The organism is Paenibacillus sp. ISL-20, assembly GCF_018613005.1.
Lineage (GTDB): Bacteria > Bacillota > Bacilli > Paenibacillales > Paenibacillaceae > Paenibacillus_AQ.
This window is the reverse complement of record NZ_JAGGRD010000017.1, coordinates 1-50795: the sequence shown is the minus strand read 5'-3', so window position 1 is coordinate 50795 and position 50795 is coordinate 1. Positions and strand designations below refer to the sequence as shown.

The window sequence follows — 50795 nt, the reverse complement described above, 5'->3', positions numbered from 1 at the left end:
AAGTGCAGTGTTTCAAACCCTGCCCAAATCGAGTACAAAAGACATCAAAGGCTCCGTGGTCGTACATACTTCGTGTGGTCTGCCCGTGAAGCTTGTTTTTGTGCGCAACCGGAATAAAAGACGGGAATGGCTGACCATTTTAAGCACAGACGTCACGCTCGATGCGACGGAAATCGTACGAATCTACGGCATGCGTTGGAGTATTGAGACCTTTTTTAAAGTCACGAAAAGCTATTTGAAACTGGGAACGGAATTTCAGGGTCGTTCCTTCGACCAACTGATTAGCCACACGACGATTGTATTCAGCCGTTATTTGGCGATGGAATACGAACGGCGCGAAACCAGTGATGACCGGACACTTGGTGGACTCTTTTTTCTCTTTGCCGATGAGGTTCGCGATCTGGACTTCCAAACCGCGCTTCAGCAATTGATGAGTTTATTTCTCGAGATGTTTCAAGCGAAAACGAAAAAGAGCAAAACGTCTGTTTTTTGTCAACTACAAGAATGGATTTCTGGCTTACCCAGCTACATCAAGGGTTTGTTTGGAGATTTGAGCTGCGAAAGTTGAGTAGTTAATATTATTAAATCCCACCCGGTGAGCAATTTGTGTAATGGGTAAACTAGAATTCATAATCATCTCCTCCCCTTTTCTGATTCGGCATAGATTAACATACTCTACAAACGTTTGTCCGGTTATCTTTTTAAACGTCCTACAGAAATGATAAGGGCTCCATTCTAGCGAGCTTTGAAATACTGTTCAGTGTGAACTGCTCTCCGTAATGTTCTTCCACATACAACATGACGTCACGAAGTTCCTCGATCCTTCTTCGGTTTACACCTTCCGCTTTACTGTTACTAACCTCATAACCATATACTCGTGTCAGTGTCACGATAAGCCGATAGAGATAGGATTTGATGACCAATTCATATCCACTCTTTTTCGATTTATATTTCCTGATCATGCCAGTGAGAGGAGAACAAGGCATTGCCATAGGGCTGTGCTTGAAACAGATTAAACGGAAGATAGTTGCTGATTAGGTAAGCCGGTACATTCGCGGGTGCTGCAAATGATGACATGGGACATTCTCCTTTCAAAACGTGAAGAACCTGAGACGCTGACCTCAGGTTCTTAACAAAATACTTATAGTGCGTGTTCAAAAAGGTCGATTTTCAGCACCGAGAAGGTTGGATGAAGCTAGGGACGTCAGGAGCGGAGCGTACGTTTTGGGTATGTGAGCACCGGAAGGCCCGGCTGAATTCAAGATTCGATGCCGAGCTACTTCCTGATTTGCTTCGTGTTAGATATAGGATTTATAAGTTATCAACGGAGTTGATGAAATTCTATATCGCAAGAAAACCTACTTCTGAATCGCGGTCGCTCAGCCTTGAATTTGCCTCGATTGGTTTTCTTATCAAAAGCGGACTTTTTGAACAACCTCTTATGCAGGCGTCCGGACTCTTATTGCCCTTGTTCTTTCTTTTGTTTCTCTTCCTTGATCTTAATCGTTAATTCCTCTTCCAGCTTACGTAAAAATTCGGCGATATTCATATCTGAGTTTGCGAAGTCTTTCAATTTCTCCGTAATCATACCTTCAGCTAATCGCTGATATTCCGATTTTCTACCTTCAATTATTCTCGCGTTTTCCGGAAAATACGCTTTTACATTTTTGCCTTCGTAAATATCTTTTTCGCTGCCGAATGTCGCGATAACTTCAGGACTCTTCAATACCGTCGGATATCCTGCAGCGGAGAACTTCATCTGCATATCTTCCGCAACGACTTCTTTCATCCACTGGAAAGCTGCATCTTTTTGCTCGCTGTATTTATTCAATACATACATATGAGCTTGCGTAGGTGACGCTAACTGTTCTTCCCCTCCCCAGATGGGCATGAGAACCGAATCAACATTCGGTCGAATGGTTTCAGGAATTCCCCATTCCAAGTATGTCGGCCAAGACACTAACATCGCAGCCGTTCCACCGGCAAAGAAGCTTGCTTGTTTATCCGGATCACGTTCATACATACCTGGTATGCTATAGAACTTTTTCATCAATTCGAAATATCTTGTGACTGCCGGCTCCTTCGTAAGTAATACTTCATCGGTTTCAGGATCGACTACATTCGTAATAATTTCTTTAAGAGGTGCGAGCGCTTCGCTTGTTAGACTGTTCGTAAATCCCATCTCCAGACCACGGTAGTTTACACCATTTCGTTCTCCGGTCAACTTCTTAGCTAATTCAAAGGTTTCATCCCATGTCATGTGGTCTGTCGGGTAAGGAACGCCGAACATATCGAAAATCTCTTTATTGTAAAATAACGTAATGGTATCAGCAAACGTGGGTACACCAACCATTGAACCCTTATCATCGTAGGAGCGGAGCAAGGATATTACAGATGGATTGATACTAGTTTCATCCATTTCGTATATCTTCATGAAGTCATCAATGGGCTCAACCATATCCAGTTCTTTTAAACCATCAATTCCCTTAGAACTGTAAATAATATCTGGGACGACACCACTAGCGTTCAATTCTTGCAATGCTTCCGAGGTGGAATCACCTTGAATCCAATGAACGGTTATATTCTTACCTTCTGCTTGAAGCTTATCTTCAATGGGTTGCATGAGAGGAGTAATCTGATCTATGCCCCATTCATGTTGAATGGTGATCGTTGTCTCCTCGCTGAAATCCGTCACAGCTTTACTCGTCCAATCCACTTCTTCTTCCTGTGCATCTTCTTCGTTAGTCCCAGCAGGCTTCGCTTCGGATACAATTTCCGGTTCTTTATTTACCGAATCATTGCCGGTACAACCTGAAAGTATTGTTGTTAGCATGAATACAAAAGTAATGATTAGAAAAATCGATTTTCTCTTCATATATAATCCTCCTGTATTATCCTGAATTATGGATCTAGGTCTACTCGACCAAACCTGTACGTTCAACACTCTCAACAAAGTAACGCTGGGCAAAGAGGTAAAGAATAAGCGGGGGCAATATAACCAGGAAGCTTGCACCCATTTTAATCGGTTCAGCTAAATATTCCGGCAGTCCTCCATTCGTAATAAATGTCGTCAACTGACTATCGATAAATGACATTTTCAGTGCTAACGGCATATCGCCGCTTGAACCCAGGAACATCCTAGGGTAGTACGTGTCATTCCAAGTCCAGACGAACGAGAACAACAAGACGACGAGAATGGCTGGTCTTGCCAATGGAAACATAACGCGTACATAAAATCTCAAAGCACTAGCACCATCGATACGGGCCGCTTCTTCCAATGCTTTAGGCTGCGTGGAGAAGAATTGACGGAAAATGATGACAAAGAGTGCGCCCTTGACACCGAACCCAAAAATAGAAGGCAAAATTAAGGTTAATAAATGACCATTCAATCCAAGCTTTGTATACACCATAATCGTCGGCAAAATAACAACTTGAGGCGGAATAATGAATGCCAAGAAGACGAGGAATAGAATCGTCTTCTTGAATGGGACATCGAGTCTTGCCAAGGCATAGCCCGCTAGCCCGCACGAGATACAATGCAGCACAGCAGTCGAAATCGCAATCAGTACACTGATGGAGAGAGACTTCGGATAATCCAGCAGCTTCCATGCTTCGACCACATGTCCTAAGTAAACGGAAGACGGAATCCACGTCACGGTTGGATCAATTAAGTCCTTGGCACTCATGACCATCTTCACCAGCATTTTTAAAATTGGGTTCATATACACATAGGAGGTTACGATGAATATGCCGTACAAGACTAGTTTAAATATGAGCCCTTGATTCATCTCTCGACCTAGAATCGTATACTTCACTTGCCGTAATCCACGTTTCGTTGTGAACTTCTGTTTCAGTTTCACACGTCTCGCTAATTCAACCTTCATGTTCTGCCTCCCTTCCTCACTAACGATTTACTCCTGCATTTTTCCGGTTAATTCTACTGTAGAGGAGAATGACAATTCCCAAGAATACAAGAATAATAGCGAAGTAAATCCATGCCAGTGCACTATTAAATCCGTAGTTCCCCGTATTGATCAAACTAATGACAGGATTGGATGGGAACGTAAACATATCTACAACGGTATAAATTAAGTTCAGCAGGATGAACGGTGACATTGCTGGAAGTGTGATCTTCCAAAATACCTCCCATGGTGTAGCACCATCAATTCGAGCTGATTCATACGCAGACGTTGAAATGGTCTGAAGGCCTGCAATAAAGAGCAGAATTTGCACTCCGGAATACCATAAGACAAGGACAAATTGATTCAATACGGTCTTTACAGGTTTCGCCCATGAACTGTCCCCAAGGAACATATCCATGTAACCGCCAATATTAAATCGTTCAAGGAAACCTAGGTTGCCTTCCCCTTGATTAATAAATGACATCAGCACAGCACCCGTAGAGAAGATAACCGGTAAGAAGAAGATGGCGCGGAATAAGAATCGACCGGGCAGCTTTTGGTTCAACATAATAGAGATCATCAAGGCAAATATGACGATAACCGGGATCATGATGACGACTTCCTGGAAATATGGAATTAACTTATCGTATAGATCCGAGCTGTTAAACAAGATCTCACGGTAATATTTAACGCCAACAAAGTCGTACACAATTTTTTTCGGCAATATCTTTACCGTGTGAAAGCTCATAAAGAGTGAGAAGACTAACGGAAATCCTAAAAAAGCGATAAAGCCGATCAACCACGGTGCAATAAATAACGACCCTTCCAGCTTTCGGGATCTCTTAGCAGAGAGTATTCGCTTTGGGGCCATACTACGCACCTCCTTTGCTTACAATGTAGTCTTTGGCTTTCACAACAGCATCCCCGACGCTAACCTCTTTATCGTTATAATTCACGATGACTTGTTTTCCGTTACTGTATGTTGTTTCAAATACGCCGCTTACGATTTCACGATGGCCTGTAATGAACTCGTTCTGCACATCACCAAGTGCCTCTTCGTATTTTTGATACTGTGACACGATCTCTGCAAGCCAGTCCTTGTAGTTTGTACTGTAGAATTCATGGAGAGAAAGTGATTTAAGTAATTCCTGTGATGAAGCGTTCGTTACGACAAACGACGGTACTGCGCCGTATTCGATTCCCTTCAAGAAATTGTCCGCATAGTCATCACTCAAGTTCGCATACTCGAATGAGTATGTAGTCAGACCATGAAGAGCTATTTGGGCGAATGGTACAACACGATCGATAAACATGTCATAGGAGAAGTTAGAGGCCATGTTGTCCATATGGCTAATATATGGGAAGGTGTACGCGTTACCTCCTGCCCCTCTTACGCTGCCGAATGTTTCTTTTGTCATCTGAAACAATTGGCTCTGAATTTCCTTTGAATGTTTTCTTGTCGCTCTATAGTTCTCATTAAAGTCCGTATTCAACAACGATCCGATTCCTTGACCGTATAAATAGCCATTGATTCCTAATGATTTCGCTTCTTGGAGATCTCCTTCTATAACCCCTTTCATAAATTGAGGACTGACAAAAGTCTTCCGTCTGCTATCCCAATCCATCGATTCTATGACGGAAGAAGCTAGGTCACGAAGACCGTCTCGATTTTTTCGAAATCCGTCTTCACCGCCTCTGTTATACGTATAGGAAGAGGCATCAAGATAAACCGCATAGCCCTTCGAATGAGCAAAATCGGTGAATTTCTTCATTCCCTGATTACCGCCCAGTTGATCTGGAACGGGGAAGTCACCGCCAAACTTACTGTATCCATCGTTTTGCCAGCCAAGATAAGTGATGTCCATATGATCGACACCAAGTGCAGACAACTCTTGTACGATGCCTTCCGCCTCTTTCGTCGTAGTTAACGGTAGATATGAATCCCACAAAAATCCGTCTTCGGTATCGCCGCCAAGTAAATGCAGCTGCAGCCGCAGCTTCGCATGCTCACCTTCTAGCGGTTTCATCGCCGACTCCTTCATCAACAATTCCCGGTAGCGTTCAGCTAGTGTAACATAGCTAATTTCTTCGTTCTTCTCCTCGATCATATAATAACGGGTCGCACGATCCGACTTCGTTATTTCCTTGCTATACGTCAAGTAACCGTTCAACTTCTTCGTATCTGTCGGTTGGAAGAACTTGAACCGGTATTGATACTCCGGTGCAACCCAGTTGAATTGACTGAATGATCCCGAAGGCGCCGCAACCACGTTCGCGTACTCTTCACCTTCCGTAATGACTCCAAGAAGTCCTTGTTTATTCGATTTAATACCAAATACCGGCATAGTAATCGGATTACGATCAGACATGGTATTACGGTTACTGTATGCCCAATCGTCACCATAAACACGTTCCGTATAGAGGTTTTGTGTACCCGCTCGACGTTCTCTGAAATCAATTAAAGCGCCCGGCCCGTCTGGAATGTATAGAAATCCATCTTCGTCATCCGAAGTTTGTGCACCCAAGAAAGGGAATAAGCGAATGGACGCTAGGCGAGCCATCGGATCTTTCTTTGGCTTCGGTTTCTTGACTTCTTTGCCATCCTTATCAACCGTTGCTGCCGCTGGTACTTCCTTCGGCATGACTTTCTCATCTACCAGACCTTCAGCTAATACTTTGGTTTCAACGAAATCTTCGCCAAGCTTGACTTCTACTGGAATGATGAAGCCAAGATCCGGCATGTCATACATAACTTTAAATCCCTGATCTGTTACTTCGAACTGGCTTATTCCCCCTTTTTGTGCATAGAAGTTAGTCTCCTTCAGCAAGTCTTTACGCAGATTAAACTCTACATAACGGAACATAAAGGGTGAAGCAAGATGCAGCTTCCATGCATCTGTATTGAGCTTATCCTGCCAATCCTTCGGATTAGGGAAGGAGCGCCATACTTCTCCTGTGGTTTTACTTGTTACAGTAAAATGACCGGAGGATTTATCAGCTTTGAGCAATAATTTCTCATTCTCCGATATCGTTTGGAACTGGTTTTCATCCGGCAATTTCCCATTTGATTTTACAGGGGTTACTGCCTTTGTCGTACTCGTCTGAGGTGCTCTCTGTGTCTCCGTTTTAGTCTTTGTTTCAGTCTGTGCTGTTGTTTGAGTTTCGGTCTTCGTCTTATCGGTTGAAGCGGATGTAGCAAAGATGAAACCGCCGAGCGTCGACGCGAATAAGACGCAGATCGCAGCTACCATGAATCGTTTTTTGGAGCGTAATAAGCGCATCACATCGACACCTCCTGATAGATCGTGTAAACAAAGTTACCAAATTCGGATGTGAGTCCGATTAAGATGAACACAAGTACCCACATGATGGTCATCGTGATGACCGTAAGTGTTATATTCAATACCGTTTCGCCAACACCGTAGTTTTGCAACGCTTGAATGTTCCAGAAGAATAATAACCCACTCCACAAAAGCATACCTACCTCAATCGAGCTGTAAATGGATGCTTCACTTTGTGTAAAGATGTTCGAAATAAGGGCAAGCGGGATCCCGAGTAACACAACCGGGAATAAGGAATAACAGCTTCCCACGAACACATCTTTAAACCTTGCTTCACCTTGCTTGATCGAACCTACCAGATAGTTACATACCACCCATGATAACCATACGGCCAAGAAGACTGTAAGCATGTAAGTTGAACCCTTTGCATAGACCGGCACTGGATTATATGTAAAACTCGTATAGAACGATTTCACCAGAAGCATGACTACCGTTAATATGAGAATAACGAAAGCACTGATGTAGCCACCCTTATTCAAATATCTCAAATCACCAAATCCATCTATCGGATGTTTCAAGATATAGAATACATGCTTTAATTGCTGGAACCAGGTTTGACTGTTTAACTTATTCGATTTCGGCATCATTCGGAAATTGAATTTTTTCTTTAGCCTGATAAAAACCCATAATAAGAGGCTGGCTATAATAACAGAGTTCGCCAAGGTCGAGAAGTTTTTCTGGAACCATTGCAGGCGAATCTGCCAGAATGAGTCTGAGTATCCCTCACCATCTCCTGCAAGCTTGAACAAGTCTCTAGCGCGCTCGTACTCACCGCGAGAAAATGCGGCCTGAGCGATTCCTTTATAAGCTGGAGAGAAGTGAGCATTCAACTTCAGTACTTTGTTCCAATACTGCTCCCCTTCTGCATACTTGCCTTCCTCCATCAACTTGTAAGCTTCGTGAACCGTTGCTCCAAACTCGGTCGGTTCATACTCTTGAATGAGGCCCAGCGCCTCATCCAAAATATAAAGGTGTTTGTTTGAGTTGGTTTCTACTGCAACAGGTGCCGCTGTTAAACCAACCAGCGAATTACCTAAGGCAGAACGGCCTGACCAATAAAATAACATCGTACCGTTTGCATCATACTGGGAGACAATGTTCCGTGATTTATCAATAATCGTTACATTACCATTCTGATCTAAGGAAACATCGGTAAGCTGCTTCTCAATCAATTCATCAGATTCTACGGTAGCTAAGGAAAACAACCGTTCATTGAACGACATCTCTTTCCATATATTTTCACCGCGAATGTTTAATTTCTTGACTTGCTCTGTTTTGGAACCGGAAACCGTATAGATGAAGCCTTGATCATCGATATCTATATTCCGGATCGTTACAGGCAGAAGTCGAACCTGCCGACTCAATTGCTCTTTCGAATAAAACTGTCTCCGAATGATATCCATCAGCGTTACTTCCGTTTTATTCGTTCCGAAGAACTGGTCGAATTTCCCCTCGGGAGTAAATTGGATGATCCCGTGATAACTTCCTTTCGATACAACATATATAAAGCCGCGTTTATCGATAACCATATTCGTCGGTTCATATACGAAGGATTCATTAATTAGTGGTGATGCAGGACGACCAATTTCAGTCAATAATTTCGCATTCTTATCCAGGTGAACAACTCGCTTATTACCTGTATCCGCAATGTAAACATCGCCATTATCGGCAACAAACACACCCTGTGGTTGATTGAGCGGACTTTCTGGTAACGTGATTAACCGAACAAGCTCACCACTTTCATTAAGATGAACAATCCGATTATTATCGGTATCCGCAATATAAATATCATCATTGTCTGCTATGAATAGATCTTGAGGCCGCTGCAGCGAGGTATATTCTACTTCACCCTTCTCATTGACGACTGGAATTTCCTGCGCTAATACGCCGACTGGAGAATAAGCAGATTGAGTCATAATCGTACGTTCATAACTGTCTTCCGTGAAGGTACGATAAGGAACATCAGCGCTTGCGATCATCGGGAACCCAGTCAGTGCAATCAAGCAGACTAGCCAAAGCACATATTTTCGTTTGCTTGGATTGTTGCGCATTGTACACCTCCCCCATTCCACTGCTTATTTGATCCCCGAATGCGCCATGGTCGTGATTACTCTTCTCTGGAAGATCAAAAAGATGAGCAATGACGGTAAAAACATGATTAATGCTCCTGCCGCCGCAGCTCCCTGTCTAGCTACCGAGTTACTTAGCCCAGATGTTAATGTGCTCATGTAAAACGGCAGTGTCTTCATGGAATCTTCTTGCATGAATAAAGTTGATGTCTCTACATTCCCCCATGCCGATTGGAAAGCAAGGATTGAAATCGTTGCAATAGCAGGTGTAACGATTGGCATAACGATGCGCAGGAAAATTGTGAATTCTTTCGCGCCATCGATCTTCGCTGCTTCCAGCAACTCGTTCGGCACTTGGTCCATAAACTGCTTCAATAGGAATACGCCCACTGGCATGGCAACAAGTGGCAGTACGTGACCTAAATAAGTGTTCATAATCCCTAGGCTTTGAATGACGATAAAGCGTGGAATCGCGATGGCTTCTGTTGCGAATAGCAACGACAGCATAATTAAACCAAGTACAATTTTCGAACCTGGGAATGGATGCTTTGATAAAGGATAGGCACACATCGCTCCTGTGATAACCATGGAAACGCTAGACAACAAGGTAACTACAATACTGTTAAATACATACCTGGATACCGGCACAATGGTGCTTGCCGTCATGGCAAACAGTTCGGAGAAACTCCCCGTTGTCGGCTCCCTAACAATAAATGTGGGCGGGAACATGAACAGCTCATGCAATGGTTTAAATGCATGGTTGAACAAATAAATGAGCGGAAGGAGCATGAAAATGGCAAGCGGCAAGATACAGATGGCAATCCATATTTGTGCTCGATCGATCAATCTCAGAGCTAATACAAAGTCGCTCCATTTTATTTTTAATTTCCGCTGCATGGCAGTCATCCGTGCCTCTTGCATTATTCATCCTCCTTCGGTGCGAATAAATAACCGAAAAATTTACTTAACACATAACACATCAGAAGAACGACGATAGAAATCGCACTCGCGTAACCGAGTTCGAAACGAATAAATCCATAGTCATTGATATGATCAATTAATAATTGACCCGCATAATTCGGAGTCGGGTTCGTACCCGACAATTGAACCCCAATACCTCCGGATTTAATCGTATGAACGATTGCCATAATGGCTGCGAACATCATCTGCGGCTTCATCATTGGAATGGTGATGTACCACACTTCTTGAAGACGGCTCGATATACCATCAATTCGTCCTGCCTCGTACAATTGTCTATCCACATTGAGAATACCGGCCAAGATGGCCAAGAAACCAATACCCATAGAAGACCATATCGAGACAATGATCATAATATTGAGCAGGTAGTCTTTATCGAGTAAGAATAAAACCGGCTGATCAATGATTCCCCATTTGAGCAAAAAGCTGTTAATATAACCCGATCGGTCCCCGGTAAACATAACCGTCCAAACGACTGCCATCGCAACACCTGCAGATAACGAAGGAGCATACATGGCAAGTGCATACCAAGTGCGCATCGTTGTTGGCAGCTGAGCAATTAACCAGGCTAACAGAAAGGCTAAGATGTAACCGACTGGCCCTACGAATACGGCAAACTTAAACGAGTTAGGCAATACATACTGCAAGAAAATAATGTCCTGCGAGAATAAATTCTGGTAGTTAAGCCAGCCCCGCCATGATGGAAAATCAAAGGCATTAAAATAAGTGAAGCTTAACAGAATGCCTGAAACAACAGGAATCAGGATAAATATGATGAACATCGCCATAAACGGCAAAATAAACAAGTAAGATAAGCGGTACTTCCACATGTCTTTCAACAAATAATGGATCCGTTCCGAAATGCTGGGCTTCGTCTTACCGAGCTTGGCCTTAGCTCCGTTCACCTTTTCAGAAAGAGCTGCTGCATTATCTGTCATTCAGAATTGCTCCTTTCCAAGGTTCCGTAATTCGGATCAGATCGAGCTTCTTCAACACTTGCCCGTTTTCATCGATATAATTGAACTCTTGCTGTTTACGCTTCATCTCTCGGTTTATTTCTTTAACCGCCTTCTCTAATGCAATCCTTGGATTTACTTGATCAATGGCTGCATTGTTCCAAGCAAAACCAAGTTCTCGAGCCGTCATATATCCTCCCGGTACATTGGGCCATTCTTGCATCCACTGCCATTGATCCAAAATAACGCTGAGATCATCCTGTTTCCAAGGCATATTCGCAAACGCATGAACATTAGCTGAATTCCAGCGGAAGGTTTCACCGCGATATTGCTCCAGATTAAGTCCAAACTCGGTTTGAATATCTTCGGACATATACCATTTCACAAAATCCCAAGCGAGATCGCGTTTCTCTTTCGGCGTATCATTGAAAAGAATGTTCGCTGTCGGTGCTCCCCCGGCAGCCCATCTTGCAATCGTACCGTCTGCCTGCTTTGTTCCAGGAATAGGAGCGATTGCCCATTCATTCATAATTTCCGGTGCTGCGACCAGTAGCTGCATGTATGTATTGAAATCTGAAATACCGATCGGCATGGTTCCATCTCTAAACTGTTGATAGAAACTGTTCACTTGTCGTTCCATTCCGTACACATTGAACATTTCCGTCCATTCTTTGAACGCTTCAAAAGCCTTAGGTTCGTTCAATGCACTCGTCAGTCCGTCTTTCGAATACAACTCCACGTTATTTTGGAAGAACAGATACGAGAAGTTATCCGGCGGGATGTAGAAGTTGCTTTCGTTCTGCAATAACGTCGGCAGAATCTTGTATACATCATCCCAAGTATCCGGAACAGATAGGCCAAGCTGATTCATAATATCCTTGCGATAAAACATGATGTTAAAGTTATTGGTCTCCGGTATACCATAAACACCACCGTCATAACGGTAAGGCTGCATAATACCTGGATGGAATTGATCTAACAATTCCTCCGAATCCGGGAATTTTGTAAAGTCATAAATGGCATTGCGCAATGCATAATCAAAGATCGATGCACTCGGTACCCCAATCGCTATATCAGGTAATATCCCGGCTGCTTTACCGAGAACTACCAAATCTGCCGACTGGACCAAATTGATATTCACTTTAATGCCATGCTCTGGTGTAAATCGTTCATTGGCAAGCTGCTGCAGCTCATCGACGTAATCACGCCCTTTGAACATCCAAATATTCAATTCATCTTCTGCATTCCGATCAAGCTGGTTCTTGCTTGAAAAGGAATAGAACAACGTAACGATCGAGTTCCATAATTTCTCGAAGAAGTTTGCCTCTATTCTAGGCAGTTTTGTATCGGGGGCAGCTACATAAATTCGATCAATTTGCAGCGGAGTATTCATCAAATCCACACGCTGGGCCTCAATTTTCTCTTGCATCGTTCCGATGGTTAACTGACTATAAGGAATTTCATTCGGATCTTTCAATAAATCTTCTAAATCTCGCACACTGGATTTAAAGGATTGTGACACATTGTCTCTTACCTTGTTGATTGCGAGCATTTCATCTGTAAGTTTGTTGAAGCTATCCCTTAATACTTCAAGTCTCTTGGTCATACCCGGAATATCTTTCTCGATATTCCATACGCGATACGCATCTGTGCTATTCCCTGTGGCAATACGAAGTTCTCTGGAAACGTCGCGAAGTTCCTTCGACATCTGATCGATGTCGGCTATGACGGGGATATAAGGCTCGACAGTTGCTTCCATCTTGAGCGAATGCTTTCCTTTTGTGAAATAGAAATCAAATAATTCCCCATCCGTATTAGCAAGCGATACCTTTTTCCAGTCACTGTTATATGGGAACGGAACGTTTTTCATTTCGTTAAAAGGAATTTCACCGTCAATATAAATATTTCGGAATACCGTAGCATTTTTACGCAAATTTTGTTTCACACGGAATGTCAGATGGTATAGGCCATCTTCCGGAACTTCAAAGTCCCAAGTCACCGCTTGACCGCCTTTGTTCCAACCCGTACCACCCAGCGTATTAAATCGAACGAGATCGAGTGACTTAGGCTCAGATAACGGACTCCGATCGTATTGCGTTTGAATCGAAGAGGAGTTTTTAAGACTGAACTGTTCACCCTCGATGACAATGGCTTCCTTACTGCCGCTTGCTGCATGAGTTGGATACGTTTTTCTCACGTCTTCATAATTGGCAATGTCTTTAGGGACTTGTAAACGGAATGATTTCAGCGCGACCGACTGGCGAATCGTCTCTATACGAATCGTGTTTTCCCCTTTGTTCAAATGCCATTGCAACGGTTTGCTATAAGACCCCTCAGAATCACGAAAGGAAGTCGTTTTCCAACCCACTTCTTCGTCAATTAATGAGCGTATTTGATTACCCTCATCATCATATTTCTCTGGTCTCACCTCAGAGAATCGCCGTTCCAACGAAACGGAATGTGCCTCTCGAAACGGATATTCTCCATTGATCTGGACACTCATGATCACCGACTGGCGCCCGAGCCCATCCTTTGAAAGAAACGGGTGATAATCCGTAGCCAGTTCATATAAGCCTTCTTGATCTACATTTACTTTGTACTCTACCCAGCCTTTAGGCTGAGACCATAGAAGAACATCATGCTCGCCTTCATAAGAGCCCACGGAGACGACAGCATCATCCGACTTCGCATGATACGATTTAGCATCAATCAGAGCCTCCTTCGCTCCCACCTTAACCTTCTTCTGCTCCCATTCTTTCGATATGGTATAAAAATAAGGCTCATGGCTCGAAAAATCTTGAGTACGTGTATCCGGACTGCTTGATTCTGCAATCTTGGGATCACCTTGTGCGTTACCTGGCAACACCGGATTACCTATAAGGGCTACGGATAAGATAACGAGCAATAATCGGTTAAGAAATTTAATACTTCTCTTTACCATTCGTATCCCTCCATCACTTTGTTAATAGAAGCCCTGTATCTTTATGGAAAAATAATGCTTTGTTCATATCCACGGCGACAGCAGTTCTCATTCCATCGTCAAAGTGATAGCGTGGGTGAGCACGGGCAACTAGATATTTCTCCAACCCTATATTCATATGGTAGTAACGGTCAGATCCAACAAATTCACTTAATTCCATCGTTCCGTTAATAATCGACTGTGGATACGCTTCCAACATAATTTCCTCAAAGCTAATGTTTTCTGGCCGCATTCCAATAATGATTCCTCGATCTACGAGATTCATCTGTCTTATCGCATGAGCTTGCTTCTCTGTGAGCTTAAGCCCGAAGCGCTTCGTATGGAATTCAAGGAACCCTTCACGCTCTTCAATTTTGCCGGTCACAAAATTCATCGGCGGGTTTCCGATAAAGTTAGCAACGAACAGATTAGCTGGTTCATTATAAATAACCTCTGGCGTATCTACCTGTTGAACAATCCCCTTCTCCATGACCACAATACGATCGCCCATCGTCATCGCTTCAATCTGATCATGGGTAACATAAATCGTCGTGACACCGATTTTTTTGTGAAGCCGAATAATTTCCGAACGCATCTGCACACGCAGTTTAGCATCCAAGTTGGAGAGCGGTTCATCCATCAGAAATGCCTGTGGTGTACGAACAATCGCCCGACCAAGTGCAACACGCTGGCGCTGACCGCCAGATAATTCTCTTGGTTTACGGTCCAGATAGTTTTCAATTTCCAGCACACGGGCAGCCCGTTTAACCGATGACTCAATTTCATGTTTCGGAAGCTTTCTCATTTGCAGACCAAAGGCAATATTATCGTAGACAGACATGTTCGGGTATAACGCATAATTTTGGAATACCATCGATATATCACGGTCTTTAGGCGGCATATCATTCACAATGGTATCGCCAATATAAATTTCGCCTTCTGAGATATCTTCTAATCCCGCGAGCATACGTAATGTTGTCGATTTACCACATCCTGAAGAACCTACAAAGACAAGAAATTCCTCATCCTCAACTTCGAGGTTAAAGTCTTTCACTGCGTATTCTTTATATTTCCCATAACGTTTGTGAACATGATTAAATATAATTCTCGACACAAGAATTCCTCCCTTGCACGATCCCATTTTTCCCAGTCAATACCTTGGTTTGAATCTTTTGGTCATGAAATATCTATTGTCCCTTAGCCATGGCATCTTTGATTTTCGCCTCAGATTCTTCCTGCAATACTCTTAGAAACTCTGGAATATTCATATCTGACTCAGAGAATTTCATTAGGCTCCCTGAAAGATCCACATATTGACAAAATAAACACAGACAGGACTAATGTGAGTTTCAGCTTCATATAACGCTCCCCCTAATGCATTTCATGTTTATTTCTTAGATTGCTCTTCCTTGATCTTAATTTCCGACTCTTCCTTCAGTACACGCGTGAATTCCGCTACATTCAAATCGGTAGTGGCAAACTTCGTGAGTGCTTCATTGATCGCAACATGCCGATCCCACGGACTTTTACGTGCAGGTGGTTCAGCAAATGGATTTTGGAACATCGCAGTCACATTTTTGCCTGTATACGTTGGATCATCTGCACCGAACAATTTCCCATCCTCTTGGCTTAAGGATACGGAAGGAGTACCCATTCTCATCCGGTATTGTATCTGGTATTCAGGGGAGATCACGTAGGTTAACACTTGCAATCCTGCTTCTTTATGTTCACTGAAATCATTGATAATCCATGGATGAGCGCCTGGTTTAGGAGCGATTCCCGGCATATCTGCAAACGACGGAACGGGAACCATATCCATATTTTTCTCATATTCAACTCTCTCTTCCATTTCTCCACCAAACCAAGTTAGGAAGCCATGCCAGTTCACGACCATTGCAGCTGTTTTACCTTCAAATTTACTTTGTTCTTCTGGATTATAGATGTTGGGTATACTGAAATATTTCTTGAGAACTTCCATCATCTTTGCAAATTTAGGATCTTTATCAAACAATACTTCACCCGTCTCTGGGTCTGTATAGTTCATCGATAATTGATTAAATAACGCTGTTGGCATGGCCCCTAGATCAAGGCCACTATATTGAACACCGTCCTTCTTGACGGTCAGCTGCTTCGCCAGATCAATAAGTTCATCCCACGTCATATTGTCAGATGGATAGTTGACACCTAACAGATCAAAGATTTCCTTGTTATAGTACAATGCGAGGACATCGCCAGCATCGGGAAGACCAATCAGACGTCCTTCTTTGTCCCTTGAACGTAATTCCTGAAGCAGCTGTGGATTGACTCCACTTAAATCAACGCCATACTCGGCAATCATGTCATCCAGACCGAATACCATCTCAAGTTCTTCAAACGGTGCTTGACCGGTGTAACCTAATACAATATCAGGAACAATACCTTGCGCACTTAATTCCTGCATATTCTCAGCCGTCCCGTTCCAGTCAACATGCTCGACGGTCACATGGGGGAATTGCTCTTGAATCGGATCAATCATTCTCGGTGTGAAATAGTCGATTCCCCAAGGCGTCGCTATCTTAAGCGTTACGGGTTCATCGCTAAATTGTTTGACAGGCTCTTTCGGTTCCTCTTCCTTACCTTCCTCCGTGTTTGTATCCGTATTATTGGTATCCGTCGCTTCAGACTGGCTTTCCGGTTCATTAGCTGTATTATCCGAGCTGCTGCAAGCGGTTACAAAAATGGTAAGCATAAGGCACAGTATCATAAGTACATTCCACATTTTTCGGTTTATCATCACAATCCATCCCCCTCACATATATGAACTACAAATTTTTAAAAAAGCATCCCCCCGTAATGTACGGGGTTAGTTACTTCTCTGGCTGATGCTCAGATTGTTCTCGAGTCCCCCCCCCACATAGTAGATAGCAATTTGGCGGATTGAAGGCACACCATCATAATCTGTTATTTCTAATTGAAGACCCCGAACTTTAATCGCAGGGATGCGAATAATTGCTCTATGTCCAATGTTTCTTCCTTCGTACACCGTGATGGACCGATGTGTTTTTTCAGTCGTGACGTTAATCCGAAAACCCCGCACATGTTCTCCGTGCGCCAAATCCTCTCGAATCAGGATATGATCGATTAAATGAGGTTTCGTTGCCTCATAAGACCATCCTGACTTATTCTGCGAACACTGTTCTATTGAAGCAATAGGATTATCGAATCTTCTACGAATCTCACTACCCATTGCCTGTAACTGTGCTGTATCTTTCGCAGGTAACAAACCTTCTCGATCCGGTCCGATATTTAATAGCAAGTTAGCACCTCGACCTACCGAATAATAATACAAGCCCATAAGTTGATCTAGACTCTTGATGGTGTGCTCATCACTATCACTGTAGAACCAATTCGCCCGCATCTGTACATCGCATTCAACTGGTAACCATATATGTTCACCCAATGCATCTTTCTGCTGGGTTAAAATCGAGAATTCCGTTGCATCTGTAACATTCCAGCAAGGAATCGGCGCAATTCCGTCTTCATTACCTACCCACCGGAAATTAGGATCACCCATATTAAAAATTAAAATATTCGGCTGCAGTCGGCGAATCTCACCCATAATCCTTGCCCAATCATATTCATGACCTTCAGAGCCGCAACCATCAAACCACAGAATATCAATGTCTCCATAATCTCCAAGCAGTTCCGTAATTTGATTAACAAAGTAATCATCATATGCACGGGCATCCTGATTATAAAAATCTGCCGAGCCGTCAAATGGAGAATAATATAATCCAGGTTTTACATCATACTTACGGCATGCGGCGATGAACTCCCTCACCACATCCCCGGTTCCCTCTTTCCATGGGGACTCAGCCACAGTGAATGAACTATACTTCGATGGCCAATTAGAGAAACCGTCATGATGTTTGGCTGTCAATACCGCGTAGTTCATCCCAGATTCTTTAGCTGTTCGAATCCACTGCTCGCAATCTAACCGAACGGGATTGAATTCCGAAGGTGACATCGAGCGCTTATCAAAATCAACATACCCCTCATAGAATGTACGCAGACCAAAATGCAAAAACATACCGAACTCCCAACCCTGATACTCTAATTGCCGAAGAGTAGGTTTAATCATCGAATTCGTTATCACAAAGACCCCCCTCAACTTTTTTTCTAATCTTAACAATTCTGTTGTGAAGGTGGTGTGAAGATGTTGCGTATTTCATGTGATGATCCATAACGATAAATAGCAGTAAGAACGAGTGTCCTTACTGCTATTTAAGGGGTTAATTATGTATTAGTGATTCATTCATGTAGACGCTTTGTTTAACAGCAACTGCTGCATGAAAGCAATTTGAATAACACCCATGACAACAGCACAAATAGGTATCGCTATAATTACTGCTGCGGGGCTCCATAAATAGTGAAGTAGCAAGCTAATGACGCCTGAACTAATCATCATGACAATAATAATACCTGACGTGTTAAAACTTGACGCTTGAAAATAACGTCTGCTCTGACGGAATGCTGCATCAACATTCAATTGATTAACAACGATACAATATTCTACATAAATAAAGATGACTCGGAGAACTACAAATATAACAAGGGATAAGAACAGTCCGATAACACCTAGAAACGCTGCCAATAACGTTGTAATGGCTGTCTTTGCTGCTGTTATGATCATAAACAAGAAGATAAAGCGGACCGCGTATTTTTTGCCGTCTTTCATAAATTGACCGATTGATATTGGACTGCCTTCCACAACATTACGCAAAGAAGCGATATACCCCCCCTGAGCAAAAGCCATCAGTAACAGCATGAATATAACAGGAATCCACGCTCTCACAGATATCGTATCACCCATAAACTGCATTTGATTGATGAGCTGCGGAATATTACTAACATAACTGACCGATGGAATCCCCATCTCCAGAATAAGACGTATGGATAGTGAAGGTACACCAATAAAACCAACAATGATAAGCCCAATAATGAATGATAACGCATCCAAAATAATCGGATACATAATAATTAATGGGTTTTTGAATAGCAAGCGGAATGTTTTTTTCATGATGAAGTAAAACCTCCGTCACAACTTATATGGCGAATATGAGTTCGCCAGCAACTCGTTTTTGGGCGTTCGGACTAACGGAATATCAATTCGAAACATCGAACCCTCACCTATCTTACTTTCTGCTTGAACAGTTCCCCCTTGAGCTTCAATCAGTGCTTTAGCAATACTTAATCCAACCCCGATTCCACCTGTATTTCTAGTACGTGCTTTATCTGCCCGATAAAACCGGTTGAAAATAAGCGGCAAATCTTGCTCCGATATCCCTATGCCATTATCTCTGCAATAAATAGTAACCATTTCTTTGTGATCAATCGTGATTCCCACATCGATGCTCCCTCCAATTGCCGTATACTTGATCGCATTGGAAATAATATTCGTCATAATTTGGACGAAACGGTCAGGATCTACTTCCACGTGACAAGGGGTATAGATGGTATGCAGAGTAAAGTTTATATCTTTGGCTTTAGCTAAGAAGATTAAATTCTCGTAAACATCCCTCACCAGATTTCGTATATCGATTAATTCAATATCAAGCTGGAATTTAGCTCCCTCTGCTTCAGACAATTTTTCCACATCATCCACAAGGCGGCATAGCCGATCAATTTCGGCGTAAATACGATTTAAATTCTCTTCATTCGCTGGATAAATACCATCAATAAGCGCCTCCATTCTGGATAGCATAGAGGTTAGCGGAGTACGAAGTTCATGTGTTAAATCTTGCATCGATTGCTCCCGCCAGTGTTCTTGGTTATTCAAATCTACAACAAGCTTATTCATAGAAGTAATTAGCTGATTCAGCTCCAACGTTCCCGTTTCGGAAATTAAAGTGTCCCTATGCCCCCCAGCAATACGTTTCGCCTGAAGGCTGCTTAAACGAAGCGGCTTCGACAATCGCCTGGCAAGAAGATAACAAATAACTACCATAAGGCATAATAAGATGATGGTAATACCACCGCTACCTCCAAATAAAGCAAACGAAAAAAACGATGCGGAAGGAAGATTGAAATCATTATCCAAATCAACCGTAGCATCCAAAATTCCGATTAACTGGCCATCGACATAAATCGGACTGCTCGCCGTGAAGGGCCGACCATATTGCTGACTTTCCAGCCCTGAATCATACAGCACTTCTTCATGGCCCGGAGCATAGTAACGTATACTCATCGAATATACATTAACTGCTTGTTTAAGCCAGTCCATCTTCTCGATCGATAGCTTGCCCGGTTCTAGATGAGTGCGCAAAGTAAAGGCAATTTTCTGCGTTTGATCCTCTACAAACTTCATCTTATAAACCTCTATTGAACGATCAAATGAAAGACGGGATAAGAAAGAGGTCGCTAACAAAAAGATCAAAGATGTCAAAATAAGGGAGATAAACAGAATGCAATGGGTCTGGCGTAATCTATTCCACAATTCCATTAGTACTCTTCATCCGGATGGAACGTAAATTTATACCCCGCACCAATTTTAGTTACAATATAAACTGGATTTTTATGATCTTCTTCAATTTTTTTGCGGATATTTTTTATATGCGTATCTGTCGTTCTCCCATCACCAATATCTCGATAACCTTGAACTTCATAAGATAAATCTTGTCGACTATATAACTTATTTGGTTTTTTGAGCAAAACACTTAACAGCTTAAACTCTGTAACCGTTAAATTCACGAGTTTACCGTTTACGTATACTTCCTTCGATTCAAAGTTTATTTGAAGTCTTCCTTTGTTAAATCGCATCACAGTTCGGCTATTTATAGAGAGCATCTTCATTCTTCGCTCCAGAGCTCGAATTCGAGCGATGACCTCTTTCATGCGGAAAGGCTTCGTAATATAGTCATCCGCACCTAGATTAAGACCATTAATCGTATCGATTTCACGAGCCTTGGATGTGATCATTATGATCGGCATGCTGGAAGACCCTCTCACTTTCCTACAAACTTCTTCCCCTGGTATGCCATGAATCATCAAATCCAGAATTAATAAATCAATTTTAAAGTTATGAATTTTTTGCAGGGCATCATTACCTTCTTCCGAGGTATATACCGTCCAACCTTCATTCACCAGATATGATTGTAATATATTGCAAATTGATTCATCATCTTCAACGATTAGAATGTTCATGCTATATTTCTTCCTCCCAATAGCCTCTTCGCTGCTAGCAGTATCTTTATGCCAAATCGGCTTTTCAATTTTCAAATGATCTCTGAAAATCGGATTAAGAGCGAGCGGTGCTGTTGCCAATTTTTTGTTCTTACTTCAAGTTTACGTCCGTAATTCGTAAAGCTGCCCCCTTTGCTGCAAATGATACATTCCATTTCCTCCTTATCCGTATGTTGCTATGGCACGTGCATTTGGAAATTTGTTGAGCATATTTCTCGTGAGAACGCTTCCTAGAATTAACTATTTGCCATGCAGGTCTCAATTCCTTTTTTATGTACCATGTAAATCGATGATTCTCGCCTCGTCGATTTAATTGGAATGCCTCCTTTGGATAAAAAAAACCTATTCCGACAAAGCTCGGGATAGGTTTCTCCTTAATTAACATAATTGTACCTGCCTCTATTTCTTACTTTCTTTCTCTTTCAATATCGCATCATATTCTTCAACCATTTTTTGCGTAAGAAGGTATTGACATCTTCTTTGCCCTTCAATTTAATAAACTCTGCGGTCTTGTCATCAATAATGTTGGCTTCATAATAGAAAATATCGGGGCCAAAAGGTGAATAGACCGGTTTAGCCGCTTCTCCTTTATAGGCAGCATCAATGTTGTATACACCCACATTATCTTCTCCTGCCATATATCGTCGTATTTCGGGGTCCTTAACGACTGGTGGAGCTCCGCCAATGGATAAATTCTTCTGGTTCTCATCGGAAACTGCGAATTCTAACACTTGAAATGCTTCTTTAATGTGTTCGCTGTTCGGGTTAATAGCCAGTGTAAGCGGTACGTTGTTTGGCAATATACCCGGAAGTTCACTCCAGCTTGGGTACGCGGACATGCCAAAGTTCAGCCCCTCTGTATGAGCATATAAGTTGGCGCTATTTACAAAGGATAGGATCATTGCAACATTCCCTTTATCAAATCCAAAATTATCTTTCTCCGATTCTGCGGGAACATTGTCCGGGATACTCACAACACGTTGGATTAGATTAAAATATTTTGCGAAAGCAGGATCTTTCTCGAACATGATTTCTCCTGTTTCCGGATTCGTACCAGGCGCGGATAACTGAAGCAGCGATTGGGATAGACCACGTGTAGCTAAGCCAACGTATGTGCTGTCACCATGCTTCCCTGCAATCTTCGCTGCCTTTTCGAGAACTTCATCCCCATGTTGGTGTTTCACTTGGGTATTCAATACCCATCTTATCGAAAATATCTTTGTTATAGAATAGATTCACGACGACGTCTTCAAAAGGTAAACCAAGTAATCTTCCCTGCTGCTCGGGATCACGTAACCGAATTGCATCAATTGCGCCATCACGGAATTTAGTCAAATCCAGATTACTTTCAGCAATTAAACTATCCAAAGGATAGGTCATTTCTAACTCATCTAATGTCACGAACGGGTCGGTTACGAGCATAATATCTGGTGAATTATTCGCGGCATTGGCTTCCTGGATTTTCTCAGCAGATGCAAATGCACCAATATGTTCAATTTTAATATTCGGGTATTTTGCCTCCAGTGCATCCGAGAGTCGGCTTTTAACTTCTTCCGCACCCCAAGGTGTCATAAATTTAATCGTCACTTGCTCACCTGAATCGGTTACATCTTCTGTCTTATTCTCATCTGATATGACTTCATCACTGTTTGGACTTACGCATGCAGAGAGTAAGATTGAAACAAGGAACGTAGAAATAAGTAACATAAACCGTAGTTTTTTGAACTTTTTCATAATATGCCCCCATTCGAATTGTAGACTCGCCATGTAAGCCCTTACACTAAATCGTACAGAATATACTTATAGTGACGCGTTCCCCTCCTTTGGATATAAAAACCCATCCCGACAAAGGTCGGGATAGGTTCTATCATTTGGGATCAAGGCCGCTATCCTCCGGCTTGCAGTATCCGAATGCATCAAGTATGTAAGGTGGGCTCCAGCACCCGTTCGGTTTGGGTCTTAGACATGTTTCGCTGGGCAGTTACCAGCTTGTAATATATTCCTTGCTTCTCGATCAATTCTTCATGGGTCCCGATTTCTGCAATGACTCCTTTATTCAGTACAAGAAGTCGATCCGCATTTTTCAATGTGGCCAGTCGATGTGCTATGGCAATTGTTGTCCGGTTCTTGGTGACACGCTGCAGCGCTTCTTGGATTTCCGATTCTGTCTCGATGTCTAGCGAAGCCGTTGCTTCATCCAATATTAGAATTCTAGGATTGTTCAACACGGCTCTAGCAATGGCAAGCCGCTGTCTTTCACCACCTGAAATATTGTTCCCGTTCTCCTCTAATCTGGTATCATAACCGTCTGGGAACTGGCTAATAAAATGATGAGCATTGGCTATTTTTGCAGCCTGTATCACTTCTTCCATCGTTGCCTCTGGTTTTGAATACTTGATATTATTCATTATCGTTCCACTGAACAAAAATGTCTCCTGCAGCACAACCCCGATTTGAGAACGTAAATCTTCCTGCTTGATATCTCTAATGTCCACACCGTCGATGCTTATCGTTCCTTCATTGACATCATAGAAGCGGGAGATAAGATTGATAAACGTAGACTTTCCCGATCCCGAGTGACCAACGAGTCCTATCATTTCCCCCTGCTTGATATCGACATCGATGGACTTGAGCACGGGTTCATAGGATCGGTATCCGAAGGTAACATTCTTAAAACTTATCGTCCCATCAATCTTGTGCTTCGTGGACTTCGCCGTGTCGGTGATCTCCGGCTGTTCATCAATGACCGAGAATACTCGCTCTACAGAAATGAGGGCGTTAGCGATCCATCTAGGCATATTCATTAACCATCCAAGCGGACCATAGATCATGGCTGCGTAGCCAGTAAACTGAACTAATTCACCGAGGGACAGCCTCCCGCCCAGAATCATATTACAGCCTACTAGCAATACAAAATATTGTCCAATCTGGATCAAGTAATGGGAAATAGGCGATAAATAACTGTATACTTTTTCACTCCGGATTGTAGCTAAGGCATACTCCCGGTGATATGCTCTGAACCGCTTAATCTCCCGCTCCTCTTTACCGAATGCTTTAACCACTCGAATCCCGCTCAGCACATCATGCAGGAATGAATTGGCTTTATCATGAACCCGCCACTGCTTGCGAAAGAGCTTTTTAAGCACGACTTTCCAAACAAAATATTGAATATAAACAACGATCGGCGCCGGCAAAATAATAATAAGGGCAAGCTGCCAGTCTGTGTGAAATAGCAGGAAACTCACAGCGGCCAGCATGATGATTTGATAAATAGCCATCGAAAACACTTCTTGAATCAAATTCCGGATGCGATCTGTATCAGAATTAATTCGGTTCATGATATCGCCAGCACGCTGCGAGGTTAAGAATCCAAGCGACAAGCTTTGAATCTTCTCAAAGACAAGATTACGCAGATCCGCTGCAATTCTTGAACTTACACGGGCCATAATCCTACCCCTTAATACCCCTAACAACTCTCCTGCTACTAAACCAAATGCAATTCCAGCGAGAGCCATTAGAAATATCCGCGTACTTGGGTTTACGCCGTCTGGCGGCTGCAAAGCCGAGTTCACAAGTATTTTTTGAAAATAAGGGCCGGTTAGCGTAACAGCCGACATGATTAATAGAACGGCGAGTGCCGTGATCAATATTTTCCAATGTGACTTCGAAACATCCCAGAGTTTCTTAAAGGCAGCTCCTTTATTCATACACTTCGGACATAACCTAGTACCTTTAACAAGGTAGCCGCCGCATTGTGAGCATACATTCTCGCTCTCATTGTTGTAGATCCGGATCTTACTGTTCGAAGCCATGTAATTCAGAATTTGAGCAATGTAAGAGAGCCTTGCCGCATGCTGCATCGTGCACCGGATGATGATCCTCGGGGTCTGCATATGCGTCGCCTCCATGATCACATTTCCGATTAAAGGAACAACCTTATAATCATGTGCCTCATGAATTGCACAGGTTTCGGTAACTGTCCCATTGTCTACGTGGACCCACTTGGTCTCCCCAATCACAAAATAACCATCCGTCCTACGGCTATCAAACGATAAATCTGCGGGGACGCAATACGTAATATTTTCTCCTAAGGCTCGCTGAACAGCTAGAAGATCTTGCTCTGATAGCTTAAATTGAAGGTTCATCGCAGCCTCCCCTATATATACATTTCTACCAGTCGATATTCCTTCTCACTTAAATGCTTGATATCCTCGATGACGAATCGGTTCCCATCCACATCGATAATTAACAGCTTGCGATCTGTTACGAGCTTCACATTCCCTCCGCCGCTACGAACCGTAAACCGAACACTCCCGGACACGGTTTCCGTCTCCCAGTAGGAGTACCCGAATTCTTCTTTAATTCTGATCAGTTTCGTGATCTCAGGAGCAAAATATCTCATTTTTATTTGCTCCTCAAGTAGGCTAACGGTATCCTTCGGAAAATCTTCATCCAAAGACTTGATGATGCCAATCTCTTTATTCTCACTTGTGCGAACAGATATATATTCTCTTCTATTGGTGTGTGGGAAGGAGCAGTGCAAATATACCGCCGGATATTTTTCATCATTCACTTGAACCCTAAGCATTTGGCCTTCTGTTTTTATAAACACTGTGTTATCAGCCGTTAAATAATTCATGCTCGCTGCGACAGACAAATCGGATTGGTTAGGTACCGTGATTTGCATTAAAAGATTAACCCACCCTTCTCATGCTCAGCGCTTCATCATGCTTTTGTACTAAGCCATGGTATACGCCTTTTATCATCATTAATTGTTCATGTGTCCCTTCTTCAACAACCTTGCCTCCATCCATAACCAGTAAGTAATCCGCATTTCTTAATGTAGACAACCGATGTGCGATCGCTATCGTTGTTCTACCTCGGATTAACGTTTCAAGCGCTTCTTGTATTTGAAATTCTGTCTCCGTATCCAGTGATGCCGTTGCTTCATCCAGGATTAAAATTTGGGGATTATGCAGAACCGCTCGTGCGATGGATATTCTTTGCTTCTCTCCACCAGACAGAATATGACCTCCAGTACCAACGATCGTGTCATAACCATCGGGCAGCTTTTCAATGAAATCATGTGCATTCGCAATTCGAGCAGCGTTAATGATGTCATCCAGCGAGCATTCAGGATCAGCGTAAGCAATATTCTCGGCGATTGTTCCCATAAACACATATAGCTCTTGCGACACAATCCCGATGTTTTTGCGCATCGTGTCGATTTGGAGATCTTTTACGTTAACTCCGTCTATCACGATTTCACCATCTGTAACATCATATAGGCGAGAAATCAGATTCACGAGTGTGGATTTACCGGCACCCGAGCGTCCCACGACACCGATCATCTGGCCTGGTTTTGCATGCATTGACACATCTTTCAGTATCAGCTTGTTCGGCTCATAACCGAAGGTGACATGGGAAAGGCGAATATCGCCATTCAAGCGCTCTATAGGAATCGCATCCTCCTTTTCTACAACATCGGAGACGGCATCCTGTATTTCAAAAATGCGCTGCGCCGCACTCATACAACTGGACCACCAATTGACAATGTTATTCATAAACTGTAGTGGACCATACAGCATGTAAATATAACTTATAAAAGTCATGACTTCACCGAACGAGAGACTACCCTGCATCACCCTCCAACCACCAAAAGCCCAGATTAAGATGCCCCCAAATTGAGTAAGGATCGTTAATATCGGGAAGATTGTACTGCTCATCAGGTTAAAGGACTGTTCCGAGTCTGAGTAGGATGAATTCGCTCTCTGGAAACGCTCAAGCTCTTGACGTTCTTTCCCGAATGCTTTCACAACTCGCGTACCCTGTATCGTATCACTGATCATGGCGTTGAGCATGCTCACACGTCGATGTCTCCGCCAGGACAACCGCCATAGCTTAGGGAACACCCATCGTATCAGCAGCAAGACAAATGGAATCGGGATGAAGCAGATCAATGTGAGTTTCCAGTCCATAATCAACATAATGGTTGTAATACCGATGATATTCATGGCATTGACGATAAAGTAAGAAATGCCATCTACGAAAAAATACTGCAATTCTTGCGCATCATTGCTAACCCTTGTCATAAGCTGACCCGTCTGTTTTTTCTGAAAAAAACTAAGCGATAACCGCTGCATCGCAGCGAACACACTTGCCTTCAAATCAAATACTACATTCGCCGCCAATCTGGCATTTATCGTGCTAAATAGGATCCCGAACAATAAGGAAATCGTTCGAAAAACAAAAATGAGTAGGATCACGAGACCAATTCGTCCAGCGAAGTCTCCGGTATTCCCAAGGGCTTGGTCGAACAATACCGTACCTTGCAGATAAGGTATGACAAGACCTGTAGCGGAATTGAGCAGCATAAACAGGACAATGAAAAACATCAGAAGTTTATACTGTCCAGCAAATCTAAGCAGCCTAGAGAATATGGCATGCTTCTTCATACATTTCGGGCAAATTTGCCTGCCTTCTTCGGGATATCTCATTCCACATTTCGGACAAGTGATGTTCTCCTGGCGATCTACAACCTCTTCATCGCTAATGTCTTCTTTCTTCTTAATCTTAGTAAAGATCGAGACAAACTTGGCAGCGCTCCCCATCTGTCCATTCGTAAATGCTCCGATGACCCGCTCCTCATCCTCTTGTAGAACAACGATACCGGAGGCGATTAAATTGACGGTGAATACAGTTTCAATATTGTCGATATCAATGGACTCTACATTCGCCGTATCTCCTTGGAATGACACAACTAAAAGCTTTTCCTTACTCAAAATTAAATACGTGCTTGCGAAGCCTTCGCCATCCAACCTTCGATCACATAACATCCAGTAGATAACGTCATAAGGCTCATGAGGTTGTATCGCAACAATCACTTCATGCGGTAAGCTTTTGATCATGGGCTCCCCTTTCATCATTCGATACATCCATAATTCCGAATATTTTTTATTAGAACCCCAATAGAGGTTGTTCAAAAAGTCCGCTTTTGATCACGAAGCGAATCAGGAAGCAGCTCGGCATCGAATCTTGAATTCAGCCGGGCCTTAGCGGATGCTTACGAAGTCATGTTTCCTACGGAAACATCTTAGGTGCTCACGTACCCATAACGTACGCTCCGCTCCTCACTCCCTAGCTTCATCCAACTGAAGCGTTTTGAAAAAACGCACATCGGAAGCATAAGCTCCGGTGCTGAAAATCGACCTTTTTGAACACGCACCAATAGGTATTTATCCCCTGTAAATATATTATCAACTAAGATGTGAAGATAGTGTGTGTTCTTAGGTAAACTAAAACAAAAAAGCCGCGATTTCCGCGACTTAGCAAGGTGAATTTCCTGACACAGGCAGCTTCACCGATATCATCCTGGATGCTTGCTCCCATCCCCCGGCTGGACACCGGATCGGTGGGCGCAGTGGAAATACAATTCACTCCACACCCTTCAGTGACTCAATCATATGAATCCGGGTCACTTTTTTCCGAAGCATGAGGTTAGAGAGAAGGGTCAAAAAGAATGCCAGCACAACAGATGCCAGCAGGATCACTAGGTTTAATTGATCCGGGATTTGCTGATGCGTACTCGATAGCGCCTTGATGATGATGGAATAGACATAACCGCTGATCGGCAGAGCGACAATGATCGCAAAAGCGGTTAACAGCATGTTTTCAGAGAAGATCAGCCGATTGATTTTAGGTTTGGGATAGCCTAATACCTTCAGGGTGGCAAGCTCACGATTCCTTTCGTAAATGTTGATGGAAGAGATGGTGTAGATGGCGCCGAAGGACAGAATGACGGCGCAGACAATAAACATGATGAAGATAAAGCTGTTTTGCTTCAGCATATATTGCGCTGATTTCTTGAGATCATTCTTGCCCGCAATGGCATCTACCTGTGGATCCTGTTCAAAGAAGCTGCGAACGCCCGCCAGATCTGCAGCGCTATGTACGCTCACTAACAGCGAAGAAGGATCGTAGTCGATCCCCAAACTCTTCATATAGCTTGGTGTGCTGTAGAACGACGGATTCGAATACTGTGTGGATATATCCAGAACCCTCATATCGACGATGGCTTGGTTAAACTCCGGTGCCGTAAATTGAATCTGGATCGTTTCCCCTTCCGAAATATGATACTGATCCGCATAAGATTTCGGTACCAGCACGCCATGATCTTCTAACGATAGCCGATTGCCTTTTTCATCATAAAAGCGAATCAACTCATTATCCTGCTCCGTAATCACGAGCGTAGCGTTTTCTTGGTTTTCCCCTTGGATGAATTCCACAGGGTAGGTGGACAACCCATAACGGTCTGCAATGCCGGAGGGCAGTGTCGCCGGATCAGGGAACGATCCCATCGAATAATCGACTCGTAAATCATACGTATTTACCTCTTCAATCTGGCCGGCTACTTTGAGCAGGGCCGTCTGCGTGCCAAAAGCCGTGATCAACAAAACCGTACTGACCACAACGCCAACGGAGCTCGCGAGTGCTTTTTGTTTATTTAAGAATATATTTCTTAGAATGATCTTGTAGCTGTAAGGCAGCCGACTCCACATCCCTGGAACTTTCTCTATGAGCAGCTTCTTCATTTTCTTCGGCGGTTTCGGACGCATCGCCTGGGCAGCACGTTCTTGTAATATCGCTCTACCGCTTAAATAGCAGGACAGCATGCCAAAAGCACAGGAGCATATCATTGGACGAAGGATCGCAAATAACGAAAGGGAGAACGTCAAGTCAGGTAGGGAGTAGGATCTTCCAATCGACGCCGTAATGAGTGGAATGAACAGGGCAGCGGCTATGGCATAGCCCAGGATGGAGCCGATGACACCCGCCAGCACAGGGTAGCCCATGTAGTGAAGCATGATGCTTCTATTTTTCACCCCTAATGCCTTCATAATGCCCACTTGATTTCGCTGGGAATCTATAATCCTTGACATGATCAGAAACAGGATCACCGCTTCAATCAAAAAGAGCACGATCGGGATCACCCTGCTCATCAGCTTATTATTATGGATCGTTTGCTGGGTCTGGGAATAGTTGAAGGTCCGCTCTTTGCTGACCTGGCTTACATAAGGGAGTGATTGGGAATGTGCTTCAATGGCTTGGCCTAACTGGTCAATATCGTAACCGTCCTTGGCATCAATCATGATCTCATTGTAGAACAAGCCGCCTGCGATTTCAGGTATGGTCTCTTCGGAAATATAAGCAATTCCATAAGCTTGATGGTCCTGGGTTTCGTTCTTCTTGGCATGCTCCACATTCTCGTTCAAGCCGCTGATCGTGAACGCCATATCCTTGTCATTCACACGGAGGCTGATGGAATCACCGACACGGTAATGATGTCCCCCAGCATAATGGGAGTCCAACAGGATCTCATTCGGCTCAGTTGGAATCCTGCCCTCCATCATTCTGGACGTGTTGATTTCATTCGGTACGGGGATCGAATGCACAGTTAATGTAGCTTTATAATCTTCAAAAGCCTGTGCGGCCTGAACGGTATAACGCCCTTCGAGATGATGAATACCTTCAATGTCTCGTAAACCAGCCACATCCTCCGCGGAAATTTGACTGTAATAGACGTTCAAGTCGCTTAAATTATGTTCTTGAAAATACCCCTTCGTATAAGCGCTCAGATTGTCGCTTAAGGTGACCAGCCCCGTGTAGAAAAAGGCTCCCACCGCAATAACCAATACAATGGCTATGAATTGTCCGATCGACTGCTTCATGTCCCTTAATAATTTCAACGATAAAATCTTCATCACCACTCGATCCCTTCAACGCTTTGTTTGTGATCATTGATCGTGATGCTCTCGATCCTTCCGCTCTTGACGCGGATCACTTTATCCGCCATCGGCGCGATGGCCGAATTATGGGTGACCAGAACGACACATGTCTTCGTTTCCCTGTTCAAATCTTGCAGAAGCTTTAAGACCGACTTTCCTGTCACATAATCCAAAGCACCGGTGGGTTCATCACAGAGGAGAAGCGCGGGATTCTTGGCAACCGCTCTCGCGATTGCAACTCTTTGCTGTTCGCCGCCAGAGAGCTGGGAAGGGAAGTTCTTCATGCGATTCGCTAGTCCAACCTTATGTAAAATATCACGGGCGTCCAGATGGTCCTTACACACCTCTGTCGCAAATTCCACGTTCTCCAGCGCATTCAAATTCGGAATCAAGTTATAGAATTGAAATACAAAGCCAACCTGTTCGCCGCGGTATTCGGTTAATTTCTTCTCGTTCCATCCCGTAATCTCTTGATCCCCAACAAACACTTGTCCCGAGGTAGCGGTATCCATCCCGCCGAGAATATTCAAAATCGTACTCTTCCCCGCCCCGCTGGCCCCTAGAATAACGACGAACTCCCCTTCTAATATGGAGAAGTCAACGCCCGCAAGGGCTTGAATCGTCACTTCACCGATTTGATAAGTCTTGGTTACATTTTTGAATTCGATTAACGTTATCACTTCTTACATCTCCCTGTATTGAATTTTCAGTTGGCATTGATGCGTTAATCTCCATGTTACACCTTACGGTACAAGAGACACCCGACAAGCGATGTATTCCATCATCAGCCTCAAGAAGGATTTCGCTCAACTACGCTGAATCCGGACGAAATTTTCCAAAAGGCAAAAAAAACAAACAGACCGCCATCCGACTGTGGGATAGCGGTCTGTTCCTGCGTACGATACCTGATCTTGTCTGAAATGGAACTGATTTAACTTAAAAGCGTCTCTGAAGCTAGCGTAAACCCTTCAATCGCGACATCTTCGTCGACTTCAATCATGATGCAGCGTTTACCTTGGAAATTCACCTGTTTGACATACCTTAGATCCTGCGGGCTAACCGAAATCGTAGCTACCTTGGTTTCGATCTTAATGGATTTGGAAGTAAACTTCGGCATGACGCTGGTTGCTTTCATTTCATAGTTCTTGTTGTCCACGATGGTTTCGAATGCCCGCTCCACCTTCTCGGTCGTCACGTCCTCTACGCCGCTTGCGTTCAGTACGCGCTCCAGATCTTTATAATCCAGCTTCGGAGGTTCTTCCTCCTTCGTCTCTTCGTTAATTTCGATCACCCGGTTGATTTCCTCGTACACCTGGGCAATGGTGGCTGAATCGAGCTGTTCGCCGGCCACTTCCTTGACGATATCTTCGAAGATCGCTCGCTCTTCAAGTGCCGTCACGGATCTTTCTCCGTTCAAGACCTGTTCGACAAAATGCGGATCCGGAAAATTCGATTTTCCCGTACAATACAAAATACGATTCACATCGGAATAATTGTCCGTCACGCTAGGGTACAGGAATCCTTGCTCCGGCGTACTTAACTTGATAATCGGATCTACAATGACATTGTACTTGAACTCCCTCTCCACATAATCGAACAAGAGCGTCTTCCGTTGTTTCTCCGTAGAATTCACACTGCATAAAATGAACGGATGGGCGAACACCTCGTTCTTCTCGCTCTCTTCCGCTTCATCGTTTCTCGCCTTGGTCGGCATATAATACTGTCCCCGAACGAACGTGACCACCATATCCCGCTCATATTGGGCATCCTTCAGCATTCTATCCACCAGCATCAGCATCAAGTCCTGCCATTCTTCCGGATCACCCGACACGAGAGCCTGGTGAAGCATGACCTGCGCCGGTTCCTCCGCTGCTTCCTGAAACCTCAATTCGAACAATTTTTGATCGAGTTCGCCGGTCAGCAGTTTTTTGAAATTACCCATGTATAACTCTTGCTTCTCCCGATCCACCAGTTCGAACGGCAGGCGCTCCCAGTGATAGATTTCATTCGTTTCCTTCGTAATATAGACATTGAGAATATCGTAAATATTCATTAAATCGTGATCCAGCTTAAATTGTTTGCGTATATTGGCGACTTCTTTTTTGTTCATATCGAATTCGGCAGCTCCTTAGATATATTCTAGCTTATTTAGTATAAAGTATTGGAACGCAAATTTGTAAGCGATCTTGCTGCTTGCCTTGCTGTCCCTAGGGTCAATTCTCCTGTGCACCTGATCCTCTATTGTTGCATATTTGCATACCCGAGTCGAGGACATTTCCTTGTGGGAACCCATACCAAAAAGAGATATCCTTACTCGAAGGATACCTCTTCTGGATACTCGAACCTATTCATTCAAACAACCTTTGATGTTTATGAAAAAACCGGTAAAAGAATTGTACATTGTCGAGTTCAAACCATTCTGCCGTTTGCAAAATCTTGGCATCGAGATTGTAGATCTTCGCATGAAGTGTACCCAGAACAAAAGGAGAGTGCGTAGCAATAATGAATTGGCTGTCAAAATAACGCGCCAGATCGTTCATTTGCTCGGCCAGCTTGATTTGATTCGCCGGAGAAAGCGACGTTTCCGGTTCATCCAGTAAATACAGTTGCCCGGGAAGCAAATATTCCTCAAAAAACTGCATCGACGTCTCCCCGTTCGAATATTTCTCCTGAGAGAATTGAATGATATCCATCTTCTTTTTGAACTCATACGACTGCTCCAGCTCTTCTACCTCGGCCTTGCTCTTTCCCTGAACGAACTGCTCATGCAGCAACCCTTCGCGAAGCACGCTTTCCTGCTGTATTTTCTTGATTTCATACAATAGATCCTCTGACTTGATGTACCGGCTCCCATCGGGAAGCTTATATATAGGACGCTCCTGGTCATCATGCCCGAGTTGGTAGCTGCTCTCCTCGATAAACCGCTGCGCGTACACGTTGTGACCATAACTTGTCATTCGCTCAGAGCCCGCGATTCCCAATTTGTTGGCGATAAGATTCAGCAAGGTGGATTTGCCGGAGCCATTACTGCCATATAATACCGTGATTCGATCAAACAGCAGAACTTCCCCTGCAATGTGCCTGAACACATGATCGGGATATATATTCGGGTTGCTGGAAATGGAAGAAGAGAGTTTGAAGTTAGTTAAATATAGCATCGTCTCGCTCCCCTCATTCAAGCACGGTCCAAATATCCAGTGCCGCCAGACGAATCGCCTCGTGCTCATGTTTCCGGTACGCTCTTAAACGGTCGGTACATGCCTGGTTCCACAATAAGGACGTTCCCGCAACCTTCAGCAAAGAAAGCCCGATATATTGGGCCGCAAACGGCTGCCGATCTCTCAAATGGTCCACCAGATCCAGAATCGCCTCCGGTCTCCAATACGCCTGACTGGCATTGGCTGCCTGAGCGATCTGTCTGTAGGCGTAATCCAACAGATACGGATGCGTATCCGCCATTTGAATCACAGGGTCCAAATGCAGGGCAGCCTGATCCGCCTGGTTCCATTCAATAATCGCCAAATGCAACTTGATCACGGCTGGTTTCAGGGTTTCTTTGGATTTAAGAGCATCGATGATACCCGTATATAAAGGAACGAGTACCCATCTTGCATTGGAAGGCAAAGAGGTCAACTTGTCAATCAATGCCACCAGCCGCTGCCGCTCTGGAAGGTCTCTCTCCGGGGCAGCATTCCTTTCAACCTTCGTCTCCATGTTAGCCAACTGTGTGCAAACGCCGATGACCCGATCGTTCACCTTCCCATCACGGCATGCCACAATAAGAGTATCCATTGCTGCCTTCCATCTGGCGTTATCCTCCAAATCAAGAATCGCTCGGCCGGCGGAAGCCGCTACCTTATCCTCGCTTCCATTCACCCAACGGCTCATGGCTTGGAAAGCCTCTCTTGCCACAACGGGATCGGCATGTCCTGCGATCTCGATAATCAATTGCAAATACCTTGGCCGAGCCTCCACCGGAAGTCCACCAGCATACTGGTTAAGCAGGCTTCTTGCGATATCACGCTGCGGAGAAGCTGCCATGGCACTCATCATGGTCCAGCTGCGTTCATCATCGAGCCATTGTCTGGCAGCGTGACCTATGGCGATCATCACGTCTTTGTGTGCATTCGGTTTCTCGTATTCACGGATGAGAAGCGCCATGCTCTCACTGCTTTTATAAGCCCCAAGCAGCCGGATGGTCTCTTTTCTGACCGTGATTTTCAATTTTTCCCGATTCAGCAGGTCGGACAACATGGACGTCAACAAAACCGGGCTCACCCTGCGCAAACATCTGGGGATCGAGTACATGGCGACCCGAGCACGGTCTCCATCCAGGTTGCCCAGCAATACAGGAAGTGCCTTCTCCGGCTCTTCCCATAACGAATATGCGTAAAGCGCTGCCTCGACGACATGCACTTCCTGATCCTGCAGCAGGACCTCCAGTTGATCGCAGCCATAATCCGGCATGACGGCCAAGCTCCGCGTCGCCGCCGCACGTTCATGGAAACTTCGTTTGGCATCCAATGCCACCCGTTCCAAGAGGGAAGCTAATGCCTTTTGCTGGCGCGGCAGCCACCGGTGAAACCCATTATAGGCGGGCACAACATAAATCGTTTTTCCCGATAAATGCTTGCCTTTGATGATTTTCCCCGAGATGAACGGGGTAAGCCACTCCTGACGCTTCAGATGCAGATGCATAAATACGTCGTGGAATGAGATGAAGGATGGGTCTCTGTCCAGCAGTTCTCTAACTCTCTCATCCCGAGTTTCATACGGTGCCAGCCAATAATGAACCGCCTGCGGCGATACCGTTTTAGCCTTCAGCAGTTCCTCCAGCAGAAGCTGAAGCTTCGGCAATCGATCCACGGCTTTTCCGAACAAATCAGCCATACGCAGGACCACACTTACGTTTTCGCGCTTGTTCGCTTCTACACCAAAGGCATAAATCTCATCGAACAACGCTTCCAGTGCGGAACTTGGTATGCTATCCCAATCCATCGAGTACAACGCAAACTGACCGTCCCGCATCGTCAATCTTCCAAACGTTCTCAAAGCGAACTTGAATAGCTCGCCCTTCAGCTCCAATGCATGTTCACGCAGTATGGCAAAGGCCAGTTTCTCCGTGGCGGACCTTGTCCCGTACGAAGTGTCCCTGGCTTCCACCACGCTATCCACCAGCACAGTCAGATCGTTCACATGCTCTTCCTTAAACATGAGAGCAGGACAGTTTGAGAGCTCGACCATCACTTGCCAGCGCACCGGATCCTGGTCGTTCTTGATTCGAGTCAGGAAGCGCAGCGTCTCATCCATTCCGCTTCGGGATAGAGCTGTACTCCGAACAAGGTGGGCATAGGCCGCAGCACGCTCATCGCTATTAGACACCTGGACGGCTTGCTCCAGCTTCTCCCTGGCGTTAACAATGAAACGGCGCGCCGTCGTTTCGAGCATGTCATCCTGATGATCACGAATGTCGCGAAGTTCCAGCATGCGGGCAGCTTCCTTGTCGCGCAGTCGGTGCGGTAGTGCATCCAATAGCGGCATAGGGAAAATGCGCGTCTTCCGCTCGTCTTCCTTATAAGCGGCATCAAACATCGCTTCGCGACAAGACGGCGCAAGGGTATCCAGCACCTTGGCTACATGTACAGGCTGATCTGCGAGCAAGGTAGTCAGCGTGGTCCACTGCGCTGTGGTGAACCATTTTCTCTTCTTCAAAACGCCTGCCGGAACGCCATGATTCAGAAGATGTTCCCGTGTCTCCTCACGTGTCAGCAGCTCGAATACCTCCTCAGGGCTGGCCTGAATCAGAATGCCCAATTGCTGCTTGAGTACAGGATGAATCATATCCGTCGGCCCAAGCGTAAGCGCACATTCCAACACGATCGCCGGTCTTGAAACACTCAGTACCTCAATCGCGGAAGAGAGCGTCCACCATACACTGACCTTTTCCCAATGCGTTGCGTTCTGCAAAGCATTCTTGAAATATGCTGCAACCAGATCGGGATAGTACTTCGTTAGGAGTCGCCAATTGCGTAACGCATACCCCAGCTCCGGAAGTCTGGTGCGAACCGTCTCTTCGCTGCACACGGCCAATAATAAGGACGCTTCTTGTGCGCCCCACCGGTCAAGCACGAGCGGCAGCAGACGTTCCGCCCAATCCTGACGGTATGTATTCAAGATGCTCCGCAGCAGTTGACGGCGGCAATGATACGACATCAGAGCAATTTCGGACTCAACCGAAAAGTCCGGATCTGTCACCACTTCTGGCAGTAATCCAACTGCCCGGCCCCTAACTCCTGCCTTAGAATGCTTCAGGGCAAACAAAACCGCACAAGCATCATTCATTACGTCGGCACCGGTCAAAGCCAGATGCGCCTCATAGGCAGTGCCGCTTTCGAGCAAAGATACGAGCAGCGCGGAATAATCCGCATCTCCTGTATGCTGGCGCCCCAGAAGCGCCATCCGCTTCATCCTGTCCGAATAACCCAGCGAATCCAGCTCTATGAGCAATTGCTCTTTGTTCATCAGATCATGGTTATATGTCATCATTTGCTCTCCCCTCATATTCTTATAACCGATCAAAATTTCTCCGTAACCGATTTGCGCAAGCTCTCCTGGAAGTATATAACTTCTTTTTTTGTTCGTGCTATGGCCACAGCCGGGGGATATTACGGTGGATATGTACGAAACATTATTGGAGATCGTCTAATGGTATCTTCAATAATGTTTCACTAATGCAGTGAATACAGCAATACTAATGAACTCGGTAAGCAAGTATATTCTTAATAAAGAGTTTACACATAATGAAGTGAGCTGTGGGATAGGAATCGACTATGGTAATATGCTGGTGACTAAAACGGGGATAATTAAAAAAGGGGCAGAAAACACCTCTAATAAATCCTTAGTCTGGTTTGGAAAACCTGCAAATATAGCATCTAAGTTGACAGATGCTGCTAACAAGACAGAGAGAAGGAAGTTCGGGGTTCTGAGGAAACATTCTCGGGCCAACAAATGGAGAACTAATGAAGTCCATACCATTTTTTATTATAGTTGCCGTCTCAATTGTACGTTTAGTTGGACTTACAAGAGCTAAATCATCAGGATCAATTTTAATTTCATTTCGTAGCTGACTTACTTGAAATTTGCCGTACTCTATAAGACTAGGATGCAGAGTATTCAACCGATTTGGATAATCGTTGAGATGTTCTCCATGACCGTGCCGAATAAATATGAATTCCATATTCCGCCCTCCTAACATCAAATCTGATATTAGGTATTCTATGATTGTATTGAGCAATCCTGCCCGTTACATGTTCTTGTCGTCCGACAAATCTTTAATTAATTCAACAGCTCTCTCAACATACTCGTCTCTGCCTTCCATAATTCCTTCAATGGTTGGATCAAGACGAATATCAGGTTGCACTCCTACTCTTTGCGTTGGTTTTTTCTGAGGGAGCTTAACTCTCTTTTAACCACAGTGGTAATAAAGGAGTCAATGATGCAGTGTGAGTAATCTACGGTAGAACTTAACTGAGGAACAAATAACGTACCAATGAAAAACTCATGCTCAGGTAGGGATAGCGACAGGAAAATGCGGATTTACAACGATAAGGAAATTCCAAATTAAAAAGCCCAACTTCTCTGCAAAACAAAATAGAGAAAGTGAGCTTTTCAGTTACTTCATTATTTTTATTTGAACTAATATAAAACTGCTAAGTTGATTTTTTAGCTCAGCTATTTATTGAATTCATTAACTGGAAGAAGTATTCAGGTTTATGAGTCTTATTTAGGTTATACCATGAATGTAATGTATCTGGTGCAAATACATCTAATTTTTTCAGTACTTCCATCGCAAATTCCAGAGGAGCTATTCCTGATGCAGTAACTAAATTCGCATCAGATACCGCAGATCCCACCTCATAGAACTTTTCTCCTCTATAGTTAGGACATACCATTTTAGTGTATTCTAAATTATTACTTGTATGCTTTCTAGTATCTAAGTATCCCATATTCGCAAGGGCCTCAGTTGCACCACAAATTGCAGCAACAATAGTGCCAAGCTTTAAAGCTTGGCCAATTCTTTCCAAGATAGGTTGATGAATTTCTTCATTCCAAGTAGTCCCTCCTGGTAAAATTAAAAGATCTTTACTCTTAAGAGTACATTCATCAAGGGAAATATCTGGTTTTATGCTCAGTCCTCCCATAGTAGTAATCATTTCTTTATTAGCTCCTACTGTAATTACTTTTAAAGGTACTAAATCTTTTTTGAAATATCTTCCTGAGTTTAGTTCAGCAATTAAATATCCATATTCCCAGTCCGACATTGTATTAAATACATATAGAAAAACTTTTTTTGTTTGCATCCAATAACACTCCAATCACAATTGATATAGCCAACTATAACATTACTTCCCTGACACCTAGCGTCAGGGAAGTAATCAAATTTGATGAAATTTTATTAATTCCGACAAAACTTCAATCATTCTTTTCTTAAGACTTATTGGCTCAATAACTTTAATAGATTTATTGTACGGTAAAAGTAAATAAGGTACATATGTATGTATCATATCTTTTTCAAGAAGAAAAACTGCTTGATTTGAAGTCCGTTCTTGTAAATAATGTCCTAAAAACCAATGTTGGCAAATATCAGCCAATACACTTTTATCCCCATTAATAACCAAAGAAATAATCCCTTCCTTATCTTCTATAGTTGGAAGAAGACTTTTTATAAAAAAGTCACGTGCTGAAAAATTTTCTGGCCGGTTAAACTTATTTTCGGTTAGCATTAGACTTTCAATTCGATCTACTCTAAAACTACGGATATCATTCCTAAGATGACAAAATCCAATCACATACCACTTATTATTCCAATAGATAATTCTGTACGGATCGACCAATCTATAATTTAATTGCTTTTCGCCACTTTTATGGTAAAGAATTTTTACTGAGTACCCGTCAGCTACGGCCTGCTCCAACTCCTTCAAAAAAGGTTCCATAGAGAGTGAACTTAATCGACTTATTACTTCAAGACTAGTTAAATGTTGGTTTATCTTTGTTTCCTGCTCTTGATTTGAGTATTTACTTAGTTTTGAAATGGCCCTATTTAGTGCTTCACCTCCATAATATCCGGCTTCTTCTGCAAAAACAGCAGCGTGAAATAGTGAAGTTTGCTCCTCAAAATCAAAAAAAAGAGGAGCCTCAATAAAATTGTTCAATAAAGTGTATCCACCGTTATGTCCTGGTTCTGAAATTATAGGTACGCCACTTGTTGAAATTGTATCAATATAACGATACACAGTCCTTATATTCATCTCTAACTTTTCTGAAATTTGTTTTGCAGTAATTTTTTCACCTGAACGAAGCATCCATAGAATTGCTAACATATTGTCAATTTTAGGCATATAATTCCACCTCTATATGAAATTTATTTTCTATTATATATTTCCGATTTTTGGTATAACTCATCAACTGTTCCTTTCCGATAGCTTTCTATACAATGAGGCCCTAGACACATTTGTGATTTCACAAATTTGATTTACAGTCATATCTCCCTCTTTATAAAGCTTTACTGCATAATTCATTCCTGCATGATTTTTATGGTACTTCTTTAACCGACCTTTAAACTTTCCTTCTTTCTTAGCCAGTTCAATCCTTCACGCTGCCGCATACGGATAAGATCACGTTCTAATTGGTTTACAACCGCCATAACTGTAATTAAGAATTGGCTGTAGGGATTATCTTCTGATAAATCTAGCCATGTATCTTTTAAGGATTTTAAATTTGCATTTTTACTCCGTATGTAGTTGAACTGACACGTATATAACCATTTTTCGCAAAAAAATATCACCTCGTTTAGCGTATAAAAAAGCAGCCGATCTGTATGTCTGGTTGCTGCTCCTTTCCCTGTGAATAGATAGCTCGATTACGTCTCCTAATCATACAACTAATTGGAAGTATCCTGCCCGTTAGCTTAATGAAATTGCATGGGAATATAGTTTGATACTTATCTAATCGGTAATCGGCACAAGTTCTTGTCCTAGACTCTGGACAAGAACTTGTACCGATAAAACAAAAAAGCCGCTAAATTAGCGACTTTCTATGGGATCATGTTCTTGTCCCTCGACAGGAGGACAAGAATATGTACCGTTAAAGCTCTACCTTTCTGATTGTTGTGGTAATCCCTTCTTGTATGTTCGCTGTTTTTGATACCGTCAGTGTAGCGATTATAATATCCTGGATCATCCTGCTTTTCGTGTGCATCCACGAATAATTTTGCATCAGCTTTACTAATATATCTACTCATTGAAGCGTTCCAAATAGCGTGCCGGTATGCATCTTTTGTTGTGCCAGCCTCTTTTAATAACCATAAATACTATCCGCTGCATAGTCGTTTGCATCATCTCTGCATTTATTTACCATAAGTGTTCTCGCAGGACTACCCGCCACCAAAGTTTCCTCAGCATTTGTTAGCTCACTCCATTTACTCGCGTATCCATCACTAACTGCCTGTATAGAAAAATCCAGGAGGGAAAGATGAAATGACCGCTGAGATTCTTCTCGCACACATTGATCAATGGTAAGTAAGCAACATATTTGAGCTGCTCGAACGGGACGAACCCCGGGCAGCTATTCAAAACATGTGGCGAGAGGTCAATGAGTATTTTCACGGGTCAACGAATATGTCTTGTAGGAGCTTTTGCCCCTGACGAGACGCGGGATAAATTCGCTTCCATGATTCGGCAGTATTTTAAAAGGTGGATCGATGCCTTATGTGCCTCAATTGTTCGCACAGGAGCATCCTTGGAAGCTGCTACCAGCATTTCAGAGGATACGATTGGTAGCATTTCAGGGCGGATTGATTCTCAGTAGAGCGCTCAATGATGAGACCGTTTTTGAACGTACCTTGGTAGGTCTCACCGAGCGAGTAACGAAATTTCTTGAAGCGAATGGTTCATGATTGATCCTATAGATTGTGTCCGTCTCTATCTAAAAAACGTGCAGTAACCTGTGATACGGTTCACCGTTTCAACTATAGAGCGAAATCAAAAGGCACCTAATTGGGTGCCTTCAAATGGACACTTTACAGTCTTTTGTTGGATATCTAATATAAAGCCGGCAGTTTCATGAAATCATAACCTACAATACCGAAGTTTGATCAGTGGTGAACTTACCCTACTGTCAATCTCTCTTTGACATAGGCAATTAACTCCTCATTGTATCATTTATTGTATAAACCCCGCCTTGGCCCTCTTCCACTAAATAAACATCAAAATTATTTGATCCCCTCATAACAAATCTAAATTCCTTGCCCCGAGGGGCTCTCAAATGCACTGTTTTAAAAGGACTGGCTGTATCGCTTATTTTGCCAAGTAAGGAAACTGCACGGTCTACACCTGCTAATAGCAAACCTTTATCCAAACTTTCGGTATCGTCATAGAAATGAAGGATATGATGCGTATCAGCAATATTGTCCGCAACGGCTCTGACGGATACACCACCATCCGCCGTGTTAGCAATGGTGAATCTTTTTCCATCCTTCAGTTCCAAGTAATGTTCATGCTCGGAAATATACTTTTCTACACGACCGCTTTCGAGGTTATAAAATAAATCGGCTGATAATGTATTGGGCCACATCCCATTAACCTCGGAACCATCCACTAAAGTCGCCTTCATGAAATATAAAATCGTGGTTTCGCTGGGCATTCTCCTTGTAGGTAGCAGCTTTGCGGTAACATCGCTAATCCACTTTTTTATTACGCTGTCGTTTAGTTTCAAGTCCTCTGATCCCCATCCTAAACGAAGCAAAGCGATCTGAGCTTGAGATAAAGCATAGTACATTCCAAGCTGAGGAATGATACGTTCAAATACCGTTATCGTTTTGGCAATGGCTGTAACTGTCTCGGATGCACCTACCTCTGAAATTCCGTGTGTAGGAATGACTGCTTTAAAATGAGAATCAAGGAACATAAGTGTGCCTTCATTCTTATTCAATGTAACTTTCAGTGTCGAGTGTGCAGTTCCTTCATTAACAATCTCTAAAGCCCTGTTAAAGCCATAAGACTCTCTATATTTGCCTGTATCAGAAATTAAACCGAATCGTCTCACCAATAAATGATTTAAATTTTCAAGCAAAAGATCTTTATTAGCTTCATTGCTTACTGAAGCGGCGTCGAGACCCAATAATCTGACAATCCCTTCAGGCTGGAAAGGGTCAACAGGTTGGTTGATCGTTTCAGCAAAGTGTTCTTTAAGTCGTTCAGATAATAATATCAGTTCTGACTTCAGCAACAAATTGCAAAGAGATAACACATCCTCGTTCAAATACATATATACGAAACTTCCATTTGCAATAATCGTTTCCAGAGTATCCGCAAGAAACATATCGCCTACCAGAAAATCAGACCCTACTCGTACAGTAAGACGACCATCAACTGAAAATCCGGCTCTAACAGGAGGAAGAGAAAGTTCAACATTATAATCCAACTTCAAAGCGATTCCAGGCTCCTTGGATGTATCATCATTTTCATCAATCGCTGACTTTAGTGTCATACTCATCTAAACTCCTTTCTATATGACTCCTTCGTAGGGAAGGCTATTTCAAATGGTTGTTTGCTTGCTCTCTCGAGCAATCTCTTTTCGAACGATCGGTGCGACGCGGGTGCCAAACAACTCGATGGCGCGCAATACTTCGCGATGCGGCAATGTGCCGATATTTAGATGTAAGAAGAAACGGTTCGTTCCCAGGTTTTTGCGGACGAGAAGAATCTTCTCCGCGACATATTCAGGATCGCCAACATAAAGGGCGCCATCAATACTACGCGCAGCATCGTAAGATGCACAACTATATGGCGGCCATCCTAATACTTTGCCGAGTTCATTCATTTGAACCGACGTGTAAGGGTAATGTAACTCGGCAGCCTGTACTGTTGTTTCTCCAACGAAGCCGTGTGAGTGTGTCGCAATTCTAAGTTTACTCACATCGTGACCGGCTCCGGCGGCAGCTTGTTTATACAATTCGACTAACGGGGCAAATCTTTCCGGCATTCCGCCAATGATGGCGAAGACGACGGGCAGCCCCAGCGCTCCTGCTCGAATGGCGGATTCTGGGCGCCCTCCGGTTCCGACCCATACCGGAAGCGGGTCTTGGACGGATCGCGGATAGACGCCAAGATTATGGATCGCGGGGCGATGACCACCTCGCCATGTGACTTTTTCCGAAGCTCTAATCTTTAGAAGCAACTCAAGGTGTTCTTCAAACAATTCGCTGTAATCGTTCAAGCTATAGCCAAACAACGGGAACGAATCAATAAAGGATCCTCGGCCTACCATAATTTCTGCCCGGCCATTACTGATGCTGTCCAGTGTAGAAAAAGATTGGTATACGCGAACTGGATCATCCGAGGAAAGAACGGTAACGGCACTCGTGAGCCGAATTCGCTTGGTTAAAGCTGCAGCCGCTGCAAGCACCACGGCTGGCGATTCAGAGGCATAATCAAACCGTTGATGCTCTCCGATTCCAAACACATCAAGGCCGACTTGATCGGCAATAACGATCTCTTCGACCCCGTTCCGAATCCGCCTGGGATGGCTAATCCTCTTGCCCGTTACGGGATCCGGTGAGTTCTCTAGAAAAGTGTTGATGCCTATTTCAAAGTTGTCTGTGGATTCAGCCATAGTTGATCCTCCTTAAATTCCTGCTGAGAATATCTTTAAATGGGTTGAAAAGCTGATTTAATAGTAGAAACTAGTGTTGATCGCAGGCAAAAATATTATCGATGTCCTGCGGCAACGTTTTTTGGCGCTACTTCGTTGATACGTTTAAGATCGGAATCCGTAAGCTCAACCTGCAAGGATCCAATATTATCCTCCAAATACTTTCTTCTTTTCGTTCCTGGAATAGGTACGATATCGCTGCCTTGCATCAATATCCATTTCAGCGCCAATTGAGGTGCGGTGCACCCCTTTTCAGCAGCCATCTCTTGAATTCGGGCGACAAATTTAAGGTTTTTCTGTAAGTTTTGTCCTTGAAATCTTGGGAAGTTCCGTCTTATGTCATCGTTCCCCAAGTCCTCGTACCGTTGAATAGTACCTGTTAAGAAACCACGTCCAAGCGGACTATAGGCTACAAATCCGATGCCAAGCTCTCTGCAGGTAGGTAGAACTTCGTCTTCAATGTCTCGGGACCACAAGGAATACTCCGTTTGCACTGCCGATATGGGATGAACCTCATGTGCTCTGCGTATCATATCTGGCGAGGCTTCTGAAAGGCCGATATAACGAACCTTGCCTTCCTTCACCAGGTCAGCCATCGCCCCTACAGACTCCTCGATTGGAGTATACGGATCAATACGATGCTGATAATACAGGTCGATGTGCTCAACACCTAATCTGCGCAAGCTTGCTTCACAGGCAGCCTTAACATATTCCGCTCTTCCGTTATATCCCCACATCGGTCCTTTGTCGCGTACTACCCCAAACTTGGTAGCCAAAGTGACCTCATGCCGTCGATCTTTGATCGCTTTTCCTACCAGTTTTTCATTTTCGCCAACACCGTACATATCCGAGGTATCCAAGAAGCCCACACCAAGTTCTAAAGAACGATGAATCGTCCGTATGGATTCTTGTTCATCCCGGTCACTTCCGTAAAAATCGGACATGGTCATACAGCCTAATCCAAGAGCTGATACTTCTAGCCCGCTTGATCCAAGCGCTCTTTTCTCCATAAAAAATCACTCCTCATTTTCAATATGGAAATCACAATACGGTATGTTTTGCATATTCGATATCTTTTCTTATACGCTTTTGAGTTGTTCGACTACATTCTGTTTATTTTTCAAAGCAATCGAAATCACTGCAAATACGGTTGCAAGCAATACGATTAGCCCTCCGACCCAACCAATCGATGATAGGGAGAGTTGTTCGACAACCACACCACCTAAAACTGCTCCCAAGGCGACACCAAGATGGAATGCAGAGGAATTCAAACTCAGCATAATATCAGTTGACTGAGGAGCCATAGTAACCAGATTAAACTGCTGTGCTGGGGCCGTTGTCCAGGCTCCAAGCATCCAAAGAGCTAGTATGAACAAGGCGCCTGCAAAAGTAACGGCAGCAATCGGGAGAAAGAACAGGGCAATCACATGAAGGAGCAGACTTGCAATAAGAGTACGAGCAATTCCCCATTTATCGGAACCATATCCTCCTATACGAGCTCCTACTACAGCCATTAGTCCCATGCCTAGCAAGACAAGGCTGATTGTATTGGAGTTAAGACCGGCATTTTCGCGCAACAATGGAGCTAGATACGTAGAAACAACAGAGTAACCTGTAATAAAGAACAAAGAGGTTAACAAGCCACTTATTACTTTGAATTCTTTGAGTACGGCCAGTTGTTTAGATAGTGGAATCGCTTCTTGACCGGATAACTTAGGAACGGCTTTTGCGATGGGAACAGTCGTTATTATGGTAAGTACGCCAAGTATAGCGAAGATCCAGCGCCATCCCATATACTCCCCGATCAAAGTGCCTAAAGGAAGTCCGATGACGAGTGAAAGACTTGTTCCCATTAAGACAGTACCGATCGCACTTCCTCTTTTCTCCGGCGGAGCCATTTGTGCAGCTACACCCAAGGCAACTACAGCGAAAACGCCTGCGCTTACTCCCAAGACAGCCCGGGAAATCATAAGCAATGCATAATTAGGGCTTAGAACAGCAATGATATTGCCGATAACGAAAATACATAGTGCTGCCAATAACAGCTTTTTTCGATCTACTTTTGATGTGATTGCTATCAGAATCGGCGTACCCACTGCATAGGCAATGGAATACACAGTAACTAATTGTCCGGCAAGACCTATTGATACATTTGTATCTGAGGCAATCATGTCAAGAATTCCAGTAATAATCGATTCGGCCGTACCGACCACGGTCGCGCCCAGTGCAAGAAAATAAATAATAAATTTGTAGCTCTTCATGTTGTAGTCCTTCATAAATGCTTCTGATCCCCCGTTTTTCTAAATAAAATTGATATTGAATCTAAATGAATAAAAACAATTCTTCAACAGGCTTTCCTACGCATCAAGATGCCCTTGGCCTTTGTTAGAAAGCATACGACGTCCACCCCCTTTCAATCGAACGTTCGATCAATTTAACTCAAAAAAATTTTTATCGAACGTTCGATCAAAGTATTTCAAAAAAAAGGGCTGTTTATGCTTTAATAGCATTCCAGCTCATTTGAATCATTTTATCGATATTAGCAGAACTGAATTCATATTCACCATTTATATACTCTTTCCCCATTTGGACAAATGGCAGACAGGAGTAGGTAACCAAAAGACTGGTCTCCGAATCCTTGAATAGTCCTTCTCTGATCCCCCTCTCAAATAGAGCATACATCGGCTTGAACACACCACCGTTTTGATCTTTACAGCTTTTGCGTATAAACGGAGAGTCAAGAAACTGTTCCATTAACAGAAAGTTAGCTTTATTATTCACAATATAATTGGAATAATTACGCAAGATCTTCTGAAAACCATCCTTGACTGACATATCCGCCGTTACACCTTTAAACATCATCTGATGCATTTGATCCTTGAGGTTAAAATATAGTTTAATCAGCAAGTCTTCTTTACTTTCAAAATAAAAGTAAATGGATGATGAAGAGATGCTTGCCCTCTTCGCAATTTTGGACATGGATATATCGGATAGCCCTATTTCATTGAGAAGTGCAATGGTTGTCTGATAGATAAGTTCCATTTTGTTTTCGGATTTGTTCTTCATGAACTGATTATAATCGATCGTTCGATCAAAATCAAACTATCTTTCGAACAACATACACATGTCGAAATAACCAAGTACCCGTTTACTTAATGAATTGCAGGCAAAATTGATTAATACATGGCCAATTGATAATCGGCGGCACTTGTTCTTGTCCTCGACAGTGAACAAAAAGAAGGACTCAGATTTTTCCTGAGTCATTTTTTATTAGATTGCATTAATAATGAATTGTCTTCGTTCTGCTTTGACCTCAAAGAAATATTGTTGATCTTTAATTAAATGCCTTTTGTACTGTAAAGATGGTTCCTTTCACGTTGACATCGAAAGTCTTGTAGTATTGTGCTTCTGTAATTTCTCCTAATGGAAGCAATGACCCTAGTCCGGCATTTGCAAAGAGAATGTCCAAGTGTCCCTTCTCTCGCTCTACTGTTTCGAACAATTTATCTAGATCTTCCGACTTTGATATGTCACCTCGGACGCCTGTAACATTCTTACCGATCTGCTTTACTGCTTCATCCAGTTCACGTTGTCTGCGTCCCGTGATAAAAACGTAAGCCCCTTCTAGTACGAACTGTTGTGCCGACGCGAGACCGATGCCGCTTGTACCTTGTGTTACAACTGCTACCTTCCCGTCAAATTCCCCCATTCTATTACACTCCTTTTATAATTTTTTGTATTGTATAGGATGCTCTGTCTACCCCATGAACTTCCTATGAACGATAGTATGGAGGAAAAGTCGCACCCAAACTTAACTATATACATGCAATTTTCCGATCTGCCCCCCCCTGGTTGTTTGAGCTAACTTTTATTCAATAACTTCCTTTACCCCAGACTAGACCTGTATTTTTAAGTTAAGCTTTTCAGAACTCCACTTCCAAAGCTCAAGTGCATGCTCCTTATTGTACGATTCCTCGGACGATGCTGCCTCTTTAGGTCCGTCCCAATATGTTCCACTCTGGACTGAGCTCCTAAGAATAAGGTTTGCAAGATCATTTCCGGATTGTTTGGTTGTCCGAACACTGGAGCGAACGAAACGCAAAAGCGGCATGATATTATTCCACATAAATCGTAACAGAGGACTATAATCCCTCGTGAGGGCTGAGCCTTTGCCAGGCATCATACCGGGATTGAATGCTGCCACCGAGATAGAACGTTTGGATTGCTGAATTTGACGGGAAAGCTCATAAGCAAAGTACAGATTACAGAGCTTAGAAGTGGTGTAGCGAACCTGGCCTTTTGCTAAATCAGACAGAATACCTAGCAGTCGATCGGATTCAACAGGGTCAGCCAATATACTGGGACTTGCGTAACGTGGGGCTGGCATGCCGGTTTTCTTGCTGAAATCATGAGTATCGCTGCTTACGACGACGATACGTCCGTTTTCTTGAAGGTGATTTAGCAATAACCGCACAAGCATGAAGTGACCCAGATGATTCACGCCAAAAGTGGCTTCAATACCATCGGCAGTCATTTGTGTACCTTGCACAAATTGAGAACCGGCATTGCAGACAATGACATGAAGTGGAGGAAGTTCCGCCTTTGAAAACTGCTCGACAAAGTGATGAATGGATGAGCTCGAGGATAAGTCCAAAACCATCGCTGAGATATTAGCATTTCCGGTAATCCTGATCAAATCATTAGCTGCATCGTTGCCTCTATGTTGACTGCGTGTAGCAATTATGACATGCCATTCATGTGAAGCACTAGCAATAACTTGGGCTGCTTCGAAACCGAGCCCCGTATTTCCTCCTGTAATGATGACGGTTTTCATGGCTTTCTTCATAATTATCATCTCCAGTCTTTGTTATATTCAATACGATACGTTATCGTATCGTATATGTCAAATAAAAAAAACCTTGCTCATCTTTGCAAGGTCCTTAAATGGGTTCTCTCATGCCGTTTACGACCAGCTCTATTCCTTGTTTTAGGGAAGCATCCAAATCCGTGGATGGGGGCTTAAACAACAATTGATACATAACAAAACCAATCAAAAGATCTGAGACCAGGTCAACATTGACCTTATCGCTTAGCTTCTCTGTAGAACGGTGGTGCGCAATAATACTTGAGATTTCTTTGGTCTTAGGAAGAGAATGATTTTCCCAGAACGATTCGGATATTTGGGAACTGCCGGATATGGTTGAAATCAGCAGCGAGAGCATCTGCTTTCCCAGTGGCGTATTCATTTGCTGAGCAAAATTACGCGCAAGTTCGTATAAGACCTCGTTAAGATCGCCTTCTGCAGACGCTTTGAACTCAGGTTTTATTTGTTCGAGTGCCTCAACAATCAGATCTTCCTTATTGTTCCACCTTCGGTAGATTGAGCTTTTCCCGACACCTGCACGTTGAGCGATCATTTCTATGCTTAGTTTCTCGACGCCGTACTCGGTGAGCAAGGACAATGTTGCATCTAAAATACTGCGATGAACCTCGTTACTTCGTGGCCGACCGCGGGATTCGCCGGAAACTGAATTTTGCGTAATATCCATCTTTGATCCCTCCCATTACTTTATTGAGAAAACATGTAAATAATTATATCACAAAGATTGGCCCCCTCAACTTTCCACATTATACTGCCCGTTAGAATTCCTGTAAAACGAAAAATTTGGCGTTTGAACAAAAACGAGCGCCTCGGTACGATGGGGTTGCACACGAGGTCATAGCCTCAAAAAGCCCATCAGGAGGTCGCTCTACTATGAAGTTTAAGGCACAGGAAAAGCAAAATCAACTCATTGAAAACATTACCGTTCATCATCTAGTCATCGGCGTAGATATCGCTCAGGAGATTCATGTTGCTCGCGCAGTCAGCTTTCG

The 50795-nt window shown here is 43.5% G+C and carries 37 protein-coding genes and 4 pseudogenes; 1 reads left to right on the top strand and 40 read right to left on the bottom strand.

All coding sequences use genetic code 11. The annotated features are described in order from the left end of the window. Nucleotides 1–568 (top strand): annotated as a pseudogene (locus J7E85_RS10075) (IS4 family transposase); the annotation flags it as partial. On the opposite strand, the gene J7E85_RS34810 reads toward J7E85_RS10075, so the two are convergent. The 40 genes and pseudogenes from J7E85_RS34810 to J7E85_RS09885 all read right to left on the bottom strand — a co-directional run bounded on the left by J7E85_RS34810 (nucleotide 518) and on the right by J7E85_RS09885 (nucleotide 50470). Next, the gene (locus tag J7E85_RS34810; RefSeq protein WP_215157393.1) at nucleotides 518–697 is read right to left on the bottom strand and encodes a helix-turn-helix domain-containing protein; all 180 of its coding nucleotides are present in this window, start codon (nucleotides 695–697) and stop codon (nucleotides 518–520) included. The pseudogene J7E85_RS10075 and the gene J7E85_RS34810 sit on opposite strands and share 51 nt — an antisense overlap. A 13-nt stretch (nucleotides 698–710) precedes the next feature. Then, nucleotides 711–962 (bottom strand): hypothetical protein, encoded by a 252-nt coding sequence (locus tag J7E85_RS10065; protein WP_215157385.1) that lies wholly within the window; start codon nucleotides 960–962, stop codon nucleotides 711–713. Further along, entirely contained in the window at nucleotides 946–1077 is a 132-nt protein-coding gene (locus tag J7E85_RS34535; RefSeq protein WP_285228805.1) for a hypothetical protein, read from the bottom strand. Before J7E85_RS34535 ends, J7E85_RS10065 begins: the two co-directional genes overlap by 17 nt. 382 nt (nucleotides 1078–1459) lie before the next feature. Next, nucleotides 1460–2875 (bottom strand): ABC transporter substrate-binding protein, encoded by a 1416-nt coding sequence (locus J7E85_RS10060; protein ID WP_215157383.1) that lies wholly within the window; start codon nucleotides 2873–2875, stop codon nucleotides 1460–1462. 40 nt (nucleotides 2876–2915) lie between these two features. Continuing rightward, entirely contained in the window at nucleotides 2916–3884 is a 969-nt protein-coding gene (locus J7E85_RS10055; RefSeq protein ID WP_076325471.1) for a carbohydrate ABC transporter permease, read from the bottom strand. Nucleotides 3885–3903: 19 nt separating this feature from the next. Then, nucleotides 3904–4773: a carbohydrate ABC transporter permease gene (locus J7E85_RS10050; RefSeq protein ID WP_098742108.1), complete on the bottom strand. Its 870-nt coding sequence runs from the start codon at nucleotides 4771–4773 to the stop codon at nucleotides 3904–3906. Nucleotide 4774: 1 nt separating this feature from the next. After that, entirely contained in the window at nucleotides 4775–7183 is a 2409-nt protein-coding gene (locus tag J7E85_RS10045; RefSeq protein WP_215157391.1) for a DUF5696 domain-containing protein, read from the bottom strand. Continuing rightward, complete coding sequence (locus J7E85_RS10040) at nucleotides 7183–9294, bottom strand: YIP1 family protein (RefSeq protein ID WP_215157381.1); 2112 nt, start codon at nucleotides 9292–9294, stop codon at nucleotides 7183–7185. The genes J7E85_RS10045 and J7E85_RS10040 overlap by 1 nt, the downstream gene beginning before the upstream one ends. A gap of 24 nt (nucleotides 9295–9318) precedes the next feature. Next, entirely contained in the window at nucleotides 9319–10209 is an 891-nt protein-coding gene (locus tag J7E85_RS10035) for a carbohydrate ABC transporter permease (protein ID WP_251035624.1), read from the bottom strand. A gap of 23 nt (nucleotides 10210–10232) precedes the next feature. Then, complete coding sequence (locus J7E85_RS10030) at nucleotides 10233–11228, bottom strand: carbohydrate ABC transporter permease (protein ID WP_076325476.1); 996 nt, start codon at nucleotides 11226–11228, stop codon at nucleotides 10233–10235. Beyond that, nucleotides 11218–14187, bottom strand: coding sequence for an extracellular solute-binding protein (locus J7E85_RS10025; RefSeq protein WP_215157377.1), 2970 nt, complete (start codon nucleotides 14185–14187; stop codon nucleotides 11218–11220). The genes J7E85_RS10030 and J7E85_RS10025 overlap by 11 nt, the downstream gene beginning before the upstream one ends. A gap of 13 nt (nucleotides 14188–14200) precedes the next feature. After that, nucleotides 14201–15319: an ABC transporter ATP-binding protein gene (locus J7E85_RS10020; protein ID WP_076325478.1), complete on the bottom strand. Its 1119-nt coding sequence runs from the start codon at nucleotides 15317–15319 to the stop codon at nucleotides 14201–14203. Between the two features lie 273 nt (nucleotides 15320–15592). After that, nucleotides 15593–16978, bottom strand: coding sequence for an ABC transporter substrate-binding protein (locus J7E85_RS10015; protein WP_215157375.1), 1386 nt, complete (start codon nucleotides 16976–16978; stop codon nucleotides 15593–15595). A gap of 69 nt (nucleotides 16979–17047) precedes the next feature. Continuing rightward, on the bottom strand, nucleotides 17048–18340 hold the full coding sequence (locus J7E85_RS10010) for an alpha-L-fucosidase (protein ID WP_215157373.1): 1293 nt from the start codon (nucleotides 18338–18340) through the stop codon (nucleotides 17048–17050). A gap of 159 nt (nucleotides 18341–18499) precedes the next feature. Continuing rightward, nucleotides 18500–19264 carry a hypothetical protein gene (locus J7E85_RS10005; RefSeq protein WP_076325480.1) on the bottom strand — a complete coding sequence of 255 codons (765 nt, stop codon included), beginning with the start codon at nucleotides 19262–19264 and terminating at the stop codon, nucleotides 18500–18502. Between the two features lie 18 nt (nucleotides 19265–19282). Further along, nucleotides 19283–20551 carry a sensor histidine kinase gene (locus J7E85_RS10000; protein WP_215157371.1) on the bottom strand — a complete coding sequence of 423 codons (1269 nt, stop codon included), beginning with the start codon at nucleotides 20549–20551 and terminating at the stop codon, nucleotides 19283–19285. Between the two features lie 134 nt (nucleotides 20552–20685). After that, a complete protein-coding gene (locus J7E85_RS09995; protein WP_251035621.1) occupies nucleotides 20686–21507 on the bottom strand; it encodes a response regulator transcription factor in 822 nt (273 codons plus the stop codon). Nucleotides 21508–21848: 341 nt separating this feature from the next. Continuing rightward, a complete protein-coding gene (locus tag J7E85_RS09990; RefSeq protein WP_215157369.1) occupies nucleotides 21849–22610 on the bottom strand; it encodes an extracellular solute-binding protein in 762 nt (253 codons plus the stop codon). Then, nucleotides 22588–23160 carry an ABC transporter substrate-binding protein gene (locus tag J7E85_RS09985; protein WP_215157367.1) on the bottom strand — a complete coding sequence of 191 codons (573 nt, stop codon included), beginning with the start codon at nucleotides 23158–23160 and terminating at the stop codon, nucleotides 22588–22590. The genes J7E85_RS09990 and J7E85_RS09985 overlap by 23 nt, the downstream gene beginning before the upstream one ends. A 182-nt stretch (nucleotides 23161–23342) precedes the next feature. Next, nucleotides 23343–25571, bottom strand: a complete 2229-nt coding sequence (locus J7E85_RS09980; RefSeq protein ID WP_215157365.1) for an ABC transporter ATP-binding protein — start codon at nucleotides 25569–25571, stop codon at nucleotides 23343–23345. Between the two features lie 11 nt (nucleotides 25572–25582). Continuing rightward, nucleotides 25583–26113, bottom strand: coding sequence for a DUF1854 domain-containing protein (locus tag J7E85_RS09975; RefSeq protein ID WP_215157363.1), 531 nt, complete (start codon nucleotides 26111–26113; stop codon nucleotides 25583–25585). 7 nt (nucleotides 26114–26120) lie between these two features. Further along, nucleotides 26121–28334, bottom strand: coding sequence for an ABC transporter ATP-binding protein (locus J7E85_RS09970; RefSeq protein WP_215157361.1), 2214 nt, complete (start codon nucleotides 28332–28334; stop codon nucleotides 26121–26123). A gap of 525 nt (nucleotides 28335–28859) precedes the next feature. Beyond that, nucleotides 28860–31187 (bottom strand): ABC transporter permease, encoded by a 2328-nt coding sequence (locus J7E85_RS09965; RefSeq protein ID WP_215157359.1) that lies wholly within the window; start codon nucleotides 31185–31187, stop codon nucleotides 28860–28862. Then, the gene (locus tag J7E85_RS09960) at nucleotides 31187–31891 is read right to left on the bottom strand and encodes an ABC transporter ATP-binding protein (protein WP_353049481.1); all 705 of its coding nucleotides are present in this window, start codon (nucleotides 31889–31891) and stop codon (nucleotides 31187–31189) included. The genes J7E85_RS09965 and J7E85_RS09960 overlap by 1 nt, the downstream gene beginning before the upstream one ends. Nucleotides 31892–32142: 251 nt before the next feature. Then, entirely contained in the window at nucleotides 32143–33321 is a 1179-nt protein-coding gene (locus tag J7E85_RS09955) for a DUF4317 domain-containing protein (protein ID WP_215157357.1), read from the bottom strand. Between the two features lie 238 nt (nucleotides 33322–33559). Further along, nucleotides 33560–34369 carry an AAA family ATPase gene (locus J7E85_RS09950; RefSeq protein ID WP_215157355.1) on the bottom strand — a complete coding sequence of 270 codons (810 nt, stop codon included), beginning with the start codon at nucleotides 34367–34369 and terminating at the stop codon, nucleotides 33560–33562. A gap of 13 nt (nucleotides 34370–34382) precedes the next feature. Continuing rightward, complete coding sequence (locus J7E85_RS09945; RefSeq protein ID WP_215157353.1) at nucleotides 34383–37754, bottom strand: HEAT repeat domain-containing protein; 3372 nt, start codon at nucleotides 37752–37754, stop codon at nucleotides 34383–34385. Between the two features lie 355 nt (nucleotides 37755–38109). Continuing rightward, nucleotides 38110–38448: a histidine phosphatase family protein gene (locus tag J7E85_RS09940; RefSeq protein ID WP_251035619.1), complete on the bottom strand. Its 339-nt coding sequence runs from the start codon at nucleotides 38446–38448 to the stop codon at nucleotides 38110–38112. A 490-nt stretch (nucleotides 38449–38938) separates the two neighbouring features. Beyond that, on the bottom strand, nucleotides 38939–39571 hold the full coding sequence (locus tag J7E85_RS09935) for a type 1 glutamine amidotransferase family protein (RefSeq protein WP_215157351.1): 633 nt from the start codon (nucleotides 39569–39571) through the stop codon (nucleotides 38939–38941). Nucleotides 39572–39646: 75 nt separating this feature from the next. Next, a complete protein-coding gene (locus tag J7E85_RS09930; RefSeq protein ID WP_215157349.1) occupies nucleotides 39647–40609 on the bottom strand; it encodes a helix-turn-helix transcriptional regulator in 963 nt (320 codons plus the stop codon). A 63-nt stretch (nucleotides 40610–40672) separates the two neighbouring features. After that, nucleotides 40673–41007, bottom strand: a pseudogene (locus J7E85_RS09925) (helix-turn-helix domain-containing protein); the annotation flags it as partial. 297 nt (nucleotides 41008–41304) lie between these two features. Further along, nucleotides 41305–41544, bottom strand: a pseudogene (locus tag J7E85_RS35130) (DUF6973 domain-containing protein); the annotation flags it as partial. A gap of 866 nt (nucleotides 41545–42410) precedes the next feature. Then, nucleotides 42411–43763, bottom strand: a complete 1353-nt coding sequence (locus J7E85_RS09920) for a hypothetical protein (protein ID WP_215157347.1) — start codon at nucleotides 43761–43763, stop codon at nucleotides 42411–42413. A gap of 42 nt (nucleotides 43764–43805) precedes the next feature. Then, nucleotides 43806–44882 (bottom strand): Atu2307/SP_0267 family LLM class monooxygenase, encoded by a 1077-nt coding sequence (locus J7E85_RS09915; protein ID WP_215157345.1) that lies wholly within the window; start codon nucleotides 44880–44882, stop codon nucleotides 43806–43808. A 95-nt stretch (nucleotides 44883–44977) separates the two neighbouring features. Then, nucleotides 44978–45931: an aldo/keto reductase gene (locus J7E85_RS09910; protein WP_215157343.1), complete on the bottom strand. Its 954-nt coding sequence runs from the start codon at nucleotides 45929–45931 to the stop codon at nucleotides 44978–44980. 69 nt (nucleotides 45932–46000) lie between these two features. Beyond that, nucleotides 46001–47197 carry an MFS transporter gene (locus J7E85_RS09905; RefSeq protein WP_251035618.1) on the bottom strand — a complete coding sequence of 399 codons (1197 nt, stop codon included), beginning with the start codon at nucleotides 47195–47197 and terminating at the stop codon, nucleotides 46001–46003. 217 nt (nucleotides 47198–47414) lie between these two features. Beyond that, nucleotides 47415–47987 carry a TetR family transcriptional regulator gene (locus J7E85_RS09900; RefSeq protein ID WP_215157341.1) on the bottom strand — a complete coding sequence of 191 codons (573 nt, stop codon included), beginning with the start codon at nucleotides 47985–47987 and terminating at the stop codon, nucleotides 47415–47417. A 271-nt stretch (nucleotides 47988–48258) separates the two neighbouring features. Next, nucleotides 48259–48630: pseudogene (locus J7E85_RS09895) on the bottom strand (SDR family NAD(P)-dependent oxidoreductase); the annotation flags it as partial. Nucleotides 48631–48816: 186 nt separating this feature from the next. Then, nucleotides 48817–49767, bottom strand: coding sequence for an SDR family NAD(P)-dependent oxidoreductase (locus J7E85_RS09890; RefSeq protein WP_215157339.1), 951 nt, complete (start codon nucleotides 49765–49767; stop codon nucleotides 48817–48819). Between the two features lie 94 nt (nucleotides 49768–49861). Next, nucleotides 49862–50470, bottom strand: a complete 609-nt coding sequence (locus tag J7E85_RS09885; RefSeq protein WP_215157337.1) for a TetR/AcrR family transcriptional regulator — start codon at nucleotides 50468–50470, stop codon at nucleotides 49862–49864. Nucleotides 50471–50795: the final 325 nt, after the last annotated feature.

Excerpts from the sequence above, each read along its gene's own strand:
- J7E85_RS10065 (WP_215157385.1), bottom strand. The coding sequence starts at position 962 with ATGATCAGGAAATATAAATCGAAAAAGAGTGGATATGAATTGGTCATC.
- J7E85_RS34535 (WP_285228805.1), bottom strand. The coding sequence starts at position 1,077 with ATGTCATCATTTGCAGCACCCGCGAATGTACCGGCTTACCTAATCAGC.
- J7E85_RS10060 (WP_215157383.1), bottom strand. The coding sequence starts at position 2,875 with ATGAAGAGAAAATCGATTTTTCTAATCATTACTTTTGTATTCATGCTA.
- J7E85_RS10055 (WP_076325471.1), bottom strand. The coding sequence starts at position 3,884 with ATGAAGGTTGAATTAGCGAGACGTGTGAAACTGAAACAGAAGTTCACA.
- J7E85_RS10050 (WP_098742108.1), bottom strand. The coding sequence starts at position 4,773 with ATGGCCCCAAAGCGAATACTCTCTGCTAAGAGATCCCGAAAGCTGGAA.
- J7E85_RS10045 (WP_215157391.1), bottom strand. The coding sequence starts at position 7,183 with ATGCGCTTATTACGCTCCAAAAAACGATTCATGGTAGCTGCGATCTGC.
- J7E85_RS10040 (WP_215157381.1), bottom strand. The coding sequence starts at position 9,294 with ATGCGCAACAATCCAAGCAAACGAAAATATGTGCTTTGGCTAGTCTGC.
- J7E85_RS10035 (WP_251035624.1), bottom strand. The coding sequence starts at position 10,209 with ATGCAGCGGAAATTAAAAATAAAATGGAGCGACTTTGTATTAGCTCTG.
- J7E85_RS10030 (WP_076325476.1), bottom strand. The coding sequence starts at position 11,228 with ATGACAGATAATGCAGCAGCTCTTTCTGAAAAGGTGAACGGAGCTAAG.
- J7E85_RS10025 (WP_215157377.1), bottom strand. The coding sequence starts at position 14,187 with ATGGTAAAGAGAAGTATTAAATTTCTTAACCGATTATTGCTCGTTATC.
- J7E85_RS10015 (WP_215157375.1), bottom strand. The coding sequence starts at position 16,978 with ATGATAAACCGAAAAATGTGGAATGTACTTATGATACTGTGCCTTATG.
- J7E85_RS10005 (WP_076325480.1), bottom strand. The coding sequence starts at position 19,264 with ATGAAAAAAACATTCCGCTTGCTATTCAAAAACCCATTAATTATTATG.
- J7E85_RS10000 (WP_215157371.1), bottom strand. The coding sequence starts at position 20,551 with ATGAAGTTTGTAGAGGATCAAACGCAGAAAATTGCCTTTACTTTGCGC.
- J7E85_RS09985 (WP_215157367.1), bottom strand. The coding sequence starts at position 23,160 with ATGAAAAAGTTCAAAAAACTACGGTTTATGTTACTTATTTCTACGTTC.
- J7E85_RS09980 (WP_215157365.1), bottom strand. The coding sequence starts at position 25,571 with ATGAACCTTCAATTTAAGCTATCAGAGCAAGATCTTCTAGCTGTTCAG.
- J7E85_RS09975 (WP_215157363.1), bottom strand. The coding sequence starts at position 26,113 with ATGCAAATCACGGTACCTAACCAATCCGATTTGTCTGTCGCAGCGAGC.
- J7E85_RS09970 (WP_215157361.1), bottom strand. The coding sequence starts at position 28,334 with ATGATCAAAAGCTTACCGCATGAAGTGATTGTTGCGATACAACCTCAT.
- J7E85_RS09965 (WP_215157359.1), bottom strand. The coding sequence starts at position 31,187 with ATGAAGATTTTATCGTTGAAATTATTAAGGGACATGAAGCAGTCGATC.
- J7E85_RS09955 (WP_215157357.1), bottom strand. The coding sequence starts at position 33,321 with ATGAACAAAAAAGAAGTCGCCAATATACGCAAACAATTTAAGCTGGAT.
- J7E85_RS09950 (WP_215157355.1), bottom strand. The coding sequence starts at position 34,369 with ATGCTATATTTAACTAACTTCAAACTCTCTTCTTCCATTTCCAGCAAC.
- J7E85_RS09945 (WP_215157353.1), bottom strand. The coding sequence starts at position 37,754 with ATGACATATAACCATGATCTGATGAACAAAGAGCAATTGCTCATAGAG.
- J7E85_RS09940 (WP_251035619.1), bottom strand. The coding sequence starts at position 38,448 with ATGGAATTCATATTTATTCGGCACGGTCATGGAGAACATCTCAACGAT.
- J7E85_RS09935 (WP_215157351.1), bottom strand. The coding sequence starts at position 39,571 with ATGCAAACAAAAAAAGTTTTTCTATATGTATTTAATACAATGTCGGAC.
- J7E85_RS09930 (WP_215157349.1), bottom strand. The coding sequence starts at position 40,609 with ATGCCTAAAATTGACAATATGTTAGCAATTCTATGGATGCTTCGTTCA.
- J7E85_RS09920 (WP_215157347.1), bottom strand. The coding sequence starts at position 43,763 with ATGAGTATGACACTAAAGTCAGCGATTGATGAAAATGATGATACATCC.
- J7E85_RS09915 (WP_215157345.1), bottom strand. The coding sequence starts at position 44,882 with ATGGCTGAATCCACAGACAACTTTGAAATAGGCATCAACACTTTTCTA.
- J7E85_RS09910 (WP_215157343.1), bottom strand. The coding sequence starts at position 45,931 with ATGGAGAAAAGAGCGCTTGGATCAAGCGGGCTAGAAGTATCAGCTCTT.
- J7E85_RS09905 (WP_251035618.1), bottom strand. The coding sequence starts at position 47,197 with ATGAAGGACTACAACATGAAGAGCTACAAATTTATTATTTATTTTCTT.
- J7E85_RS09900 (WP_215157341.1), bottom strand. The coding sequence starts at position 47,987 with ATGAAGAACAAATCCGAAAACAAAATGGAACTTATCTATCAGACAACC.
- J7E85_RS09890 (WP_215157339.1), bottom strand. The coding sequence starts at position 49,767 with ATGAAGAAAGCCATGAAAACCGTCATCATTACAGGAGGAAATACGGGG.
- J7E85_RS09885 (WP_215157337.1), bottom strand. The coding sequence starts at position 50,470 with ATGGATATTACGCAAAATTCAGTTTCCGGCGAATCCCGCGGTCGGCCA.